This is a genomic window from Duganella fentianensis (assembly GCF_009857835.1).
Taxonomy (GTDB): Bacteria; Pseudomonadota; Gammaproteobacteria; order Burkholderiales; family Burkholderiaceae_D; genus Rugamonas; species Rugamonas fentianensis.
Window position 1 is genome coordinate 516,920 of sequence record NZ_WWCL01000004.1, and the last position, 56,094, is coordinate 573,013.

A 56,094-nucleotide genomic window follows, 5' to 3' on the forward strand; every position below is an offset into this window, starting at 1 on the left:
TTCGCTCTCAAGCTGCTGAATCTGGTGGCTCAGCGGCGGCTGGCCTATGTGCAGGCGGGCGGCGGCACGGGTAAAACTGAGTTCTTCCGCAACGGCGACAAAGTAGCGCAGGTGGCGCAATTCCATAGTTGTTATCTGTAAAAAGTATAAGAATCGCCTTAAATATATATTGGACGCGAGGCGGCGGCAATCCTAAGATGCAGATTCCTTGCCTGACCGAGAGTTAGTCCATGCCAGCACCCGTCGCCAGCCTTGATTCCGATGCCCTGAGTGCCAGCAGTTCTGCCAGCGCTACTGCCAGCAGTTGTGCCAGCAGCGCAGCCGACCGCTGCGGCGGCGCGGCGCGGATTGCCGCTGGCAGCGCCGCGTTCCGGCGCAGCAACCGCGCACTGTTCTTCGGCGGCTTTTCCACTTTCGCGCTGCTGTACTGCGTGCAGCCGCTGATGCCGCTGCTGTCGCATGAGTTTGCGCTGAGCGCGGCGCAGAGCAGCATGGTGCTGTCCTGCTCGACGGCGGCACTGGCGCTGTCGCTGCTGGCGTCCAGCGTGGTGTCGGAGCGGCTGGGGCGCAAGCCGCTGATGGTGGGCGCCATGGCGCTGGCCGCCTTGCTGACGATCGCCTGTGCCGGCGCGCATAACTATGCGCAACTGCTGGTGCTGCGCACCCTGCTGGGGATAGCGCTGGGCGGCATGCCGGCCATCGCCATGGCCTATCTGGGCGAGGAAATCGAGCCCAGTTCGCTGGGCCTGTCGATGGGGCTGTACATCAGCGGCAGCGCGCTAGGCGGCATGGCGGGGCGGGTGATCGCTTCGCTGCTCAGCGACCATTTTTCATGGCGGCTGGCGCTGGCCGTGGTCGGTGTGGCTGGGGTACTGGCTGCGCTGGAGTTCTGGCGCTCCCTGCCTGCTTCGCGTCATTTCCGCCCGCAGCACACGGCATGGCGGGCCATGCCGGCGGCCTTCCGCGGCCATTGGTCCGATGGCGGGATGCCGTGGCTGTTCGCGCTGGCTTTTTTGCTGATGGGGTCGTTCGTCAGCCTGTACAACTACATCGGCTATCGCCTGCTGGCGACGCCTTTCTCGCTCAGCCAGAGTGTGGTGGGCGCCTTGTCGCTACTGTATTTGCTGGGCATTTATAGCTCGGTGTGGGCGGGGCGTCTGGCCGACCGCTATGGCCGGCGCCATGTGCTGTGGGCACTGATCGCCATACCGCCGGTGGGCTTGCTGCTGACGCTGTCGAACTGGCTGCCGCTGATCGTGTTTGGCGTGGCGCTGTACACCTTCGGTTTCTTTGCCGCCCATTCCGTGGCCAGTAGCTGGGTGGGACGGCGCGCGCTGGGCAACCGTGCGCTGGCCTCGGCGCTGTATCTGTTCTTCTATTACTTCGGTTCCAGCGTAGTGGGTTCGCTCAGCGGCCTGATGTGGGAATCGCATGGCTGGCCCGGCGTGGTGCTGGTGCTGGGTAGCCTGCTGTTGCTGGCGCTGGCCATAGGCTGGCGGCTGCGGCAGCTCGCGCCAGTGGCGCAGGCCGATCTGTAACTGGCCAGGCATAGCGCTGTGATAGCGCTGGGAGCTGCCGGGCCTGCTGCGCTGGTCCGGTTCAGGGGCAGTTGGAATAGGAGCGCCGGCCTTCCGGACTGATGGTGACGCAGTAGCTGCCGAACGCTGTGACGATCTTATACAGACGGGATTTGCGCTCCCCATCCGGCGTACTTAGCTCCACCATGCGTGCGCCCTGATACCACTTGGGCGGCACCGCTTCATGCGCCGCATTGATGCCACGTTCCAGCCTGGCCTGCATGCTGTCTGGCGGCGGTAAGGGAAAACGCTGGGGCGATTCCGCGCGCAACTGCTGATCAATACGACCGACACTCTTTCTAGCCTGCTGCAGCAGTTCGTCGGCGCTGGCTGGCGCGGTGCGGGCTGCTGCCGGTTTGTCGAGCGCAAACGGATCATCGTGCGCACTGTCTTGCGCTTGCGTCACTGGCGCAGCACCGGGGCTAGCCGCGATCACAGGCGCACTTTCTGTGACGCTGGATGCCTGCGGGGCGGCAGCGCTGGCCTTGTGCAGAGTGATGGCCGCTGCCGTTAAGGGGGCGGGCTTGGGGGCCGGTTCGTGCGGGCGAGGGGTGACGGGAGCAGAAGCGGCGGGTAGCAGCCACTGGATGGCGGGACCGCGCGGGCGAGTCTGGCGCTGGTTCTGGACGCCTTGCAGCAGGGCGAGCAGCAGTGCGCAATGCAGCAGTACGGTCAGCAGAATGGGCGGCAAGGCGCGGGGGCGGGCAGTCATGGCGGCAGCATATCTTGCAAAGTTGATAGCGCCGAGTCATGTCACAACTATTTACAAAATTTGCAAGATTGACGAAAGCTGATCTGTCTCAGAGTTACGGCGTTTCGCAGACAAAGGCATGCAACGCAGCGGACGCGGGCGAGTCGAAATAGCAGCAGCACAGCCGTGCATGCCGCCACTTCGGAGGGGACGCATTATGTTGCCGACACTGGAAATTCATCACCGCTTTCAATTGCTGACACAGGCCGTGGGACAGGCGGCGCAAGCCTGTTCCGGCGAACGGCTGCTGCCAGCGGAATTGCGCAACAGCGTACAGCGGCTCGACCAGCATGCCGATAAATTGGGCGAAATGCTGGCCACGGCCGATAGCGCTCAGCTGGAGCGGCTACTGGCGGCAATGCGGGTACTGGTGGAGCGCGCGCGGCAAGTGTGCATCAACGTGCCGCAGATCTCAGCCCATACGCGCAGCGCCGTGCAGGCGGTGCAAAGCCAGTTGCAGGAATTGCAGACTGATCTCAGTACGCGTGCCTGAATGCCCGGGTATGCGGCAGGTGTGGGTAGAACTGTACGCGGCAGCTGCGGCCGGCACTGGGCGCGCCAACTGCTGGCCGCTTAGCGTCTGGGCAGCAGGTGGCGGAACGTCGGCTCGATATTGCGCTCATGCAGGTGCTGGATGATGTCGTCCAGCGTAGCGTCTTTGAGCAGCAGGCCGTCATTGCGTGGCTGCGCGGCCGCGGCGGGGCGCGTGGTCTCTGCCTTGGCGGTGTTTGCCGTCGTTGTTGGCGGAGTGGCTTCAGTCTGCTGGCTTTGCAGCAGGGAGCAGGCATGGGTCCACTGGCTAGCGCTGATGCTGTGCAGTCGCTCCAGAAAAGCGGCCTGACCTGCGGCGGGCGGCTCCACTTCGAGACCGGCTTCTTCCTCGAAGGCAGCGCCCATGCCGGGGTGGATGAAGGCCGACCACTGGCCATTGCTTTGCACGCGGGGCGGGCATTCCACGCTGGTCTGCGTATGCTGGCTGTCGTGCTGCGGCAGCCAGTCCAGTTCGTCTGCCAGCACGTCGGGGAAATAGCTTGCGCACAGTTGCAGCAAGAAGGTTTCTGCCTGCTCCACCGGCACGGCATGGCTGAGCGATAGCCAGAGCTGATAGCTGTTTTTGCCGGAAATGCTGACGGCCGGCGCCGGCAATTCCAGTTGCTCCTGCAGGTAGTTGGCCATGCGGCACAGGTTGTCCCAGTGACGCGGTACGGCCTGCTCCGGCTTGCGACGGAATTCCAGTACCATGGCGCGCGTCAGGCCCGCGGCTGAAACCAGTTCCAGTGGCTGGCTGTCGCTGTCGCCGTCGAGGCGGTACAGACGGGTGATTTCAGCGTTGAGCGGGGTATGCATCAGACCACTCCCTGTGCGCGCAAGGCGGCAATTTCGGCGTCGCTATGGCCCAGCACTTCGCGCAGAATGTCGTCCGTATGCTGGCCCAGCAGCGGTGGCGCCACGGCCACATCGGTCGGCGTGCGCGACATCTTCATGGGGCTGCGTACCAGCTTGGTGGTGCCGGCGGTCGGGTGGGGCACTTCCATTACCAGTTCGCGCGCCAGCACTTGCGGATTCTTGTAGACGTCATCAAGGTTGTTGATAGGGCCGCAGGGCACGCCGACTGCTTCCAGCTGTTCGATCCAGAAGGCGCGGGTCTGCTTGGCCACCATCCCGGCAAGTAGCGGCACCAGTTCATCGCGATGCTGTACGCGCAGCGGGTTGGTGGCATAGCGCTCGTGGGTGGCCAGATCGGGCCGGCCGCCTACTTCGACAAATTTCTGGTACTGGCCATCGTTGCCGCTGGCGACGATGATGTAGCCGTCGCTGCAGGCAAAAGTCTGGTAAGGCACGATGTTGGGGTGGGCATTGCCCCAGCGCTTAGGCGCTTTGCCGCTGTTCAGGTAGTTGCTGCCCATGTTGGCCAGCATGGCGACCTGCACATCAAGCAGGGCCATGTCGATGTACTGGCCTTCGCCGCTGCGGTCGCGGTGGGTCAGGGCCGCAAGGATGGCGATGGTGGCATACATGCCCGTCATCAGATCGGTCAGCGCTACCCCGGCTTTTTGCGGGCCGCCACCGGGCAGGTCGTCGCGTTCGCCTGTGACGGACATCAGGCCACCCATGCCCTGGATCAGGAAATCGTAGCCGGCGCGGTGAGCGTAGGGGCCGTTCTGGCCGAAGCCGGTAATCGAGCAGTACACCAGATCCGGCTTGATGGCTTTCAGCGATTCGTAATCGAGACCGTAGCGCTTGAGCTGGCCGACTTTGTAGTTCTCCAGCACCACATCGCTGTGGCGCACCAGTTCGCGGATCAGGGCCTGACCGCCGGCGCTGGCGATGTCGACCGTGATCGAACGTTTGCCGCGGTTGGCGGCCAGATAGTAGGCGGCCTCCGTGGTGTCCTTGCCTTCAGCATCTTTGGCGTAGGGCGGGCCCCATGCACGGGTATCGTCGCCGCTGCCGGGACGCTCCACCTTGATCACATCGGCGCCGAGGTCCGCCAGATTTTGCGAACACCATGGGCCGGCGAGGACACGGCTGAGGTCGAGGACGCGGATATGTCCTAATGCTTGAGCAACGGTCATGAGGTCTACCTTTACAAAATTGCTATCAGGCCATTAGTGTAGTGGTTCGTCGGTCGCACTGCACGGGGTTTTTACAGGGCAGGAGAGGCGTCCGCCAGCGGTTGACAGCGCCCGCTGGCGTGGTAGTGTGGAACCATGTGGCCATATCCTAAAATTGTTGCGCACCGGGGCGGCGGCACGCTGGCGCCGGAAAATACTCTGGCCGGTCTGCGCGCCGGTCTTGCCCATGGTTTCCATGCGGTGGAGTTCGATGTGATGCTGTCGCGCGATGGCATCGGCATGGTGATCCACGACCCTGACTTTGGCCGTACCGTGGGCGGGCAGGGCAGCGTGGCCACCAGCACGGCGGCCGAACTGGCGGCCATGGATGCCGGTAGCTGGTTCGGCCCCGCTTACGCAGGCGTCACCATCCCCCGCTACACGGATTTCATTGCCTACTGCCGGGCAGAGCAGATCTGGATGAACGTGGAAATCAAACCGGCCGATGGTTTTGAAGCCGCGACAGGCGAATGGGTTGCAAAAATGACACGCGATCATTTCCCCGAGGAGCTAGCTGCCGGCGATCCCGCCAAGCTGCCGCTGCTATCGTCATTCAGCTACGCCGCGCTGGCTGCCGCACGCGATGCCGTGCCGGAGCTGCCCCGCGGCTACCTGCTGGACCGCCTGCCGGACAACTGGCTGGCGCAGGCACAGGCGCTAGGCGCCGTGGCTATCCACACCAACCAGCGCCACCTGACGGCGGCACAGGCGGCCGCCATCAAGCAGGCCGGTTACGGCCTGTTCTGCTACACCGTCAACGATCCTGCCCGCGCGCGCGAAATTCTGGGCTGGGGCGTGGATGGCTTTTGCACCGACCGTATCGATTTGATCGGCCCCGCCTTCGCCTGACAGCCCTGTCCACCCCGTGCTCATATATAATCAACCCTTTGCATCTGCCAGCTACTTCTGCTTACGACATGAAATCATCTGAAATCCGCGACAAATTCCTCAAGTTTTTCGAATCCAAGGGTCATACGATTGTCCGCTCCAGCCCGCTGGTACCTGGCAATGATCCGACCATGCTGCTGACCAATAGCGGCATGGTGCAATTCAAGGACGTATTCCTCGGCCTCGACACCCGCCCATACTCGCGCGCCACCACCGTGCAGCGCTGCGTACGCGCCGGCGGCAAGCACAACGATCTGGAAAACGTCGGCTACACGGCGCGTCACCACACTTTCTTCGAAATGCTGGGTAACTTCAGCTTCGGCGACTACTTCAAGCGCGACGCGATCAACTACGCGTGGGAACTGCTGACCAAGGTCTATTTGCTGCCAGCCGAGAAACTGACCGTCACCGTGTATTTCGAAGATGACGAAGCCTACGATATCTGGGCCAACGAAATCGGCGTACCGAAAGAGCGCATCATCCGCATCGGCGACAACAAAGGTTCGCGCTACGCTTCGGACAACTTCTGGCAGATGGCCGACGTCGGTCCATGCGGCCCTTGCACCGAGATTTTCTACGACCACGGCGCCGATATCTGGGGTGGCCCTCCGGGCTCGCCAGAAGAAGACGGCGACCGCTTCATCGAGATCTGGAATCTGGTGTTCATGCAGTTCAACCGCGACGAGCAGGGCGTGATGCACAAGCTGCCTAAGCCATGCGTGGACACGGGCATGGGCATGGAGCGTCTGGCGGCCGTGCTGCAGCACGTTCACAGCAACTACGAAATCGACCTGTTCCAGGCACTGATCAAGGCCGCTGCGCGCGAGACGGGCGCCACCGATCTGGAATCGAAATCGCTGCGCGTGATTGCCGACCACATCCGCGCCGCGTCCTTCCTGATCGTCGACGGCATCATTCCTAGTTCGGAAGGCCACGGCTACGTGCTGCGCCGTATTATCCGTCGCGCCCTGCGTCACGGCCACAAACTGGGTCAGACCAAGCCATTCTTCTACAAGCTCGTGAACGACCTCAACATCGAGATGGGCACCGCCTATCCTGAGCTGACGGAAGCCATGGAACGCGTGGCCCAGACCCTCAAGCAGGAAGAAGAGCGCTTTGGCGAAACGCTGGAAAACGGCATGAAGATACTGGAAGCCCAGCTGGCCAAAGACGCGAGCCGTCTGGACGGCGCTACCGCCTTCACCCTGTACGACACCTACGGCTTCCCGCTGGACCTGACGGCCGACATCTGCCGCGAACGCAACATCACGCTGGACGAAGAAGGTTTCACCGCGGCGATGGAACAGCAGAAGAAAACCGCGCGTGCTGCCGGTAAATTCAAAATGGCTGCCAACGTGGAATACAGCGGCGAGAAAACCAAGTTCGTCGGCTACGAAGAACTGAGCGCCAACGCCAAGGTTATCGCCCTGTACAGCAACGGCGCTCCGGTGCAGCAGCTTAACGCTGGCGAGCAGGGCATCGTGGTGCTGGACACCACGCCGTTCTACGCCGAATCCGGTGGTCAGGTTGGCGATCACGGTGTGATCAAAGCCGCTGGCGCCCACTTCGACGTGGAAGACACGCTGAAGATACAGGCCGACGTGTTCGGTCAGCACGGCGTGCTGGCACAGGGCACGCTGAAAGTGGGCGATGCCGTGTCGGCCGAAGTGGATCTGGACAAGCGCGGCCGCACCATCCGTAACCACTCGGCGACCCACCTGATGCACAAAGCCCTGCGCGAAGTGCTGGGCGGCCACGTGGCGCAGAAAGGCTCGCTGGTTGATCCGGACAAAACCCGTTTCGACTTCAGCCACAATGCGCCGCTGACGGCCGAGCAGATCGCCGAAGTGGAAGCCAAGGTCAACAAGGAAATTCTGGAAAATCAGGCCACCAAAGCCCAGCATATGTCGTTTGACGATGCAGTGAAACATGGCGCGATGGCCCTGTTCGGCGAAAAATACGGCGATGAAGTGCGCGTACTCGACATCGGTAGCTCGAAAGAGCTGTGCGGTGGCGTGCACGTGCAGCGCACTGGCGACATCGGCCTGTTCAAGATCATCGCCGAAGGTGGTGTGGCCGCCGGTATCCGCCGCGTCGAAGCCGTTACCGGCGTGGGCGCACTGGCACTGGTACAGAACCTGAACCGCCGTCTGCTGGACGCGGCGGCCGCGCTGAAAACCAATCCGGACGAACTGGGTAGCCGTATCGCCCAGGTGCAGGAGCACGTGAAATCGCTGGAAAAAGAACTGGCTGCACTGAAGTCGAAACTGGCTTCGGGTCAGGGCGACGAACTGGCTGCGCAAGCCACCGAGGTGAAAGGCCTGAAAGTGCTGGCCGCCGTGCTGGAAGGCGCCGATGTCGCCGGTCTGCGCGAAACCATGGACAAGCTGAAAGACAAGCTGAAAACCGCCGCCATCGTGCTGGCCAGCGTACAGGACGGCAAAGTCAGCCTGATCGCCGGCGTCACGGCGGACTCGACCAGCAAAGTCAAAGCGGGCGAGCTGGTTAACTTCGTTGCACAACAAGTGGGCGGCAAAGGTGGCGGACGCCCCGATATGGCGCAAGCCGGCGGCACCGATGCTGCGGCCTTGCCGGCAGCGCTGGCCGCTGTCATCGGCTGGGTGGGGGAGCGCGTTTAATCTACTGAACGCCTTGCCTGAGTAGTGTTTATGCGGCCTGCGTGACTCACGCAGGCCGTTGTCGTTCATGTCAGGCTGTTGTATACTTTCCAGCTTGCGTTGCAAAGATGCAACGAACGATGAACTATTTTGGTGCAGCGCGTCATTCCTTCCGTTTTGGAGTAGACTGGCGTCAGTCCTAACAAAACGAGCAGGTTTTTGATGAGCGACACGATATTAGAAGAAGCAATCATGGAATTCCACCAGGAACTTGATGCACGCGGTTTGAATTGCCCCCTGCCCATTCTGAAAGCGAAGAAAGCGCTGGCAGAGCTGCAGAGCGGGGAAGTGCTGCGCATCATGGCAACCGACCCCGGTTCGGTACGGGATTTCCAGGCCTTCTGCAAACAGACCGGTAACGCTCTGTTGTCGCACGTGCAAACGGGTCGTGAGTTCGTCTTTTTGATGCGCCGCAAATAAGCGCATCTGTCCGGTTTTTCCGCGTTTTTACTGTCTTTTCCCCTTAGTCATCGTCTAGCCGATTTATTTTTTAGACGATTTCTACTAGGTAAAAAACGCACGATCGTGCTTTATTTTCTTGTGCGGCGTGAATTTCTCATATAATCTAGCCCACAGAATTTAGTCCTGCCTATCTGGTGCGTGGTAGTTACTGGCTGCAAAGCAGCGCACCGGGGCCCGGCTTTAACCCCGATTTTTACTTTTTCCAAAGGCACAGTTATGAAAGTCTTGGTACCCGTTAAGCGCGTGGTCGACTACAACGTTAAAGTGCGCGTCAAATCCGACGGCACCGGCGTGGATATTGCCAACGTCAAAATGTCGATGAACCCATTCGATGAGATCGCGCTGGAAGAAGCCACCCGTCTCAAAGAAGCCGGCAAAGTAACCGAAGTGGTGGCCGTATCGTGCGGCGTGACCCAGTGCCAGGAAACCCTGCGCACCGGTATGGCGATCGGCGCCGACCGCGGCATTCTGGTGGAAACCAGCGCCGAGCTGGAGCCACTGGCGGTCGCCAAGCTGCTCAAAGCACTGGCTGACAAAGAACAACCGCAACTGATCATCCTGGGCAAACAGGCGATCGACGACGATTCCAATCAGACCGGCCAGATGCTGGCTGCGCTGCTGGGCTGGCCACAGGCCACCTTCGCTTCGAAAGTCGTGCTGGAAGACGGCAAAGTGACCGTGACCCGCGAAGTAGACGGCGGTCTGGAAACTCTGGCACTGACCCTGCCAGCCATCGTCACCACCGACCTGCGTCTGAACGAGCCACGCTACGTGACGCTGCCTAACATCATGAAGGCGAAGAAAAAGCCGCTGGATGTGACCAAGCCGGAAGATCTGGGTGTAGACGTGACCCCGCGTCTGAAAACCCTGAAAGTGGCCGAGCCGGCCAAGCGTTCCGCTGGTATCACCGTACCGGACGTCGCCACCCTGGTCGCAAAACTGCGCACCGAAGCCAAAGTCATCTAAAGGAACAATCATGGTCGCATTAGTTATCGCTGAACACGACAACGCTAGCCTGAAGGGCAGCACCCTCCACACCGTGACCGCAGCCGCCCAGTGCGGTGGTGACGTGCACGTGCTGGTGGCCGGTTCCAACGCAGGTGCAGCCGTTGCTGCCGCTGCCCAGATCGCCGGTGTATCCAAAGTGATCGTGGCGGACGCCCCTTACTTCGCTGAAGGTCTGGCCGAAAACGTGGCCGAGCAGGTGCTGGCGATTGCCGGCAGCTACAGCCACATTCTGGCGCCAGCTACCGCCTACGGCAAAAACATCCTGCCACGCGTTGCTGCCAAGCTGGACGTTGCCCAGATTTCGGAAATCACCAAAGTCGAATCGGCCGACACCTTCGAGCGTCCTATCTACGCTGGTAACGCCATCGCTACCGTGCAATCGACCGACGCGGTGAAAGTCATCACCGTGCGCGCAACCGGCTTCGACGCCGCTGCTGCTACCGGCGGCTCGGCTGCCACCGAAACCGCTGCTGCCGTTGCCGACAACGGCAAATCGGCCTTCGTTGGCCGTGAAGTGGCCAAGTCGGACCGTCCAGAACTGACCGCTGCCAAGATCATCGTTTCCGGCGGCCGCGGCATGGGTTCGGGCGAAGCCTTCAAGATTCTGGAACCGCTCGCTGACAAGCTGAACGCTGCTATGGGTGCTTCGCGCGCTGCAGTGGATGCTGGCTATGTACCGAACGACTGGCAGGTAGGCCAGACCGGCAAGATCGTGGCACCGAATCTGTACGTTGCCGTCGGTATCTCGGGCGCCATCCAGCACCTGGCCGGTATGAAAGACTCGAAGACCATCGTGGCCATCAACAAAGATCCGGAAGCGCCTATCTTCTCGGTGGCCGACTACGGCATCGTGGGCGACCTGTTCGAGATCGTGCCGCAACTGGTAGCTGAACTGGGCTAATCCCCCGACGCGCCAGGCGCCAGCCAGAGCCACGCTGATCCGGACGCCGGATTGTCGTGGCTTTTTTTTAGCGTCTGAGTGCTGAAAACCCGCAGAATTCTGGAGATATTGGAGAAAAACGATGCCTTATCAAGCACCCCTGAAAGACATGCTGTTCGTGATGAACGAACTGGCCGATCTGGCCGTAGTGAACGCGCTGCCCGGCAATGAAGACGCGACCCCGGACACGGCCGAAGCCGTGCTGGAAGAGAACGCCAAGTTCGTTGCCAACGTGGTCGCCCCGCTGAACCACGCCAGCGACAAAGAGCCTAGCTATCTGGCCGATGGCAAAGTCACCACCTCGAAAGGCTTCAAGGAAGCGTTCACGGCTTACGCGGAAGCGGGCTGGCAGGGGGTGCAGCATCCGGTCGAATTCGGCGGCCAGGGCCTGCCCAAGCTGCTGGCCACGCCATGCATCGAAATGCTCAACGCGGGCAGCATCTCGTTCGCGCTGTGCTCGCTGCTGTCGGATGGCGCCATCGAAGCGCTGCTGACGGCCGGTAGCGATGCGCAGAAAGCCACCTATCTGGAAAAACTGGTGTCGGGTCAGTGGACCGGCACCATGAATCTGACCGAGCCACAGGCCGGTTCCGATCTGGCTGCCGTGCGCACCCGCGCCGTGCCGCAGGAAGATGGCACCTACAAGATCTTCGGTACCAAGATCTTCATCACCTACGGCGAACACGATTTCACGGAAAACATCGTGCACCTGGTGCTGGCCCGTACCCCGGATGCACCGGCCGGCGTGAAAGGCATTTCGCTGTTCATCGTGCCCAAGTTCCTCGTCAATGCCGACGGCACGCTGGGCGCGCGCAACGATGCGCACTGCGTCTCGCTCGAACACAAGCTGGGCATCAAGGCCAGCCCGACGGCCGTACTGCAGTTCGGCGACAACGGCGGCGCCATCGGCACGCTGGTCGGTGAAGAAAACCGCGGCCTCGAATACATGTTCATCATGATGAATGCGGCCCGCTTCGGCGTCGGCATGCAGGGTATCGGTCTGGCCGAGCGCGCTTACCAGAAGGCTGTGACCTTCGCCAAGGACCGCGTGCAGTCGCGTGATCTGGCCGGTTCCGCTGGCCCGGTTGCCATCATCAACCATCCGGACGTGCGCCGTTTGCTGATGAATATGCGTTCGCAGACGGAAGCGGCGCGTGCGCTGGCTTACGTTGGTGCCGGCCTGAGCGATATCGCCCACAACCACGCCGATGCCGAAGTGCGCAAGTCGACGCTGGCCGTGTACGAATATCTGGTGCCTATCATCAAAGGCTGGTCGACCGAAATGTCGCAGGACGTCACCCGTGACGGCGTGCAGGTGCATGGCGGCATGGGCTTCATCGAAGAGACGGGCGCTGCCCAGCACTTCCGCGACGCCAAGATTCTGACCATCTACGAAGGCACGACGGCGATTCAGGCCAACGATCTGGTGGGCCGTAAAACCGTGCGTGACGGTGGCGCTGTAGCAAAGAACCTGATCGCACAGGTACGCGCCACGGCAGCCGAACTGGCCGCACGTGATGGCGCCGACTTCAAGGCCATCGAAGCCCAGCTGAGCGCTGCCAGCGCTGATCTGGAAGCGGTGGTGGACTTCGTGGTGGCCAACGTCAAGAGCGACATCAAGAGCGTATTCGCCGGCAGCGTGCTGTATCTGAAGCTGGCTGGTCTGGTACTGGGTGGCTGGCAGATGGCCCGCGCCGCCCTGATCGCCCAGCAGAAGCTGGATGCAGCCGAAGGCGACGCATCGTTCTACAGCGCCAAGATCGTCACGGCGCGCTTCTTTGCCGACCACATCCTGTCGCAAGCCGGTAGCCTGCGCAGCGCCATCGTGACCGGCAGCAGCGGCGTGCTGGCACTGGACGTCGAGCAGTTCTAAGCTGCTGCAAGCTTGAGGCCGGCGCAAGCCTGCTGTGAAAACGCCGGCCTTAGCGCCGGCGTTTTTTATTGCGGGCTCAGCCGCTCAGCCGTAGGCGCCGCCTGTGTAGAGCAGGTCGAACAGGCGCGACATGGTGGCGATCAGGCTGCCTGCGCCCAGCATCATGCTGGCCACGAGGATCACGGCCAGCGGCCACTGGCTGGCCGACTGGCGCCCGCTGGCGGGGTTGTAGCGGGCATCCCATTTTTCGTCGCTGGTCAGGCCCATGACCAGCGCTTCGAGAAAGCCGATCAGGCCGGAGACGATGATGGGCAGCAGGTGGTAGAAGGCGTCGGCATGAGGCCACAGGGCGCTGGCGGCTGCGCACAGGGGCAGGGCGCTCAGATGGGCCCACAGGGCGCGATCGCGCAGGCCGCCCAGATACAGGCGCTGGGCACCGATGCCGCCCAGCAGGAAGGCCAGCAGCGTGGCCAGCGTTTTGTTTTTGTGGCGGACTTGATGCACTTCGGTCATGTTTGTTCGCTAATTTGCCGGTAAAACAGCAGTATCGGGCATAATATCGCCTCCGGTGGAGGTTTTTTTGTGCTTCAGCCTATTGCTCCGCACGCCGGATCGGGGGATAATCTTTGATTACCCCAACATTGCCCGATTATTTCATTAACGCTTGCTGCTTCGCGGCAAAGCGCGCTATAATTTGCGGCTTTTTCCGTCCTAGCACACTTTTTGGAAATATTATGGTCGTTATTCGTTTAGCTCGTGGAGGCGCCAAGAAGCGTCCGTTCTACAACATCGTTGCAACCGACTCGCGCAATCGTCGCGATGGCCGTTTCATCGAACGTATCGGTTTCTACAACCCGATGGCTTCCGGTGGTGAAGTGCCTCTGCGCATTACCGCTGACCGTCTGGCTCACTGGCAATCGGTTGGCGCACAACTGTCGCCAGCAGTTGCACGTCTGGTAGCCCAGAACAAAGCAGCTTAATTCTGGTTGCTGGTTTGACCGTCAAGAATGCATCCGGGGTGCAAGTCCCCGACGATCTGGCACAGGTAGGCTTTGTCTACGGTGCCTACGGCGTTGCAGGCTGGGTCAGGATACGTCCTTTCTCGGAAGATGCGGATGCACTCCTGCGGGTTAAAACCTGGTGGCTCGATAAGCCGGGTGTCCATGATGTCGATGTCAAGCATAGCAAAATGCATGGCGGCGATGTGGTGGCGCAAATTATCGGCATTACGGACCGTAACGTTGCGGAAGCACTCAAGGGTGCTGCTGTGTCGATTCCCCGTAGCCGTTTCCCGGTCTTGTCGGACGACGAGTTTTACTGGGCCGATCTGATCGGTCTGGAAGTAGAGAATTTGCAAGGTGAGCACCTCGGTACGGTGTCTGACATGATGAGCAATGGTCCGCAGTCGATCTTGCGCATTACGCCAGCAGCCACGGCCGAAGCTGTTCCGGAAGATGCGGCGCAAGAGCGCCTGATTCCATTTGTGGACGCGTACGTCATCAAGGTAGACAAGGCCGCAAAGAAAATCACTGTCGACTGGGGCCTTGATTACTGAACATAAAGAGGGCGGCCCGCCATGCAATTTGATGTCGTGACCCTGTTCCCTGAAATGTTCGCCGCTCTGACGCAGTCGGGTGTCACCCGGCGTGCGTTCGAACAGAATAAATGTGGTCTGTCGCTGTGGAATCCGCGTGATTTCACCACCGATAATCACCGCACCGTGGATGATCGCCCCTATGGTGGCGGCCCCGGCATGGTGATGCTGGCCAAACCGCTGGAAGCGACGCTGAACGCCGCAAAAGCGCGCCAGACCGATGCCGGTCTGCCGACGCCGCGGGTAGTGTTCATGTCGCCGCAAGGCAAACCGCTGACCCATGCGCGGGTGATGGAGCTGAAACAGGAAGCCGGTCTGGTCATCCTGTGCGGCCGTTACGAAGCAGTCGACCAGCGTTTGCTGGATCGCTGCGTGGATGAAGAAATCAGCCTCGGCGATTTCGTCCTGTCCGGTGGCGAGCTGCCGGCCATGGCCTTGATGGATGCCGTGATCCGCCAGATACCTGGCGTGCTGAACACGGATGCCTCGGCGGTGGAGGACAGTTTCGTCAATGGTCTGCTCGATGCGCCGCACTACACGCGCCCCGAGACGTATGAGGGTATGAGCGTGCCGCCGGTACTGATGGGCGGCAACCACGCCGAGATTGAAAAATGGCGCCGTCAGCGCATGCTGGAAGCGACCGCGCGCAAGCGCCCCGATTTACTCGTCGAAGCCCGTGCAGCCGGTTTGCTGACGCGCAAAGACGAACAGTTTTTGGCAGGTTTGTAAAAATCTGCTGATGTCATGTGCAGGCATGTTGCCTGTACGTGTAACCCCCATCCTCTACTGGGCAAGTAGGTCAGCGCGCCAGCATGATGGTTTATGGAGCCGTAAAATGGATCTGATTCAACAACTCGAGCAAGAAGAAATCGCTCGTCTGGGCAAAAACATTCCTGAATTTGCACCTGGCGATACCGTGATCGTTAACGTAAACGTCGTCGAAGGCACCCGTAAGCGTGCTCAGGCGTACGAAGGCGTTGTGATCTCCCGTCGTAACCGTGGCCTGAACTCGAACTTCATCGTTCGTAAAATCTCGTCCGGCGAAGGCGTTGAGCGTACCTTCCAGCTGTACTCCCCGCTGATCGCTTCGATCGAAGTGAAACGCCGCGGTGACGTACGTCGCGCTAAACTGTACTACCTGCGTGATCGTTCCGGTAAATCGGCACGTATCAAAGAAAAGCTGCCTAACCGTCGCCCAGCGGCGAAAACCGACGCTGCTTAATTGTCACGACAATTGCTGCGTTAGTTTAGGAAGCATGAGGCTGCAGGCCTCGGGAAAGGGCGCCGCTGGCGCCCTTTTTTCTTCTGATTTCATCACTGGAGGAGAGCGTATTGGCACGCCCCCCGTTTGATCCCCGCGCATTGCCCGTCGATGCTGTCGCCGGCGAAGCCGCCGTGGCGCTGGAGCGCCTGACACCGCACTGGCTGCGCCAGCGCTTTGCCGAGCAGCCCGCATGGCAGGCCGAGACGGCCGACGAATCGGGCATGCTGGCGCCCAGGCAGGCACCCACGCCGGCCTCGGTACTGATTCCGCTGGTGGCGCGCGAAAACGGACTGCAGCTGCTGCTGACGCTGCGTACCGAACATCTGAGCGCGCACGCCGGCCAGATCAGTTTTCCCGGCGGCCGCGCCGAAGACTATGATGCCAGCGCCATCGACACCGCGCTGCGCGAAGCGGAAGAGGAAATCGGGCTGGCGCGCGCCCACGTTGACGTGCTGGGCACGCTGCCGCACTATCTGACGGGCACGGGTTTCTGCGTGACGCCGGTGGTGGCGCTGCTGCAGCCGCCGTTCGCACTGCAGGCCGATCCCGGCGAAGTGGCGGAAGTATTCGAAGTGCCCCTGAGTTTTCTGATGGATGGCCAGAACCACCAGCGCCTGTCAGTCGAACTGCCGGTAGGGCGGCGCAGCTTCTACGCCATGCCCTACGGCGAGTATTTCATCTGGGGTGCCACCGCCGGCATGCTGCGCAATCTGTTCCATTTCTTGCGTGCCTAGGCTCGGTGCGCTATCGTAGCGGGCATTGCAGCTTAGCCCTATCCAAGGACGTTAGATGACATTTCTTTCTATTTTATGCGCGCTGCTGATCGAGCAGATGAAGCCACTGCGGGCCGATAATCCGATTTACGCGGAAATCAAGGCACTGGCGCTGCGCATGGAGACCTGGTTCAATGCCGGTCATTCGAGCCACGGCCGCATGGGCTGGTTCCTGATGATGGCACTGCTGATGGTGCCGACCGCCCTGATCTACGGCGTCCTCAAGCACTACAACCTGTTCCTCGCCGCGTTTGCCTGGAACGTGCTGATCGTCTACCTGACGCTGGGCTTCCGCCACTACAGCCACTATTTCACCTCTATCCAGCTGGCCCTGAACGCGGGCGACGAGGCGGCTGCACGCAAGTTGCTGGGCGAGTGGACCAAGCAGGATACGGTGGGCATGGAAAGCTCGGAAATCGCCCGTCTGGCGGTGGAGAAATCGCTGATCACCACGCACCGCAATGTATTCGGCGTGTTCTTCTGGTTCCTCATGCCGCTGGGCCCGGCCTGCGCCGTGATGTACCGCGTGGCCGAACATCTGGCCCGTGCATGGAACGAGCCTGAGCATATGCGCAACGAAGCCTTCGGCCAGTTCGCTGCCCGTGCGTTCTACTGGATAGACTGGATACCTGTGCGCCTGACGGCAGTGGCTTTCGCCGTGGTCGGTAATTTCGAAGACGCCATCTACGCCTGGCGTAACTTCGCCCACCGCTGGACCGATGAAGCCATCGGCATCATTCTGGCCGCTGGCGGCGGCGCCATGGGCGTACGCCTGGGCACACCGGCAGAAAATGCTGCCAAGGTGCTGCCGGTCGATGCTGCGACAGTGGACAGCAGCGACGAAGAGCCGGACGTGCTGCCGGGCGAAGAGCCGAATGTGCGCGCGCTGCAAAGCACGGTGGGCCTGGTATGGCGCGCCTTGCTGTTGTGGATGATGTTGTTATTGCTGCTGTCCGGCGCGGTGTGGCTGGGAGCGGCGCCCTAAAAGGGTACAATAGGCGCATTGCCGTGGTGCGGAAAGATGGTATTTCTGCACCAAAATGCTTGATCGTGAAAATTTGCGACGTTTATTCAAGGACTTACGTATTAAGGTCTTCTATAAGATATAATACGTAAGATTCTTACAGAATGATATCCGCCCGGCAAATCCGTCGGGACCATTCACGCATTCTTGTTACCAACAAGTATCTACGCAGAAGCAGCCCGCCTATGGCCGAGTCAGCCCACAATCCGTTAGAACAGCAGGATTCGTTCTTCATCATCGGCCGTACCAGCAATGGCCGCCAGTTCCGTCCTAGCGACTGGGCCGAACGTCTGTGCGGCGTCATGGCCTGCTTCAAGCCGGAAGGCTTCGGCGGTGGCCGCGATTCCCACCTGCAGTTCTCGCCCTATGTGCGCCCCGTGGTGCTCGATGGCGTGAAGTCGGTGGTCGTCAACGGCAAGCTGCGCGACCTCGAGCCCATGGCTTACCACTTCGTGATTTCCTTCGCCAAGGACAACGACCTGCAAATGGTCGACGCCTGCATCCTGCCGGACAAGACCTGAGTCCGGCTACACATCTGCCGTCCGGCCACCGGATTGGCCGGCGCTGCCTTGCCGCGCTACACACCCGATTAAATTCTGCTTAAGTGGCTAGTCATGTCCCTGTGGCTAGGCGTATGCTGCTCGTTCCTAGAATTTGCGAGAGCCTCCATGAACTGCAGCCGTTTGAAGTCCTGCGCTGCCGCCAGCCTGCTGCTGTGCGGCCTGTCCACCTATGCCACCGGCTCCGCATGGGCTGCCAGTACTCTGCCGCAGGGCGTGGTGCGCGGTCCGGCAACTGACGGGATCAGCGAATACCGTCTGCCCAACGGCCTCAAGGTGCTGCTGTTTCCCGATGCGTCCAAGCCCACCGTCACCGTCAACGTGACCTATCTGGTCGGTTCGCGCCACGAGAACTACGGCGAGACAGGCATGGCCCACTTGCTGGAACACATGCTGTTCAAGGGCACGCCGAAAAACCCGTCCATCGTGCAGGAATTCTCCCAGCGTGGCATGGATTTCAACGGCACCACCTCGCTAGACCGCACCAACTACTACGAAGTGTTCCAGGCCAGCGACGATAACCTGAAGTGGGCGCTGGCGATGGAAGCGGACCGCATGGTGCACTCCAAGGTGGCGCGCAAGGATCTGGATACGGAAATGACGGTGGTGCGCAATGAGTACGAGAGCGGCGAGAACAGTCCTTTCGGCGTACTGCTCAAGCGCATGCAGAGCGTGGCCTACGACTGGCATAGCTATGGCCGTTCGACCATAGGCAACCGTAGCGATATCGAGCATGTACGGATCGAGAATCTGCAGGCCTTCTATCGTACCTACTACCAGCCGGATAATGCCGTGCTGCTGGTGGCGGGCAAATTCGAGCCGGCCAGCACGCTGGCCTGGATCAGCAAGACTTTCGGCGTGATCCCCAAACCGCGGCGCAGCCTGCCGCCGTTCTGGACGGTGGAGCCGGTGCAGGATGGCGAGCGCAGTTTTGTCGTGCGCCGCAAGGGCGATATGCAGCTGGTCGTGGTGGGCTACAAAGTGCCCTCGGCGCTGCAGGAAGATAGCGATGCGCTGAGCTTCATGTCCGAGATCATGGGCGACACGCCGAATGGCCGGCTGCACAAGGCGCTGGTGGAGACAGGCAAGGCAGCACAGGTGTTCAGCTTCGGTCAGACCGGTTATGCGCCGGGCCTGCAGCTGATGGGCGCCGTGGTGAAAGCCGGAGAAGCATTGGAGCCGGTGCGCGATGCGCTGATCGCCACGGTGGAAAGTTTTGCCAGCATGCCGCCCACGGAGGAAGAAATGGCGCGGGCGCGGCGCAGCTTCGCCAACAGCATCGAGAAAGCCCTGAATGATCCGCAGCGGGTCGGCGTCAGCCTGTCGGAAGAAATTGCGCTCGGCGACTGGCGTCTGCTATTCCAGGGCCGCGACAAGCTGCCCGGCTTTACTGCGCAGCAGGTGGCGGCAGCGGCAGGGCGCTATCTGAAGCGCGACAACCGTGTGGTGGGCAGTTTCATCCCGGAAGATGCGCCCCAGCGTGCCGAGATTCCTGCTGCGCCCACGGTGGCACAGGTGATGCACGACTTCAAGGGCCACAACAGCGCGCTGACAGCGGAAGTCTTCAATCCCGATCAGGACAATATCGATGCGCGTACCGAGCGCCTGAACATAGGCGGCCTGAAAGTGGCGCTGCTGCCCAAGAAGAACCGTGGCGCCAGCGTGTCCGTGCATCTGCAGCTGCACTGGGGTGACGAGAAGAATCTGTTCAATCAGGGCGTGGTGGCCAGCGTGGCCAATGAAATGCTGATGCGCGGTACCAGCCGTTACACGCGCCAGCAACTGGCCGATGCCATGTCGGAACTCAAGATGTCCGGTGGCCTGTACCAGTTCGATACGACCGGCCCCCATCTGGCGGCAGCGCTGCAGCTGGTGGCCCATGTGCTGAAGGACGCCAGCTTCCCGCCGGCCGAATTCGAGCAGCTGCGCCAGCAATGGCTGGTGGCCATCGAAGCCTCGCGCAACGAGCCGCAGACGCTGGCGCGCAATGCGCTGGACGAATATCTGGACCACTATCCGAAAGGCGATCCGCGCGCCAGCATGAGCACCGATGAATTGCTGGCTGCCGTGAAGGGGCTGACGCTGGAGCAGGTGGTGGCCTTCCACCGCCAGTACTATGGTGCCAGCCATGGCGAGCTGGCCATCGTCGGTGATTTCGACGCGGCGGCCATCAAGCCCGTGGTAGAAGCCCAGTTCGCCGGCTGGGATAGCCAGGTCGCCTATGCGCCGCTAATCCGCAGCAATGCCGACCAGGCGCCGCTACAGCGCTTTATCGATACGCCGGACAAGGAAAACGGTGTGTATCTGGCGCGCCTGCCGCTGGCGTTGAATATCGACGACGAAGCCATGCCGCTGCTGGAGCTGGCCAATTACATCTTCGGCGATGGCGGCCTGAAATCGCGCCTGATGGACCGCATCCGCCAGAAGGACGGCCTGTCCTACGGCGGCGGCAGCGGCCTGCAGGCGGGCGAGCTGGATAATGCGGGCAGCTTCACCATCGAAGCGATCGCCGCGCCACAGAACCTGAAAAAACTCTCGGCCGCGATACGGCAGGAACTGGAACGCGCCGTCAAAGAAGGGTTCACTGCACAGGAGCTGGCCCGTGCCAAATCCGGCCTGCTGCAGCAGCGCGCGCAGAACCGCGCCCAGGACGGCATCGTGGCCGCCGGCTGGACCAATAATCTGTTCCGGAGCCGCAGCTACAGCTGGAGCAAAGCCTATGAAGCCAAGCTACGCGCGGCCACGCTGGCGCAGGTCAATGCTGCCTTCCGCAAGGCCATCGATCCGGCCCGGCTGTCGGTGGTGACGGCGGGCGACGCCAGCAAAAAATAGGCGGCTCAGCTGGCGTTGAGTTCGGCCACGAAGTCGTACAGGTCGCCGCGGAAGTAGGAGCGGCAGAATTCGATGGCGCGGCCGTCGCGCAGAAAGCCTAGCCGCTCCACCGCCAGTCCTGCTTCTCCCGTTCTGGTCTGCAGCAGGCTGGCCTGCTCACCCGTGAGCAGCAGGGCGCTCAGGCGCTGCAGCGCGCGTACGGGACGGTTGCCGGCCTGTTCCAGCGCCGTGTACAGCGAATCCTGCACGGCATCGAGCGCGGGCAGGCTGCTGCCTACCAGCGTGGCATATTCAAGGCAGACCGGCACATCATCGGCATAGCGGATGCGGTGGAAGCGGTACACCAGCGTACCGGGGCTGAGGCGCAGCCGCAGTGCTTCCTCGGGCGCGACGATGCCCTCGCTGCGTTTCAGCCAGACGCTGTGCGGCTGGCGGCCCCGTGCCCGCATATCTTCCGAGAACGAGCTGAGCTTGGCGAAGTTCTTTTCTATCCGGGTGTTGACGAAGTTGCCCGAACCGGGCCGGCGTACCAGCAGGCCTTCTTCCACCAGTCCATCGATGGCTTTGCGCACCGTGATGCGCGAGAGCCCCAGTTCGCTGGCCAGCTGGCGTTCGGCGGGCAGGGCGCCATCCTTGCCGAACAGCTTGCTGTCTATGGCGCTGCGCAAAGCACGCTGCAGCTGCAGATACAGGGGTTGACTATTGTTTTCGTCCAACTTCTGCATGATCTGTGCTAGCGCATTCATACCCAGTGGTCTCCCTTTGGTTTGTTGAAAAATAATACCAAAAAAGACCAGTTGTGCGGTATTGCACTGGTCTTATTGGATTAGACCACTGCTACGCCTCTTACCTGTGACAGAAAGCAACAAAGTGGTATGTATTGTTCATACAACATGAAGAAAAATATCGAAAACTGGTAGTGTTCTGGTATTGGTCTGGAGTATATTGGCGTTAAATTGGTTTTGTAAGTGGTTGCAAAGAAGGGATCTGCAGGAAGTTGCGGCGGCAACCGACTGCTTTTGGAGATCTACGTTTAACCTGGACTGGCTAAAAAGAAGCCACCAATCAAAGGGGGAGTATATGAAAGGTAATTTCACCGCAGAACAGCGCATGAAGCCGATCGCTGCAGCCGTGGCCATACTGGCCATGAGCGTCGCCATGTCGGCCCAAGCACAGCAAGCTAAAGAAGATCCAGCCACCGTTGTCGTGACTGGTATCCGCGCTTCGCTGCAGCAGTCGCTGAATCAGAAGAAAAATGCGGATTCGCTGGTGGAAGTGATCACCGCGGAAGACATCGGCAAAATGCCGGACAAGAACGTGGCTGACTCGCTGTCGCGCGTCGCTGGCGTGACCACCACCAGCGCCGGTTCGAACGAAGGTTCGTTCGGCGAGAACGAACACGTACAGCTGCGCGGCCTGTCCTCGCAGTTCACCCTGACCACCCTGAACGGCCACACCGTATCGAGCGGTGACTGGTACGGTCCTAACATCGCTGCTGGCGGCCGTAGTGTTTCCTACACCCTGCTGCCATCGGATCTGGTCGGCCGCATCGTGGTGCACAAATCGTCGCAAGCGGACCTGATCGAAGGCGGCGCTGCCGGTACCGTCGATATCCAGACCCGCAAGCCACTGGAATTCAAGGATCGCCTGACCACTTCGGCCTCCGTCGAAGCGGCTTACTCGACCGCTGCCAAGTCGACCGACCCGGCAATTACCGCACTGGTTAACTGGAAAAACGAAGACAACACCTTCGGCGTTCTGGCCCAGGTGTTCTCGCAAACCCGTAAGCTGCAACGCGCCGGTTCGGAAGGCGTATGGTGGGATAAAGTGCCGTCGACCTACGTCGACCCTGCACTGGCCGGCAAGAACGGCAGCCTGCTGAGCGGCGCCGTGCTGTTCGAGCAAGAGCGTAAGCGTAACGGTGGCTACCTGGAAGCGCAGTGGAAACCACAAAGCAATGTAACGCTGGATCTGTCGGGCTTCCTGTCGACCGTCGACGCGAAGAACTACAACACCAACTTCATGGCGGACACGGTCAGCCCGTTCAAAGGTATTCCTTCCAGCCCGAACGGCGTCAAACCAACCGGTTCCTACACCGTGGTCGGCAACACCATTACCTCTATCTTCTTCGACAAGAACGCTTTCGGTGCGAATACCAACGGCGCCTGGTCGGCGGTGGAAGACGTGGCAGCCCGTCCTGATGCCAAGACCGATTCGAAGTTCGTGAACTTCGACGCCAAGTGGAAAGTCAGCGATGACCTGACCCTGACCGGTAAACTGGGCCACACCAGCGGCAGCGGCAAAACCAAGGACGTCGGCTTCGAAGTGCAGAGCGGCTGGAACCAGGGTGCTGGCTACTCGCTGACCAACGAAGGCATCTTCGTGCTGAACGTACCGGGCGGCGACAAGTTCGTGCGCAATGGCGGCGGCATCGGCGGCTGGGGTAGCTACACTTCCTCGACCGACAAGGAAACCTATGGCCAGGTTGACGCTGAAATGAAACTGGCTTCGGATCTGGTGCCATCGATCAAATTTGGTGGCCGTTTCGCCAAGCATGAGCGCGATCTGGAGAAATTCGGCATGGCCCTGGCTGCCGGTTCGAATGACGACAAGCAGATTCCTGAAAGTGCAGTGGGCAGCTACGGTTCCAACTGGTACGGCAATCTGCCTGTGAACCCGACCCCGGGCTTCACCCCGTTCAAGATCAGCAACGACTACGTGGCATCGTGGGTAGCGCAGTACGCCACCTTCAATAACCACGCTACGCAGCAAGAGTTCAACATCAAGGAAGATACCAGCGCTGGCTACCTGATGGCCAACCTGCAGCCTTCCGAGACTGTCAGCGGTAACGTCGGTGTACGTCTGGTACGCACCAAGATGAACATCCACGCCTTCCTGCCAGGCGGCAAACCACAGTACGAGCAGACCTTCAACGACGTACTGCCTAGCCTGAACCTGCGCGCCGACCTGTCGAAAGACCTGATCGCCCGCGTTGCGGTGAACCGCGGTCTGTCGCGTCCTGACTTCGGCCAGCTGGCTGGTAACGACCTGCGCGACCTGCAGCACACCGGCGTAGGCAGCAACCCCTACCTGACCCCGATCCGCAGCAACAACCTGGATCTGAGCATGGAGTGGTACTTTGCGCCTAAAGCCCTGCTGTCGGCTGGCGTATTCCGCAGCGACCTGAAAGGTGTGATCGCTTATGGCCATAGCATCCTGCCATACGCTGACGCTTCCAAACAGGGCGCCATCGCTGACTACGACATCTCGGCTCCTGTGAATAGCAACGGTAAGCTGAATGGCTTCAACGTGGCTTACGAGCAGAACATCTGGGGCGGCATCGGCGTGTCGGGTAACTACACCTACTCCGATGGCAAACTGACCGACAAACTGGCTACCGGCACCTGCAACGGCAAAGCTGGCGAAGACTGCACCCTGTACGGCACCTCGAAGAACTCCTACAACGTAGGCGCCTTCTACGAAGATGACCGCTTCAGCGCACGTATCGCCTACAGCCACCGTTCGGTGTACAAGCTGGGTAACCGCGGCGGTGCCGACTACTTCCAGAGCGCTAACGGTTCGCTGAACATCGCTGTGAACTACACCCTGAACAAGAACGTGATGTTCACCGTGGAAGCGCAGAACCTGAACGATCCGCTGATGACCGTGTACAAAACCGACACCACCCAGATCTCGGGCGTGTACAAAAACGGCAAGACCGTGTACGGTGGTCTGCGCGTCAAGTTCTAATGGCATGACTGATCCGGCCGGCCCTGTCTGACATGGCTGGCCGCGATTGAGCAAGGCTGTCCGGCACTGGTGCCGGCAGCCTTTTTTCTTTGTGTGACAGGATTAACTATGCATAGAATTTCCCTGCCTGCGCTGGCCCTGGCCGGCGCCATGCTGTGCACTTGCGCGGCCGGCCATGGCGCCGATGCTGCAGCAGCTTCCGCCGCTTCCACGCCCGCTGGCGCTGCGACGGGCGCGCCGCCCGTGGTGCTGAGTGCCTACAAACATCTGGCGCAGTGGCAGGACGATGCCGCGCCCGTCATCACGGTCGCACCGCAGGGTGTGCGCATGCCGTATCTGGCCGATGGCGCTAGCCGCTTCGGCCGCGCCGCCCTGAGCTGGGCCTTTGCCAGCGGCGAGTGCGGCGAAGAAGTCTGGGGCAGCGTGAGCGGGGCGCAGATTGCGGCAGCCAATGTGGCCGCGTTTGCGCAGGCCGGCATAGGCTATATCGTATCCACGGGCGGGCAGGGCCATATGTTCACCTGCGCCAGCGATGAAGGCATGGAGCGCTTCATCAGCCGCTACGATACGCCCGCCTTGCTGGGCATCGATTTCGATATCGAAGAAGGCCAGACTCCGGCCCAGATCGATGCGCTGGTGGGACGCGCCGTGGTGGCGCAGCAGCGCCGTCCTGCGCTGCGCTTCAGCTTTACCGTGGCCACCCATGCCGCGTCCGACGGCAGCCTGCACAGCCTGAATACGCTGGGTGTAACCGTACTCAAGTCGGTGCGCCGGCAAGGCCTGCGCAACTACACCTTCAACCTGATGGTGATGGATTACGGCCCCGCCACGCGCAAGGTGTGCGTACTGCGCAAGGGCCGCTGCGACATGGGCCGCTCGGCCCTGCAGGCGGCGCACAATGTGCACCGCAAGTACGGCATCCCGTATAATCAGATCGAACTGACCCCCATGCTGGGCGTGAACGATGTGGTGGAAAACGTGTTCACCGTGGCCGACATGCAGCGGCTGGCGCGCGCCGTCGCCCAGCTCAAGCTGGCCGGCCTGCATTACTGGTCGCTGGACCGCGATACGCCGTGCCGCCAGCCCGTTAAAGGTGCCGATGCGCTGTGCAGCGGCATGGCCGGTGTGCCGGCTGGCGCCTATCTGCGTGCCATGGGCGCTGCCGCAGCGGAGCGCCCGCAATGAAGCGCATGCTGGCGCTGGATGTGTTGCGCGGCCTGACGGTAGCGCTGATGATCGTGGTGAATACGCCGGGTGACTGGGGCCACGTGTTTGCCCCGTTGCTGCACGCCCAGTGGCACGGCTTTACGCCGACCGACTGGGTATTTCCCACCTTCCTGTTCGTGGTGGGCAATGCGCTGAGCTTTGCCGTACCGCGCTATGCGGCACAAGGCCATGGTGCCGTGCTGCGCAAGGCGCTCAAGCGCAATATCATCATCTTCCTGCTGGGTTTCCTGATGTTCTGGTTCCCCTTCGTGACGCAGGATGCCAGTGGCAGCTGGGGCCTGATCCCGCTGGCCACTACCCGCATCCCCGGCGTGTTGCAGCGCATCGCCCTGTGTTCGCTACTGGCCACACTGATCCTGAATTTCTGGGGCATGCGCGGCGCCGTGCTGTACTGCGTGCTGGCGCTGCTCGGCTACTGGTGGATATTGCTGGCCTTCGGCGATCTGACGCTGGCCGGCAATGCCCCGGCCAGATTCGACCTGTGGCTGCTGGGTCCGGCGCACCTGTATCACGGCGAGGGTGTGCCCTTCGATCCGGAAGGCTTGCTCGGTACGCTGCCGGCGACAGTGAATCTGCTGGCCGGCTATTTCACCGGCCGCATGCTGCTGCAGCAGGGCACGGGCGTGGCAACGCTGCGCCGCATGGTGCAGGCGGGCGTGCTGCTGGTGCTGCTGGCGCTGTGCTGGCAGCTGGTGCTGCCGCTGAATAAAAAGCTGTGGACCAGTTCCTACGTGGTGCTGACCATAGGGCTGGATCTGCTGATCCTGGCGCTGCTGGTGTATCTCATCGAAGTGCGCGGCCAGCGCGGCTGGACCTATTTCTTCGAAGTGTATGGCAAGAACACCCTGTTCATTTTCATGCTGTCGGAACTGGCCGTGGTAGTGCTGGTCCGCCTGCACGTGGGCACGCTGACGGGCTATAGCTGGCTGTATCAGCAGCTGTTCCAGCCGCTGGCGCCGCCGCAGGTGGCGTCGCTGCTGTTTGCACTGTGCTTCATGCTGCTGTGCTGGATAGTCGGCTGGCAGATGGATAAGCGCCAGTGGTATGTGAAAGTCTAGCGCGATGACGACCCACACCTTAGCCACTGGCGGTAGCACCAGCAGCACTACCCGCCTGCTCAGCCTCGATGCCTTCCGCGGCTTCGTGATTCTGACCATGATCTGGGTGAACTATCTGGGCGGTATGCCTGCCATACCTTACTGGCTGGAGCACGCGGGCCCGCGCGCGGACGGCATCACCTTGCCCGATCTGGTGTTCCCCGGCTTCCTGTTCATCGCCGGCATGGCGATTCCGCTGGCGCTGCGCCGTGCCGTCGGGCAGGTGACGCCGGCCCTGCTGGGGCGCCTGTGCTGGCGTGCGGTCAGTCTGATGGTGGCCGGTGTGGTGCTGGCCAATGCCTACCGCTATAGCGCCCTGGCGCTGCTGCCGCGTGCCTGGTATATGACGCTGTTCTATCTGGCCATGCTGCTGCTGTGGCGCCAGGGCGGGGCGCGCTGGCAGGCATGGCTGGGCGGCGCGCTGATGCTGGTCTTGCTGCTGCTGTTCCGCGGCCAGCCCGATGCCGATTTCCCCAGCGTGTATCTGACCCACGGCTGGTGGGGCATACTGGGCATGATAGGCTGGGCCTATCTGGTCTGCAGCCTGCTGTATCTGGCCACGGGCGGCAATGCCATGGCGCTGACGGGCGCGCTGGCCGGCCTGCTGGTGCTGTACATGGGCGGCACGGCCGGTGCCGTGGTTTTCCCCGCTGCGCTCGACGCGCTGGTGAACGTGCCGCAACTGCTGGGCTCCACCTCGGCCAATATGCTGGCCGGCGTGCTGGCTACGCTGCTGCTGACGCAGGCCGCCAGCACGCCGTGGCAGCGCGTGCGTGCGCTGGCCTGGCTGGCGCTGGCATTGTTTGTGGCCGGTCTGCTGCTGCGCCCCTATCACGGCATCAACAAGATCTATGCAACGGAATCCTACACGCTGGTATGTGCGGGCCTGATACTGGCCCTGTACATCGTGTTCCATGTGCTGATCGATCTGCTGCAGTGGCGGCGCTGGTGTGTGTTCCTGCTGCCGGCTGGCAGCAATGCGCTGTTTGCGTATATCGCCCCCGATCTGTGGGAGCAGGCCATGGCCGTGCTGCATATGCCGCGCTGGTGGTGGCCGTATCTGGCGCAGGGCGGTCATGCAGGCCTGCTGAATGCGGCCGTACTGACACTGGCGATGATGGGCTGGACGGCACTGGCCAATCGCGCGGGCTGGCGCCTCAAGTTCTGAGCGCAAGCGGGGCCGGAAAGCACTGCGGCCGGAAGATCCGGCCGCAGGGGGGATACTGCTATGAGAGATTACTGGGCTTCAGCAACCGCTTTAGGCGGGTTCTGGTACATGATCCAGTAGCGGGCCAGATCGGCGCGGCCGTCGTTGCCGGTGATGGTTTCCAGCAGTTTGACCGACTCGTCTTTTTTGCCGGCCAGTGCCAGCGCATAGCCCAGACGCAGTTTGGCATCTTCAGGGTTTTTGGCTACGCCTTTGGCGATACCCTGTTTCATCAGGTCGATACCCTTGTCGAACTGGCCCAGTGCGATGTAGTTGTAGCCCAGATTGACCAGACCCACGCCGTCTTTCGATTTCATCGCTGCGTCGATACCTTTGTCGATGTTTTTCGCATCGTCGGCGGCACCCTTGTTGGCGCTGTCCTTGACCTTCTGGATCACGGCTTTATCCTTGCCGGCAGGGACGCCGTTAGGATAGGCCTTGTCCATCGCCACTTTACCTTCGGTGAAGAAACCACCCAGCACGGCCAGATCACCCAGCTCCAGGTAGTCTTCCGTTTCCATTTTCGATGGAGCGGCCAGTGCTTTCAGACGGGCTACGTCCAGATCGAAACGGGTCGAGTAGGTTTTTTTGCCGCGGGTGCGGTTCAGCAGGTCGAACCAGTAGTCTTCCGTAGCGTAGTAGCGGGTCAGCTCTTCCACAGCCTGCAGATACAGTTCGGTATCCTTGGTCTTGATGCCGATATTGCCCAGCAGGTTAAGCTCATCTTTCGGTGGTGCGATGCCGGTCTTCTTGGCCGCTTCCAGGTCTTTCAGCACCTCAGCCTTGGCACCGGCGAAATCGTTTTTGAAGAACATCGAACGTACGATGAACTGGTGCTGTTTCTGCATATTGCCCGATTCCGTACCATAGCGGTTGAACCAGACGATGGCCTGATCGTAGTCCTTGATGTTGCTGTAGTAGATGCCGGCAATCGCTTCGATGAAGCGCAGCTTGTCTTCCGGTTTCAGACGGCCCGATTCCAGCATCTCGCTCAGACCTTTTACGCTCAGTTGGTGGTTGTCCGAAGCCTGGCCCAGTTGCACGCGCATCTGGTTCAGCACGAACTGTTCGTAAGGCGTCACGTTAGGCATGGCGGCCGACTGGTCGATGCGGCTCTGGAATTCGGCGAAGTTCTTGTTAGCCAGCAGGTCTTTGGTCTGGGCCGGATCGATCAGTTTGTAGATTTCCGGACGCACAACGTCCTTGGGCGGTTCGGCCGGTTTGGCCGCTTCGGCGGCAACCACAGGGGTCATACCCAGCAGGGTAGGGGCAGCGTTCAGGCCGATGGCGGCCAGCAGCAGACTAAGACGGGCGAAACGAATGTGGGACATGAATTATCCTTCTATCAAACAATTGAGCGAACGGGCTGGTAGGCCCTGCCGTCGCGACGGAGTAAACCCGCGTATTGTTACATAAAACTGGCGGAAAAACTGAAATCAAGCGTGCCGTACGGTGCTGGTGAGGGCCAGACCGCTGCGGTCGAAAATGTGGCACTGCAGCACGGGCAGCTGCAGATGGCAGCGCTGTCCTGCCTGCAGCGTGGCCGCCGCAGCCGGTGCACGGATGGCAATCAGCTCGCTGCGGCCATCCAGACTGGCATAGACGATGGACTGGTCGCCCAGATATTCGATATGGCCTATGCAGACCTCCACTGTGTTGTCATCCGCGCCAGGCAGCAGGCGAAGGTGCTCGGCGCGCACGCCCAGCGTGACGCGATCGCCGCTGCTGGCGCTACTGCCCGCCGCGCAGGCTACGGCGACGATGGCGCCGCCCGGCAGCAGCAGATTGAGCTGATCGGCGCTGCGGGAGATCACCTCGGCGCTGATGAAGTTCATCTTCGGCGTGCCGAGGAAGCCCGCCACAAACAGATTGGCCGGATGGTTGTACAGCTGGTGCGGCGTGCCCACCTGCTCGATGCGGCCGCCATTGAACACGGCGATGCGCTGGCCCAGCGTCATGGCTTCCACCTGATCGTGGGTGACGTAGATCATGGTGGTCTGCAGTTCGCGGTGCAGCCGGCTGATCTCTACCCGCATCTGCACGCGCAGGCTGGCATCGAGATTCGACAGCGGTTCATCGAACAGGAATAGCTCCGGTGTGCGCACGATGGCGCGGCCTATGGCCACGCGCTGGCGCTGGCCGCCCGACAGTTCGGACGGTTTGCGCTGCAGTAGCTGGGAGATCTGCAAGGTGTCCGCTGCGCGCTGCACGGCGGCGTCGATGGCAGGCGTTTTCTGGCCGGCCAGCTTGAGGGCAAAAGCCATGTTGTCGTACACCGTCATGTGCGGGTATAGCGCATACGACTGGAACACCATGGCCAGCTTGCGCTGGGCCGGCGCGATATCGTTGGCGCGCACGCCGCCGATATGCAGATCGCCGCTGCTGATATTTTCCAGACCGGCGATCATGCGCAACAGGGTGGACTTGCCGCAGCCGGACGGACCGACGAACACCATCAGTTCGCCGTCGGCGATATCGAGGTCTATGCCGTGCAGCACGGCGGTTTTGTCGTAATGCTTGACGATCTGTCTGAGACTGACACTGGCCATGGACTCAACCCGCGCTGGCGGCGGCAGGATTGCCTTCCGCTTGAGCCTCGTCCTCCTGCGGACGGGCGGCCATAGGAATCAGCTGCGACAGCACGGCCACCGGCACGGCGCAGATCATCACCCACACGAAGAAGTTACGGTAACCGAGTGCCAGCTGGATGTCGCCGCTGAACAGTTTGAACAGCACGAAGCCTAGCTGCATTACACCCGTCGCGAACGCATAGTGGGCCGTCTGGTATTTGCCCGGTGCGACCACCTGCATCATGTACAGAATCAGACCGACGAAGCCGAAGCCGTAGCCGAACATCTCCACGCTCAGGGCCACGCCGATCACCGACAGTTGGGTAGGCTGGAACACGGACAGCAGATAGAAGGCCAGATTCGGCAGGTTCACGGCCAGTATCAGCCACAGGATGGCGCGTTTGAGGCTGAGCCACGAGGTGAAATAGCCACCGGCGATACTGCCCACCACGAAGGCCACCGTGCCCACCGTGCCATACACGGCGCCCACTTCTGCTGTGCTCAGACCAAGGCCGCCCAGATGGCGTGCTTCACGCAGGAACAGCGGGCCGATGGACTGCACCTGCGCCTCGCCGGCGCGGAACAGGATGATGAAGATTATGGAAACCCAGATGCCTTTTTTGCGGAAGAATTCGATGATCACCTGCCACAGCGTGCGTGCTATTGCCGCTGCATTGTGCTCGTCGCTGGTGGCATTCTTCGCCAGCGGCAGGGCCCAGCTGTTGTACAGGCCCAGCGTGACCATGATGGCGGCGAGGATGCAGTAGCTGATGGTCCATGCCGGTACCACGCCTATGGATTTTTCGAAGTGTCCGGCCAGCAGCAGCAGGCCGCCTGTGGTGAAGAATTTACCGGCATTGAAGAAGGTGCCGGTCCAGCCGGCATACTGCGCCTGACCTTTTTCATCGAGGCTGGTGATGTACAGGCCATCGCAGGCGATATCGTGGGTGGCGGCGGAGATGGCCACCAGTCCCAGCATGGTCAGCACGGCAGCAAACCAGAACGGCGTATGCAGCGACAGCGCCACGCCACCCAGACACAGGCCACCCATGATCTGGAAGCCGACCACCACCAGTTTTTTACTGCTGGCCAGTTCGAGGAAGGGACTCCACAGCGGCTTGAACACCCACGCAAAGCCGATCAGCCCGGTCCAGTGATTGAGCTCGTCGTTGGGCACGCCCATACTCTTGAGCATCTGGTTGGCCACGATCATCACGGCGAAGAAAGGCAGGCCCTGTGCCAGATACAGGCTGGGTACCCAGAATTTCGGATTGCGTACGGCTGGTGTGCTGTGTTCCATGTGGTGTCTCCCCTCAGGTTTTTATTATTCGAAGCCGGCAACCGGTACGCGGCCATTGGCTTCCAGCGTGCCGGACAGCCACAGGTTGATGGCCTCCAGTGCCGGCTGGGCAAAGCCGTAGGTCAGCAGGGCAGGGGCCTGGATGTCGAGCGCCTGATACGGGTTCCACAGCGCCAGATGCAGATCGGGTTTCCAGTTGTTGCGCGCGTTGTCGCCATAGCGCAGGCGCGAGGTGGAGGCCAGCATGGTGTAGCGGCCATCATCGGGCAGGCTGCTCCAGTCGAAGCTGTCGGCGTTGTCGTAGGTGAGCAGTTCCACATCGTACAGCGTGCGCAGCGAGTCGGCCACCACGGCGGCCGGCACGCCGGCTTCCGATACGCCGTCGCTCACCACATCCTGCCGTGCCACCAGACGCACGCGCGCGCCAGCGGCCGGGCGCTGTGGCGCGCCGTAGGCGGTCAGGCTGCGCTGCCAGCCTTCGGCCATGATGCGGCGGTCGCTGGCGTCTTCCTTGTAGGAGCGCTGCTTGCACGGATATGCCTGTGCCAGCGCGCCGAGGCGGGCCAGACGGCGCTGGATATCGGCCTGCGAAATCTCGCCGGAAGCGATGGCAGCGGCGATGGCGTTCAGGGTTTCTTCCTGCGTTTCCGTGGTGCCCAGTGCCATCACCATGTCGGCACCGGCCGTCAGTGCGCGCACGGCGGCATTGCCTACGCCGTAGCGGCCGGCAATCGCGTGCATGTCCATGCCGTCGGTGATGATGATGCCCTGATACTGCCATTCCTCGCGCAGCATGCCGGTGAGGATGCGGCGCGACATGGTGGCCGGATTGTCGGCATCCAGCGTCGGGTAGACAATGTGGGCCGTCATCATGGCCGGTGCGGCACCGGCGGCGATGCGGAACGGCGCCAGTTCCATGCGTTCCAGTTCGGCGACTGGTTTGTCCACGGTGGGCAGGTCGCGGTGCGAATCGACGCTGGTGTCGCCGTGGCCGGGGAAGTGCTTGACGCAGCAGGCCACGCCTTCCGCGTGCGAGCCGGCCATCCATGCCATGGCCAGTTCGGCCGCGCGGGTAGGCTCGGCGCCAAACGAGCGCTCGGCGATGACGGGGTTGTGCGGGTTGTTGTTCAGGTCCAGCACGGGAGCGAAGTTCCAGTTGAAGCCCAGCGCCTTGACGGCGCGCGCCACGGCGGCGCCGGTGCGGTAGCTCAGATCGAGGTCGTTGGCGGCACCGAGACCCATGGCCGCTGGTGGTGCCGGTACCCAGGTGGAGCGCACCACGGCGCCGCCTTCCTGATCGATGGCGATCAGGGCTTCGTCGCCCATCACGGCGCGCAGATCGGCCGTCAGCCTGGCTAGCTGGACCGAGTCGGTCATATTGCCGCGGAACAGACAGACAGCGCGGATGCCGTTAGTCTTGAGGAAATCAGCGGTGGCGGCATCGAGCGTGGTACCGGGGAAGCGGATCATGATTAGCTGGCCGGCCAGCTTGCGCAACTGGTCTTGGGTTACTTGTGGGGTTAAGGTCATTTCACTGCTCCATCCATGCCGCGCATGAAGAATCGTTGAGTAAAGAGGAAGGCTGCCAGTGTAGGCAGTATGGTAAGCACGGTGCCGGCGGCGATCACGCGCGTGCTGCTGCCGAACGTGCCGCGTAAATACAGCACGCCGACCGACAGCGGGAACTGGTCTGGCTTGCTCATCACGATGGATGGCCAGATGTATTCATTCCATGCTTCCACCGCCGTCAGGATGCCGACCGTGGCCAGCCACGGGGCGATCAGTGGCAGCATGATTTTATAGAAGATGGTCCATTCCGAAGCGCCGTCCACGCGCGCTGCGTCGATCAGATCCTGCGGCACTTCTTCGAAAGCCTGCTTGAGCAGCAGGATGGCCACCGCCGTAACGACATTCGGCAGGATCACGCCCGTGTAGGTATCGACCAGACTGAGTTTGGTAACGGTGATGAAGTTGACGAGGAAGTTCACTTCCGACGGCAGCACCAGCGTGGCGAGGATCAGGCCGAACACCAGCTTGCGGCCCTTGAACTGCATACGCGCCAGCGGATAGGCAGCGGCCGAACACAGGGCCAGCTTCCAGAACACGGTGCAGGCCGCGATCAGCAGCGAGTTGCCGAGGAAGCTGGCCATGGGGAGGGTTTCGAACACGGCGATGAAGTTCGCCAGTGATGGCTCGCGCGGCCAGAAGGTGGGCGGGAAGGCGAAGATATTCCCTTCCGTGGACAGCGCCGTGACCAGCGTCCACCAGAACGGGAATACGCACACCAGTGCCAGTGCACTGAGCAGCAGATAGTGGGCGAGTGTTTTCAAGGGCGTCTTCATGGGCGGTGTTTGGGTTTCAGATAGCGCAGGCATAGCAGGGCTATGCCTATGCAGAACACCGACATGACGAAGCTGGCCGCCAGTGCGCGCGGCAGCTTCAGGTGCTTGAGGCCCTGATCGTAGGCGTAGTACAGACCCGTGAAGGTAGAGTTCATGGGGCCGCCCTGGGTCAGCACGTCCACTTCCTGATAGGCTTTCAGTGCGGCCAGCACGGACAGGATGGCGCACACCATGATGGTAGGGCGCAGCATGGGCACGGTGATTTTCCAGAAACGCTGCCAGCGGCTGGCACCATCGAGGATGGCGGCTTCCTGCATATCGGCCGGCACGGCCTGCAGTGCGGCCAGATACATCACCATATACCAGCCCAGCCCGCGCCACAGTGTGACGAACATGATGGCAAACAGCGCCAGACTGTCGTTGGACAGCCAGCCTACGGGCGCATCGACCAGACGGCACAGCATCAGTACGTAGTTGAGCGCACCCTGTTCGTGGAACATGAAACCCCACATGATGCCGACCACGGAGACGGTGGTGACGACCGGCACATAGAAGGCAGCGCGGAAGTAGCGGATGCCGGGCAGCTGATTATTCACCAGCACGGCCAGACTCAGTGCACCGATCTGCACGAAGGGCACCATCAGCAGGAACACGAGGGAGTTTTTCAGGCCCGTGACGAACATCTCGTTGTTGAAGATGTAGCGGAAGTTATCCAGACCTACCCAGTGGGTCTCGCGGATCAGGCTATAGTCGGTAAAGGCCAGCAGCGAACCAAAGGCCACGGGCCAGAACGAGAACACCGCCAGCAGTGCCAGTGCCGGTGCGAGGAACAGCCATGCAGTCAGGTTGCGCATCTTAATGGCTCCGCAGGCTGGCAAGTTTGCGGTTCCACTGCAGCACGGCCTGATCGAGCGCGAGGCGGATATCCTGCTTGCCCGTCACGCCCGCTTCCACGGCTTTCACCAGATAGCGGCGCAGTTCGTCGTAATCGTCAATGCCGGCCACGTACATCGTATGCGAATGGGGCATGGAGACGGCACCGGCAGCGACGGCTTTTTCGGCCGCACCGGCACCGGCCGGCACGGTGGTGAAGAAGGCATCGTTGGCTGCCTGCGCCATGGCCGGATACACGCTGGCCTGCTTGGCGAAGGCCAGCTGGTTGGCGTCGTTGGTGAGGTAGCGGGCGAACTTGCCGACCGCAGGCAGCAGCGCAGGACTGACATTTTTCGGCACGGCGAAATGCACCAGCCAGCCACCATCGGCGATGCCGGTAGGGCCTAGCGGCGCCGGCGCCACATCGGTGATGGCGTAGATATCCTTGGCGTCCGTTTCGATACGGCGCACGGCCGTGGGCGGTGCCAGCAGCATGCCGAGCCGGCCGCCTTTGTAGGCGTCGATGGCGGCGGGGAAGTTATCCTCGGCGAACAGGGCATCCTTGAGCAGGCCGCCGGCGCGGTAGGTGTCTGCCAGCTTGCGGATCAGTGCCACATGGGCCGGTGAATTGAATACGGCTTTGCCATCGCGTAGCAGGGGCAGACCCTGCTGCATCATCAGACCATCGATTTTCGACAGGGCAGGGCACAGACCGGCCTTGCCCGTGCGGGCCGCGATCTGGCGCGCAAACAGCAGCTGTTCATCGAGGTCGCGCGGGGCGCGGGTGATGCCAGCCTGTTTGAAAATTTCGGTGTTGTAGGTGATGACCGCCACGTTGCTATACATGGGGAAGCCGTAGGTCTTGCCGCCGAAGGTCAGATCCTGCAGCGTGCCGGGCAGGTAGCGTGCACGCGCGTCGGCCAGCAGGCCGTCCACCGGCAGCAGCAGACCATCGCGGGCAAACTCGTCGGCCCAGGGCACGTTGAGATTGACCAGTGCTGGCGGGGTGCCGGCGACGATGCGGGTGACCAGTTTGGTCTGGATGATATCCCACGGGAAGTCGACCCACTCCACTTTTACCTCGGGGTTGTCGCGCTCGTAGCGCTGCACCAGCTGTTCGAAGTAGGGGGTGAATTTGGGCTTCATGCTGAAGGTCCAGAATTCGATCTTCTGGACCGGCGGCAGGCTAGGGCTAGCCGCCGTGGCCAGCGAGCCCACCATCCATGCGACCAGCAGTGCCGATAGTTTGCGCAAGGTCTGCATGCTCATGGATGGTGGCGCGGCGTGGTGCTGCTTAGTTGGTTTTGGTGACTTTGCTCAGGTGGCGCGGTGCATCCGGGTCCATGCCACGCGCAGCCGACAGCTGGGCTGCCATCACGTAGAAGGCCTGAATCGCCACGATAGGATCGAGGTCCGGCGTGGCCGCTACTGGCAGAGTCAGATCGCGTTCGGCCACATCGGCCGGTGCCGCCAGCAGCACGCGGGCACCACGGCCACGCATTTCGCTCGCCAGTTGCAGCAGGCCAGCCTGGGTCGGGCCACGGGTGGCGAAGATCACCAGCGGGTAGCCGTCTTCTATCAGGGCCATCGGGCCGTGCTTGATTTCGGCGCCGCTGAAGGCTTCGGCCTGCAGGGCCGAGGTTTCCTTGAATTTCAGCGAGGCTTCCAGTGCGACCGGGAAGCTGATGCCGCGGCCGACCACCATGATGTTGCGGGCCGGTGCCAGCACTTCGATGGCCGGGCTCCAGTCTTCCTTGGTTGCAGCGCGCAGCGATTCGGGCAGCGCTTCCAGACCGGCCTGCAGCTCAGGATCGTTCTGCCATGCAGCCACCAGACGGGCACCAGCGACCATGCTGGTGATGAAGCTCTTGGTGGCGGCCACGCTCTGCTCTTTACCGGCGCGCAGCGGAATCGCGTATTCGGCAGCGTGGGCCAGCGGCGATTCGATATCGTTGACCAGTGCCACGGTGGTGGCACCGCCATCGCGGAAGTATTTGATCGGTTCTACCACGTCCGGGCTCTGGCCCGATTGCGAGATGGAGATGGCCAGCGTGTCGCGCGTGATCAGCGGCGACTTGTTCAGCGTTACCAGCGACATCGGCAGCGAAGCCACCACGCGGCCCAGACGGGCCATGATCAGGTAGGCCGCGTAGGCGCAGGCGTGGTCCGAGCTGCCGCGCGCGATCGTCAGTGCGGTCGAGAAGGACGTGCTCCTCAATTTGCGGCCCAGCTCCGCATAGGCATCGCCATCGCTGGCCAGTTGCAGGGCTACGCAATCAGCGGCGGACAGGGCTTCTTTCAACATCATTGAGGTCACAACAGTTCTCCTTCGATATAGACGGCTTTGAGGTTCAGGTCACGGTCGAGCACCACCAGATCGGCATAGGTGCCGGGAGCCAGACGGCCCCGCTCTTGCAGGCCGAGATAGTCGGCCGCGTTGGTTGAGACCCGTGCCGAGGCATCTGCCAGATCGAGGCCGAGTCCGACCAGGTTGCGTAGCGCCTGGTCCATAGTGAGTGTGCTGCCTGCCAGCGTGCCGTCGGCCAGCCTTACCCCGCCCATGCATTTCATGACGGTGTGGCGGCCCAGCATATATTCGCCATCGGGCATGCCGGTAGCGGAGGTTGAATCGGTGACGCAATACAGTTGCGGTATGCAGCGCAGTGCGGTGCGGATGGCACCCGGATGCACGTGCAGTAAATCGGGGATGACTTCGGCGTAATGGGCATGTGCCAGCGCGGCGCCCACCATGCCCGGTTCGCGGTGGTGCAAGCCCGTCATGGCGTTGAACAGATGGGTGAAACCGTGGGCGCCATGCTTGAGCGCTGCCACGCCATCTTCGTAGCTGCCCAGCGTGTGGCCGATCTGCACGCGCATGCCCGCTTCGGACAGTTCGCGTACCAGTTCCAGATGGCCTTCCAGTTCCGGGGCGACGGTAATCAGTTTGAGTGGCGCCAGTGCTTCCAGCTGTTCCACGTCGGCCAGCTTGGCCGAACGCGCATAGGGCGGCTGGGCACCGAGCTTGCCGGAGTTGATGAACGGGCCTTCGAGGTGCACGCCGAGCACGCGGGCTTCGCCTTTGCCGCGCTGCTGCACGGCGCGCTGTATGCCGCGCAGCGCCTGTTCGATATCTTCCGGCGGCGCCGTCATGGTGGTGGCCAGCAGGCTGGTGGTGCCATGGCGCGCATGCACTGCAGCGATGGTGTGTATGGCGTCGCCGCCTTCCATCACATCCTTGCCGCCGCCGCCATGCACGTGCAGGTCGATAAAGCCGGGCAGGATGTAATCGTCGCGATTGAGTTCGGGGCCACCATGATCACCGTGGACAGCGCTGATGCGCTCGGCGAAGGTGATCTCGCCATGCACCCAGCCTGCCGTGGTGAGGATATTGCCCTTGATACGATTGCTGCCCTTGATTGCATCGCTCATCTGCGCGACTCCGCTACAAATTCATAATAATCACTGCGGCAATACGAGTGGGTCAGTTCCACCGCTGCGCCGTTGTCGAGATAACTGACGCGGGTAATGTGCAGCATGGCTGCCCCCGCAGGTATGCTGGCCAGTTGCGCTTGTTCGGCACTGGCGTTGACGGCGCGGATATGCTGTAGCGCGCGCATCGGGATGGTGCCATTGGCTTCCAGGTAGCCGTACAGCGAATCCTGTACGCTGTGCGGATTCGGCATGTATTGGGCCGGTATGGTGGTGGTTTCGATCGCCATCACCACATCATCTGCCGTACGCAGGCGCTTCAGGCGTGCTACCGGCATATTCGGCGACAGGCCCAGCGACAGCACTTCGGTCGGCGAGGCGATGCCGATTTCGCGCTGCAGCCAGCGCGAACCGGCCGAGAAGCCCCGTTCGCGCAGCTCTTCCGAGAAGCTGGTCAGGCGCGACAGCGGCTGTTCCAGCTTGGGTGTGATATAGGTGCCGGAGCCGCGTTTGCGCGTCAGCATGCCGCGTTCGCACAGCATGTCGATGGCCTTGCGCGCCGTGACGCGCGAAATGGTCAGCATTTCCGACAGCACCCGCTCCGATGGCAGGGCTTCATTGACGCGCCAGTCGCCGGCAGCGATGCCGTCGGTCAGCTTGTTCGCCAGCTGCACATACAGCGGGGTATCGCTATCGGCATCGGGATGGAAATCGCGCAGTTGGCTCAGCACCGGCTTATCCTTTCAGCTGCTGCTGGATCAGGCGCAGCGCACCGGCGGCGGAATCACCTTGCGGGTTGACGATACGGCGCAGCATGGAGACCGGCAGGTAGGGGCGCAGCGGTGCAGCAAGGCCGCCGCACAGGGCGATGGGCAGGGTGCCCGTGCCGTCGAGCGCATTGCCCATCAGCTCGACCTGACGGCCGGCTTCCAGCAGGATGGCGCGTGCTACCTCATTGCTTTCGCCATGCTGCAGCACCAGCCGGGCCAGTTGCGCATAATTGGTCTGGGTGGCGCGGGCCAGCCAGTTCTGGATTGCCGTGCGTTCGCCGCCGCAGGCTTGCGCCACGTCGTGGCTGAAGGCGTCGGCCGGCTTGCGGCCATCGAGCACCTGCTGCACGTGGTTGATGGCGCGCAGGCCCATCCAGGCGCCCGAAGCTTCGTCGCCAGCGGGGAAGCCCCAGCCGCCGACTTCTACGTGGACGCCGTCGAGGCGTTTGATTTCACCTACGCTGCCGGTGCCGAGCGCAATGATGGCGCCGGGCTGGCCGCGGTGCGCGCCCAGTACGGTGGTGTGGCCGTCGCTTTCCAGCGCGACGCGGGCATAGCCGGGATTGGCTGCGACGAATTCGGCGGCCCACTGTTTATTGTGCACGCCAGCCAGACCGAGGCCGATGGCCACGTGGCTACGCTCGGGGGGCGCCAGATCGGCGGCGCGGTAGGCCATGGCGGCTGCTTCCTCGACGGCCTTCCAGGCATTGACGATGCCGTGCATCAGGCCGGATGGACCGCTTACACCTTCTGCCAGTTCTATGCCATCAGTACGTGCCAGACGTACTCTGGTGCCGCTGCCGCCGCCGTCTACCCCGAGTAAGAATTCGATCATGATTATCTGTGTAGGTCGCCGTGGAAGTCCGGCGTTGAGGGCACTATAGGGGCTTGCAAACCAGCTTGTCAACAGGTATTTAACTGGTATTATAAAATAATGAAGTGGACTGGCAATTGTATGCTGCGAATTTTTTATAAGTAATTGTAATTAAAGGAAATAGTAAAAAATATAGCGGTTTGGCGCAGTGTGGTATTTGCATGCCACTTTGGTCTGTATCTGGTCGGTCTGTTGCTGCTTTGGTGAGCTGTGCGGGGCGCGGCAGGGCCGGCGACGGGGGAAGACCAAGACGGGGAGACGGTGGGGCGGCAGGAAAGCGGGGAGGCGGGGAGGCGGGGAGGCGGGAGCGCGGGAGCGCGCACGGGCAGGCACGGTGGCCTGCCCGCTGGAGGCGTCACTGGGTGCTGCGCTGGCCGCGGCGTTCGTAGGTCACCAGCTGGGTGCGTTCGCCGGAAGTGCGGCCGGCCTGATTGACCACGGCATTGCCGGGGCCACGCACCTGTATGTCGGTCTGCTGGGTCAGCAGCTGGCGTGCGTTCAGATTGCCCGAACCATTGAGCTGCGCCGTCAGCTGTTCGGTACGGCCATCGAGTTTGATGTCGCCGGGACCCTGTATGCTGAGCTTGACGGACTTGCAGGCGGCCGTGGCGCTCAGGTCGCCGGAGCCGCTCATTTCCGCATCCAGCGTTTCGTTCACGCGGCTCAGGTAGATACTGCCGGGGCCGCGGCTGCGTGCGGTAGCGCGGCCGACCTGCAGGTTCTGGCCCTCGAGATCGCCGGAGCCGCTCAGTTCGGCATTGAGCTGGCCGACATTGCCGCTCAGGATCATGTTGCCGGGGCCGGTCAGCACGGCATGTACGCTGGCAGCCTGCAGACCACGCACGGTCAGATCGCCCGAACCACGCACTTCGCCGTCGAATTTCTTGAGATTGCCGGAGATGCAGGCTTCGCCGGGGCCGCGCAGGGCGGCACTGGCTGCTTCCGTACTCAGGGTGCAGGCATCCAGATCGCCGGAGCCGGTGATTTCCGTGCGCAGCTCGGCGCTGCTGCCGCTCAGGGAGACGGAGCCGGGGCCATGCAGGGCGGCATTGATGCGGCCCGCGTGCAGGTCATCGAGGTGCAGGTCGCCCGAGCCGTTCAGCGTCAGGTTCACATCCTGCGTCATGCCGGCCGCATCGACATCGCCGGCGCCGTTCATGGTCAGGTTCAGGCTGTTCGCCTTGAGGGTGCGCAGGCGCAGATCGCCGCTGCCGGAAGCCTGTACCGTCAGGTCGCGCACGTTGCCGCTGGCGTAGATATCGCCCGAGCCTTCGGCATACACCGTCAGTTGCTGGCCCTGCACGTTCTGCAGCTCGATATTGCCGCTGCCGCTGTTGCGCAGGCTTTTCAGGGTGGTCGCGCTGATGCGTATGGTAACGGGCGGCTTGCTTTCCTTGTTCCAGCTGAAGTTGAAGGTCCAGCCTTTGCTCTTGTGGCGCGGCTGGCGCACGGTCAGGGTGTCGCCGCTGACGCTGGTTTCAATTTCTGCCAGCTGGCGGCGCTGGCCGCTCAGCTCTATGCTGGTGCCGGGCTGGTTGCTGATGATGACGTGGAAAGGACCATCCACGGCGATATTGCTGAAAGCTGCCACGTTGCGGTTTTCCGTGGTGCTGGCGGTATCGGTCTTGTTATCGGCATGGACGGGCAGGGCGGCCAGCAGCAGGGTGGCGGCAACGGCGGCAGTCAGCTTGGCGGGCGTCAACGTAGGCTTCATGATAGTCTCGGTCATCGGTAGTGGCGATGGTGAAACGATAAGGGTTTTGCCGGCGCGGCGTAGGCAGTTTGGGACGAATGTGCCAATTCGCGGCATCAGCTGCAAAAATGCGCGCCTGAACGGTGGCTGCCGGGCTGCAACAGCCGCATTTTTGACGCATGGAAATAGTATGTGATTTGAATTCAAACTGTCATAATAGGAATCACAAATTTATAGCCAACAATAGGCTAAAGTTGTAGGCAGCTGACTGCCGTTATTGAACGTATTGCCGGGAAACACCTGCGCACGTATCTGGAGAGCGCACATGATCAAGTATATGGGGACGAAAAATAAGGAAGACGGCTCGGTGCTGTACGTTTTTATCATTAATGGTCTGCACAAGGAAATCCGCGAGGGCGCATTGAAACAGCATCCCGGTTGCTACGAAGCCTTGCCTGCCACGGCCAAAGCACGCATCAGCGCCAACCGTCTGTGGTTGTCCAAAGCCTGATGCGCTCACGCTGGCGTCCACTGCTGGCCGCTGTGGCGCTGGCCGCGCAAACCGGCATGGTGCAGGCCGTGCCTACCACCTTCGGCACCATCATCGGCAATGCCGTGCTGTGCCGCGATCACACGGATAATCTGTACTTCTACGACTATCTGGTGAAGTTTTTCAAAGAGCCCTACAAGCACGAGGGCGGAGCGTTCTGGTTCAAGACCGACGGCGCTACCCTGTGGGGCATCACGATACCGGAAGTGATGGTCAGCGACGACACCAGTCCTTACATCTTCGTCGGCGCCGTGGCCGAAGCGCCGCCGGAGGATCTGGAGAAAGCCATCATCGCCCAGGTCGGCCACCACTACACCCGCATCGATACTTCTGCCTATCCCGTACGGGAATCCAAGCCGGCCAGCCGGATCGTGTATTTCGATACGCGCTCCAAGATATACTGCGCCAAGTTCAAGCCCATGCCGCCGGTGCAGCCGCCGGCCGTGCAAATGCCGCCCGCGCGTGCGCGGACGAAATAAAGGAAGCCTTGCAGCCAGCGTAGTCCCGACCATGTACACCCATTACTTCCATCTCAAGCAGCCGCCTTTTTCCATCGCCCCCGATCCGCGCTACCTGTTCATGAGCGAACGCCATCGCGAGGCGCTGGCGCATCTGCTGTATGGCGTGGGCAGCGGTGGCGGCTTCGTGCTGCTGACGGGCGAAATCGGTGCCGGTAAAACCACCGTCTGCCGCTGCTTCATGGAGCAGATCCCCGAGAACTGCAAGCTGGCGTATATCTTTAACCCCAAGCTGTCGGTGGAAGAACTGCTGCTGTCGATCTGTGACGAATTCGGCATCGTGCTGCCGGCGCAAGGGGCGGGCGCCGTCAGCGTCAAGACTTATGTGGATGCCATCAACGCCTATCTGCTGGCCAGCCATGCGCAAGGGCGCAACAATGTGCTCATCATCGACGAGGCGCAGAACCTGTCGGCCGCCGTGCTCGAGCAGTTGCGCCTGCTGACCAATCTGGAAACCAGCGAGCGCAAGCTGCTGCAGATTATCCTGATCGGCCAGCCGGAACTGCGCAGCATGGTGGCGCAGCCGGAGCTGGAGCAGCTGGCCCAGCGCGTGATTGCGCGCTACCACCTCGGTTCGCTGACAGCGGCCGAAACGGGCGCCTATGTCGAGCACCGGCTGGCCGTCGCAGGGGCGGTGGCCAGTGCACCGTTCCCGCGTACGCTGATGCCGCTGCTGCACAAGCTCACCAAGGGCGTGCCGCGCCGTATCAATCTGCTGTGCGACCGTGCACTGCTGGGCGCCTACGTCGAGAACCAGCCGCAGGTCACGCGCGCCATCCTGCGCAAGGCGGCGGCGGAAGTGTTTGCCAGTACCGAGGCGGGGAGTGCGGCGCAGGCATCTGCGCGCTGGCCTGTGCTGGCGGCCGGTGTGCTGGGCGGGGTGCTGCTCAGTGCCGGTGTGTGGCTCGCTTACGGCCGCGCATCCTCCAGTGTGGTGAGCAGCGCGCCGAGTGTGGTACCTGCAGCCACGGCACTCGCTGGCTCGGCGCCCGCGGCTGCCACTGCAGCGCGCGCCACATCTGCAGCGACATCCGGAACCGCAGCGGCACCCGCGCAGCTAGCTACTGCCCCACAGCTGGCTGCCGCTGTCGGCACGCCGGCTACTGCTGCGGCAGCGACAGGAGGGGTAGGCACGACATATAGCCAGTCAGATGCGCTGCGCGCGCTGGCAGCGCTGTGGGATCTGAAACTACCGGACGGCGAGCCATGTGCGCTGGCGGCAAAGCTGAATCTGCGTTGCCTGTCCGCGAAAGGTGGGCTGGACGAATTGCGCCAGCTCGACAGGCCAGCCGTGCTGACCCTGCATGATGATCCGGTACGCCCCAACTATCTGTTGCTGACTGCGCTGGGCGAAGATTACGCCACCTTGCAGGGCGCCGATGGCAAGCCGCAGCGCATCAAGCTTGCCGCGCTGGAAGCACGTTACAGCGGCGAGTTCAGTACTTACTGGCGCGCCCCGCGCAGCTGGCGCGACGAAGTCTCGGCAGGCGATAAAGGCCCTGATGTGGACTGGCTGGCGCGGCGGCTGGCGCAGATCTACGGCTTGAAAAAGCCGGTCGAAGGGCAGCCGCTGAATGCTGCATTGCGTGCGCGGCTGACGGAATTTCAGAGCGAGCTGAAGCTCAAGGCCGACGGCGTGGCCGGTCCGAAAACTTTTATCCGCCTGTATCAGCAGGGTGGGGTGCGCGAGCCGCGCTTGCTGGCAGCGGAGGGGAAATAGATGTCGTACATACTGGAAGCGCTGAAGAAGGCGCAGGCGGAAAGGCAGCTGGGCAGCGCGCCCACGCTGCATGGTGCGAGCATGCAGGCGCCATCGCTGGCGGCGGCACTGCCATGGTGGCGCCGCCCGCTGGCGCTGGCCGCCTTGCTGATGGCCGTGGTAATCGTGGCGCTGCTGGTGCTGTTGTTACGCCCGGCTCCCGGCTCGACGCCGGCTGTGCTGACCGCTGCTGCGCCGCCCGTCCCGCGCCCCGCAGCGACGGGCGCCCCGCCCGGACTCAAGCAGGAACTTAACCTGCGGGTGGCTGTACCGCCTGTGGCCATGCCGGAACCGTTGCCGGCGCCGGTGGCACACGGCGGCGTGGCAGCACGCACTACCGGCAACGCAGCAAGTGCTGCACCGGCAGCGGCCACTGCAGCGCCGGCCGGTGCTGCTGGCGGCGCGGCTACGCCGGCACCCGTGGCGGCAGCGAAGCCGGCCGCTACGGTCCGCGCCAGTGAAGAGCCGGTGCTCAATCTGCGCGAACTGCCCGAGCCTATTCAGCGCGCCATTCCTGCCGTTGCGGTGGGGGGCTATATCTACTCGCCGAATCCGGCCGAGCGCTTGCTGCTGATCGACAAGGTACTGCGTCACGAAGGGGAGGAAGTGGCGCCCGGGCTGGTACTGGAAAAACTGCAGCCGCGCGAAGCTGTATTCAGTTTCCGCGGCTACCGCTACCGCGTACCGTATTAGGACTGTCATCAAGGCGTCACGCGAAAGTGATATTTTTACATCATTAATCTTCTTGCACGGATTTATGATGAAACACTTGAAACTGATGCCTCTGCTGATCGCAGCCGCTTTCATGATGCCGCGTGCCCATGCTGCGGAGGAACACACCACCCGTAACACGAGCAGCTCTTACGCGGCGCTGTGGATAGGCATAGGCATGCTGCTGCTTGGTGGCAGCCAGCAGCGCAACGAGCCGTTCAAGCCGCTGGACGAATAAGCGCTTAAAGCCGCGTAATGGTTGCTCTGCGTATAATGGCGGCAACCTGATTTCGCGGAGTAGCATTATGCAGAAGCACGTTGGCGGCCAGCTTTCCCCTGTGCTGGTGGTGACTGGTACCTCTGGCAGCGGCAAGACCACCTTGCTGGAATTTCTGATCGCCAGTCTGGCGGCAGAGGGGGGGCGCATCAATATGATCAAGCACAGCCACCACGACCTCGAACTGGAGCCGCCCCGCAAGGATAGTGCCCGGCTGCGCATGGCCGGTGCGGCGGAAGTGATGGTGGCTTCGCCTTACCGCGTGTCCATCGTGCAGGAGCTGCGCGGTGCGCCCGAGCCGACGCTGGAGCAGCAGCTGGCGCGCATGTCGCCGGCTGACCTGACTCTGCTGGAGGGCTTCAAATCCGACCCCATCCCCAAGCTGGAAGTCTACCGGCCCGAAGTGGGCAAACCGCCCCTGTACCCGCATGATCCGTATATTTATGCAGTTGCTTCTGATCAAGCAGCGCCGGCCGGACTGCCGCCTCATCTGGTCTGGCTGGATCTGAACCAGCGCGCTACGGTGCTGGACTGGGTACGGAATTACTACAAAGAATCGAAATAAAAATTCGGCTAACTGCCTAAAGTTTGTCGCGCACTGTCCGTAAAAGAAGTGATACCCCTTAATGGAGGATTTCATGGACATCTCAGGCATTGCCCAGACTGCCAGCACGATAGCTGACACCGGCACCAAGCAGGCCGTAGGCGTGGCCGTGTTGAAAAAAGCGCAGGATATTCAGGCATCTAGCGCCAGTGCGCTGATCGAAGCGATACCGCCAGTGCCATCGGCACCGAATCTGCCTTCGCACCTCGGCAACACCATCAATACCACGGCCTGAGCGCCGTCGTCTCCGCCGTTGCGGCCCCGCCTGCCACGGGCTGGCCGTGCCGGTGCGCGTGCGCACATCTGTGCCCGCGGTTCTGGCCGGACTGGCCGGCGAACGACTCCCGAAAAAAATCTGAAAAAAGTGTGTAAGGTCACGCCCGTGTGCTGCGACTACTGTACAGTTGCACACGCTTGTGCAGCACAACGCCACTTTTAATATCGAGGAGATTTACCATGAACAAACGTCAAGCCCTGATCGCCGCCGCTCTGGCCACCGTCTGCGCTGCTTCCATGACCCAGGCCGTTGCTGCCGACGAAAAAGAAAAATGCTATGGCGTAGCCAAAGCCGGCGCCAATGACTGCGCCACTGCGGCCCACTCCTGCGCCGGTCAGGCCAAGACCGACAATGCTCCGGCCGAATGGAAATATGTTCCGAAAGGCACTTGCGAAAAATCCGGGGGCAAGACCACCATGGCACCAGCCAAGTAAGCATTTGTCGGGCGCAGCGCGATGTCGTTGAAGGGAAGTGCAGCGCCCGTCGCCGGTGTGGGCGTCGGGCTGAGAACGCCACACTACCGGCAGTTTCTGGAGCAGCGGCCCAGGGTGGGCTGGCTGGAAGTACACACGGAAAACTATCTGGATCAGGGCGGCTGGGACAGCCATGTGCTGGAACAGCTGCGCCATGATTATCCCGTCAGCCTGCATGGCGTGGGTCTGGGTCTGGGCTCGGCACGCGGCTTTTCGGCGCAGCATCTGCAACGGGTGCGGGCGCTGGTCGAGCGTGTGCAGCCGGCACTGGTTTCCGAACATCTGTGCTGGAGCGCGGTCGCCGACCGCCAGCTCAATGATCTGCTGCCCGTGACGCTGGACCACGCTGCGCTCGATCTGCTCAGCGCGCGCGTGCAGCAAGTGCAGGATGTGCTCAAGCGGCAGATTCTGCTGGAAAATGTATCGACCTATTTGCGCTACCGGCACGACGCCATGAGCGAAGCCGAGTTTCTGGCCGAACTGGTGGCGCGCACGGGCTGTGCGCTGCTGCTGGACGTGAATAATCTGTACGTCAATCAATGCAATCACGGCGAAGATGCGCTCGCAGCCATGGCCGCCATACAGCCCGGCACGGTGGGCGAAATCCATCTGGCCGGCCATCTGGTGACGCCGCAGGCGGTGATCGATCACCACGGCGCACCCGTCAGTGCAGAAGTCTGGCAGCTTTATCAGCATGCCTTGCAGCGCTTCGGCGCCGTGCCTACGCTGATCGAGTGGGATACCGATGTGCCGCCGCTGGCAGTGCTGCTGGCCGATGCGGCCAAGGCGGATGTGCTGCAGGCCCGGCATGCTGCACCGTCGCTGCTGGTGTCGCAGCCGGCGCAGGTGCGCGCCACGCAGGAGCTGGCGGCGCTGGCCGCCAGCCAGCAGGCGTTCACGGCCGCCCTGTTCGATCCGCAGCAGACCCCGGCCGCGCTGGTGCTATTCAAAGGCGAGCAGAATGCACACCGCTTGGCCCTGTATCGCGGCAACCTCACGGTGGGCTGGCACAAGATACTGAGCTCGGCCTATCCGGTGATCCGCCAGCTGGTGGGTGAAGAATTTTTCGAAGGGCTGACGCGCGCCTATGGCCATGTCTATCCGTCCGATAATCCCGATCTGAACTGTTTCGGCGCACGTTACGCGGCTTTCCTGCGCAGCTTCCCGCCCGTGGCCGGGCTGCCCTATCTGCCGGAGATGGCGGAGCTGGAGTGGGCCATGCACCGGGCCCATTATGCGGCCGCAGCGCCCGTGCTCAGTGCAGCCGAGCTGGCGGCCGTGCCGCCGGATCGGCTGGAACAGTTGCATCTGCAGCTGGCACCCAGTTGTACGCTGCTGGCGCCGGCATGGACGGTGCTCGACGCGTGGAGTGCTCATCAGCCTGATAGCGCCGTGGCGCCGTATGCGCCTGTGCGAGGCAGCGAGTTCGGGCTGGTGTGCCGGCCGCAATGGCGCGCACGTTTGCTCGTGCTCAGCCCTGCCAGCCACGCGGCCCTGTCGGTACTGGCCGCCGGCGCTACGCTGGGCGATGCACTGGATGCGGCTTGCGAGCTGGATGAAGCATTCGATTTTGCCGGCCAGCTGCAGCAATGGCTGGCCTGCGAAATTTTTGTCAGGATAGTGCGCTAGTTCCGACCAAGCTAATTTGGGAGGAAATCATGAAGGTTCTGATGGCACTGTACCGGCGCAGTCTGGCGTTTGACGAGTTACTCGCGCTATGGGGCGGCGCAGCACTGGGGTTGTTCCTGCGCCTGTATGTGGGCTGGCAGTTTTTCAAGGCAGGCATGGTCAAGCTTGGCGACTGGAGTGCCACACTGGCGCTGTTCCGCGAGGAATACCATGTGCCTTTGCTAGCGCCGGAACTGGCCGCCTATCTGGGCGCGGCAGGGGAACTGGTACTGCCGCTGCTGCTGTTTGCGGGGCTGTTGTCGCGCCCTGCAGCACTGGGGCTGCTGCTGGTGAATTGCATGGCGGTGCTGTCCTATCCGCAGCTGTTCAGCTTCGAATGTCCGGCCGCCATCAATGACCATTTCTACTGGGGTGTGATGCTGCTGGCGCTGCTGGTCTACGGACCGGGGCGGATTTCGCTGGATGCCTGGCTGGGGCGGCGCGCCTGCTAGCGTGGCGGCGCTGTGTTGCGAGGCTGACGGCGGAGAAGGTTAATGGCGTTTGAAAGCGCGCAGCATGCGCGCTTCGCCGCTCAGATCCTGATGCAGCAGATTGGCGGCCCGGGTCAGCTCTATCATGCGCTCCACCTGGATATCTTCGAAGCGCGCCAGTTCTTCCATGGCGTAGTGCAAGGCTTGCGCCAGCCGGGTGCGCGCGGTCTGATACAGCTGGCTATGATAGGCGTTGGTATTGTTGAGCAAATCTTCGGCGTTCTCTATCACTTGCCGCAAATCTTCCAGCAAGCGTTCCTGCGTTTGCAGTTTCACTTCCGGATCGTCCATGACGCACCCCTGATTAGCAAAATGGTGACGGAACTGCCGAGTAGACAATTCCACTATAGTGCACAAAGTGGCGGCGCGTTTGTGTGGTCGCAAATTCTGCCGCCAGCTATAGTGTATCGTACCATTTCTTTGATGCAATGAGTATTAGTTACCTTGCACATCGATACGCACGTCACCGATGGTCACGTACTGGCCAGCGCGGATCTTGGCGGTCTTGCGCAGTTCCTGCTTGCCATCGACCTTGACGCTGCCACCGGCAACCAGCATTTTGCCGGCGCCACCGCTGTCGCACAGGCCCACCAGTTTCAATAACTGATTCAATTCAACAAATTCGCCACTCAATTCAAAACTAACTTTCTGCATATTATCCTCTGTTGCTATGATGGGAACATCAGGCGTTCCGCTCGCCGGACTGGCGCATGGGTGGCAGTGTACTCTATATGCCCGAGGTTGCTGTCTAGAAAAGCATTGGCTATGCTGTAATCAGGGGAAAGCTCAAGCCGGTGAAGCGCAGGCGGACCCGGCCGGAAGGAGGTGCATCATGCGTCACGCAATTGTTTGCCTGATCACCGGCGGCTTGTTGCTGGCGGTGCTACCGGCCGCTGCCGTCGGCCAGAGCGTCAGCGATAGCGTGCTGGGCGCCAGCACCGCGCGGCTGCAACTGGGCAGCCTGCCGGCACCGCTGGCACCGCTCGATCCGCTAGGCCCGACGCTGAATGCACCGGGTCAGCGCTTTCTGACCAGTGCCGAATTCGAACGCAAGCTTGGTGCCGCCGTCGGCATCGTCAGCATCGGCGTGCTGCGCGAAGCGGCCAGCGTTACCGGCCCGCAGCAGAGTCCGGCGCTAGCCATGTACACCCGTCCCAGCACCAGCTTTACGGCCGCCACCCTGGGCTATGCGCTGACACCGCACAGCGCGGTCACTGCCATGGTCTCGGCCGCCCGCACGGAAGGGCTGGGCGCGCCGGATAGTCTGCTGGCGCAAGTCTCCTCGGTACGTACGCTGGCCTACAGCCTGTCGTGGGCGCGGCGCGAATGGCTGTCATCGGGCGACAGCCTGTCGCTCACGCTGTCCGTGCCGGCGCGGGTGCGCAGCGGCACGCTGACCGGCAGCGGTAATGTGGCGCTCACAGGTGAGCCGGGAGCACTGCCGTATGGCACGGCCATGCTCAATCTGCGCCCCACGGCCACCGAACATGATGTGGAGCTGCGCTACACCCTGCGCCCCAACGGCCTGGGCCGGCAGGGCAGGCTGAGTGCCGCCATCATGTGGCGCGTGCATCCCGGCCATGATGCGGCGGCCGCGCCGGAATATCTGCTGGGGCTGCGCTACGTGCAGGGTTTCTAGCGTCCGCCTGCTAGCCATGCGCGCCGGGGCGCGTCATGGCGAGCGGATCGATCCAGCGGGCAAACTGTTCCGCCGTCACATAGCCCAGCGCCAGCGCGGCCTGCTGCAGCGTGCTGCCTTCGTGCTGGGCTTTCTTGGCGATCGCGGCTGCCTTGTCGTAGCCGATATGGGGCGTGAGTGCCGTCACCAGCATCAGCGAGCGCTCCATCAGTTCGGCGATGCGTTGCTGCTGCGGCGCGATGCCGGCGGCGCAATGGTGTTCGAAGCTGTGCATGCCATCGGCCAGCAAGCGCGTACTCTGCAGGAAGTTGTGGGCGATCAGGGGTTTGTAGACATTCAGTTCGAAATTGCCCGATGCACCACCCATGGTGATGGCCACATCATTACCCATGACCTGACAGCACAGCATGGTCAGCGCCTCGCATTGCGTAGGGTTGACCTTGCCCGGCATGATGGAGCTGCCCGGTTCGTTTTCGGGGATGCTGAGTTCACCGAGGCCGGAACGGGGGCCGGATGCCATCCAGCGCACATCGTTGGCGATCTTCATCAAAGCGGTAGCGAGCGTCTTTAGCGCGCCATGTGCGTGCACCAGCGCATCATGACCGGCCAGTGCAGCGAATTTATTTTCCGCCGAGACGAAAGGCAGGCCTAGCGCGCTGGCCAGCTGGGCAGCGATGCGGTCGGCAAATTCCGCATGGGCATTCAGGCCCGTGCCCACGGCGGTGCCACCCGCTGCCAGCTGCAGCAAGCCCGGCACGGTCTGGCTGATGGCCTGCGCAGCAAAGTCCAGCTGGGCGACATAGCCGGAAAACTCCTGCCCCAGCGTGAGCGGGGTAGCATCCTGCAGATGGGTACGGCCTATCTTGACGATGTCGGCAAATGCCTGTGCCTTGGCTGCGAGCGTGGCGCGCAGCTGGCGCAGGGCGGGCAGCACCTGCGTTTCCAGCGCCACGGCAGCGGCCACATGCATGGCCGTGGGGAAGATGTCGTTGGAGGACTGGCCCAGATTGATGTCATCGTTGGGATGCAGCATACGGCCCGTGCCGCGGCTGCCGCCCAGCAGTTCGGAAGCCCGGTTGGCCAGCACCTCGTTCATATTCATATTGGTCTGGGTACCGGAACCGGTCTGCCACACGGCCAGCGGGAATGCGTCGGGATGCTGGCCGGCCAGTACTTCGTCGGCAGCCTGCACGATGGCCTGCGCCTTGTCGGCTGCCAGCAGGCCCAGATCGCGGTTGACGCTGGCGGCGGCGCGCTTGACACTGGCCAGCGCATGGATCAGTTGCGGCGCCATGCGTTCGCTGGAAATGCGGAAGTGTTCGAGCGAGCGCTGGGTCTGGGCGCCCCAGAGCTGTGCTGCCGCTACTTCGATCGGGCCAAAGCTGTCGTGTTCGGTGCGGGTATCCATGGGGGCATCCTTTATAAGGTGGGCAAGCTTGTCCATTTGATCATCTGCTCATAGTGTAGCCTAGCCGGGAAAAATTAACCGAGGGCTACAAAACGGGGAAAAATTGCCGTTATAGCTGATACACTTTTAGCATTTGCGTCCAGTCGCACCCGACATGCAGCGTTCACCATTCCTGACTTCTATCACCACCATCGCCGGCAGCCTGCTGCTGGCGACGGCTGCCCCTGCAGCCGAGCTGGGCGATATTGCGGTGCGCTCCTACATCGGTCAGCCACTCTCGGCCGATATCGAACTGGTGCAGGTAGCGCCCGACGAGGCGGCCAGCCTGCAGGTCCGGCTGGCGCAGGAAAACGTCTACCGGGGCGCCAACATCAGCATGAATCCGGCACTGACCGGCCTGCATATGACGATAGTGCGGCGCGATGGCCGCCAGTATCTGCGTGTCAGCACCTCGCGGCCTATCGAAGCGGATTATCTGCACCTGTTCCTCGAACTGAGCGGTGGCGGGCGGCAGGAAGTGCGCGCTGCCACCGTCTGGTTGCAGGCGGATCCGAATCCGTCGATGCGCACCAGTGCCGTGCCGGCAGCTGCCGTGGGCAGTCCTGCACCGGCACCGCTGCCAGCAGTCGCCGCTGCCCCGGTCAGCCCGGCCGAACCGGCGCCGGTCCGTTCGCGTGCAGCACCCATGCCGTCGCTGCACGAATCCGAAGTGGGTGTGCCCGGAGGCTTGCGCGCTAGCGCTGCCGCGGCACCGGTGCGGCGTCCGGCAGCGCCGGCCAGGCCTGCGCCTGCCAGAGCGGCCAGCTCCGGCGAGGCCGCGACCGACGGTGCTTTACCGGTGCCCGTGGCGCAAGCGCTGCTGCCTATGCCGAATCTGCCCTTACCGAAAGGCGTCAAGCGCGCCCAGCCACCGGCAGCGTGCGCGGCAGCGCCAGCGTCTGCGCCAGCGGCGGCCAAGGAATGCGCCGCGTTCGACGCCCATAGCCAGCAATTGAACAGCAAACTGACTGAACTGGAAGGCAAGCTGAAAGTGCTGCAGGGGGCGCTGGGCGCAGCGCCCGCAGCCAAGGCCAGCGCAGCTGCGCCCGCTGCTACTGCCGACGCCAAGCCGGCAGCAAGCTCGGCAGCGGCATCCGCCACAGCCAGCGCCTCGGCCAGCGTGGCGTCGTCCGCTCCGGCCAAGCTGGCCAGCAGTGCTGCCGCGCATGCATCCGAACCGGCTGCGGCAGGGGGCGAAGCGGCCAGCGGCGAACGCTGGGTGCCGCCACCCGGCGTGCAGGGCGAACTGGCCAAGGCCCGTGCTGCGGCAGCGCTGGCCGAAGCCAGCGAGGCGGGGGCGGCCTCAGCGTCGGCCTCGGCATCCGCATCGGCGGAAGCTGCCGCTAGCGAGGCGGCTTCCGTTCCCATGAAAAAGGTGAAAGTCCTGCCCAAGCTGAAATACAAGAAAGAGAAGCCGCCGGAACCATCGCCCGGCAGTAGCACTCTGCCTTTGATTGCTGCCGGTGCTGGTGTGGCGGCGCTGGTGCTTGGTCTGGCCGGCTGGCTGTTCTGGCGTAAGAAGCGGGGCGCACCGCCATTGAAAATCGGACAACTATTCCGCAAGAAGAAAGCTGCCGAGCCGGAAGTGAAGCATGAGGAAGCGCCGCCGCTGGAAGAAGTGACACCGGAATCGCTGATGCAGCAGTAAGCTGCATGCGCCGGAAGGGGAGTCTGGCGCCATGGCCAGACGAAAAAAAAGCGCTTTACCGAGGTAAAGCGCTTTTTTATTGGGCGGGTGCCGGATCAGGCAGCCATGCCGGGTATGGTGTTCATCCACGGTTCGGTCACGTCGCGGATGGCGCGGTCGTTGGCCAGAATCTGTTTCAGCAGGTCGATTTTGCGCTGGCGCTGGGTGCCGCTCAGGGCAGGAACACCGGTGCTGATGGCGCGGCTTTCGGCAGCGCAGCGGGTTTCCAGCTTGCTCAGGCCATCCCAGTCACCCATGCGAGCGGCAGCGGCCATGTGATTGGTCATACCGGCAATATTTTCGTACATCGAGAGGACTTCGCTGGAGGTCATATTCGCACCCTGGCTGGTTAGGCGGATTACCGCATGTCCTGATTAACGTCGGGGTGGGCGGGAACTTTAGGGTCTTTTTCAAATATTTTTGAAAAAAAGTGAAAAAAAACCGTCCGACGGTGATTCGGACGGTTTTTGTTGTTACTTGATTACTGTTTTTGACTGTTTTGCGGCGTTTTTTATTTCACCAGCTCTTCCAGACCCGCCGCAAGTTCATCCGGTGATGGCATTTCGTCTATGAGTACGTCGTCATCGAGCCCCAGTTCTTCGGCCAGATCGGTCGGGTAGCAGGCGGCGATTTCCTCGGCACTCAGCTGGGCCTGTTCGACACGGGCGCGCCAGGCGGCCAGCGCGACCACGGCCGCCAGCCGGTTCAGCTCGCCATTGTGATGCGGTTCGGGGAAAGCGGCGATGGTATCGGCAAAGGTGGAAGGGAATTTCCAGCGCCGCGCCAGTTCCGCGCCCACGTCGGCAAAGGTGTAGCCGAACGAAGCCTGTTCGGCATCGAGGCGGCGCGCATCGAGCGGGCCGGCCACTTTGTCCAGCGCCATGGCCTGCTCGGCCATGGCCGAGTGGATCACCAGCTGGCCGATGCCGTGCATCATGCCGATGGTGAAGGCGAGGTCGGTGTTTTCCTTGGTTTTCTTGGCGATCCATTTGGCCGAGACGGCGGTGTGCAGGCTGTAGCGCCAGAACTGCTTGAGGTCCAGCCCCGGCACTGTCTTGAAGCCGCTGACCAGCCCCGAGCTGATTACGAGAGTACGGACGGTAACAAAGCCCAGCATCAGTACGGCATCTTCCACCGTGCCTATGCTGCGCGACACGTGGTAGTAAGCCGAGTTCGCCAGACGCAGTAATTTCGCGCTCAATACAGGATCAGTGGACAGCTTTTTGGCGATTTCTTCCGTTGAAACGCTGGCTTTATCGAAACTGCTGATCAGCTCTTCAACCACCTTGGGCGCGGTGGGCAACGCAGTGGGATTCTGGAACAGTGCATCAAGCTTCATGTTGGTTTCTCCTGTTGAAAGGGCGCGTTGCTGATTACTAACTATATAGCGATTCTCGCCAGTAAAGAAACAAATTTGTTACGCCTGCGTATCTTTTCTGCCGAGTCGATTTTCGCCCGCGTACGACTGCTGCGATGCCGCATCGATAGTCTATCCCCGCAGCGTGTGCTGGCGCACGGAGTACAAGGTTGCGACTGCCTATATTGACGCATATGCACATAGCGCAACGCTGTGTGTACCGTCGTTTCATTGTTGATAGAGGAGTTGACCATGAACAAAGATCAGGTAAAAGGCAAGGCACGCGAAGTGCGTGGCAAGGTCCAGCAGGAAGTCGGCAAGCTGGTGGGTAGCAGCGAGCAGCAGGCCAAAGGGCTGAGCCAGCAGGCTGCCGGCAAATTGCAAAAAGGGCTGGGCGATGCCAAGGAAGCCGTGAAGGATATCGCCAAAGGCAATCGCAACTAATTGCGGGCCCCCATAAAGCAACAGCCGCAGGCATGGCTGCCTGCGGCTGTTGCTTGTGCTACCGGAACAGCGTCCGGTAGTTAATTCGTTTCAGGCTTGAGATTCTTCTTGAAGAAGGCTTCGATATAGCCGTACACGTGGCGCTGCGGGCCGCGACCGGAGATGCCGTGTTTGGCGCCCGGATAGGTCATCAGCTCGAAGTGCACATTGCGCTTGACCAG

57 protein-coding genes (2 of these 57 only partly in view) are annotated in these 56,094 nt (G+C 61.9%); 33 read left to right on the top strand and 24 right to left on the bottom strand.

The window, feature by feature from the left end; translation table 11 throughout:
* Positions 1-126: the 5' end (the start) of a LysR family transcriptional regulator gene (locus GTP23_RS19375; protein WP_161036609.1), read on the bottom strand. The gene continues 804 nt to the left of window position 1, outside the view; only the first 126 of its 930 coding nucleotides appear in the window; it begins with the start codon at positions 124-126; its stop codon lies beyond the left edge, outside the window.
* A 104-nt stretch (positions 127-230) separates the two neighbouring features.
* Between GTP23_RS19375 and GTP23_RS19380 the strand changes: the two genes are divergently transcribed.
* Positions 231-1,538, top strand: a complete 1,308-nt coding sequence (locus GTP23_RS19380; protein WP_161036610.1) for an MFS transporter — start codon at positions 231-233, stop codon at positions 1,536-1,538.
* Positions 1,539-1,599: 61 nt separating this feature from the next.
* Here the strand turns inward: GTP23_RS19380 and GTP23_RS19385 are convergent, their stop codons facing one another.
* A complete protein-coding gene (locus tag GTP23_RS19385) occupies positions 1,600-2,289 on the bottom strand; it encodes a hypothetical protein (protein ID WP_161036611.1) in 690 nt (229 codons plus the stop codon).
* A gap of 196 nt (positions 2,290-2,485) precedes the next feature.
* Between GTP23_RS19385 and GTP23_RS19390 the strand changes: the two genes are divergently transcribed.
* A complete protein-coding gene (locus GTP23_RS19390; protein ID WP_155434589.1) occupies positions 2,486-2,821 on the top strand; it encodes a hypothetical protein in 336 nt (111 codons plus the stop codon).
* An 80-nt stretch (positions 2,822-2,901) separates the two neighbouring features.
* On the opposite strand, the gene GTP23_RS19395 is transcribed toward GTP23_RS19390, so the two are convergent.
* The gene (locus tag GTP23_RS19395) at positions 2,902-3,675 is read right to left on the bottom strand and encodes a hypothetical protein (RefSeq protein ID WP_161036612.1); all 774 of its coding nucleotides are present in this window, start codon (positions 3,673-3,675) and stop codon (positions 2,902-2,904) included.
* Complete coding sequence (locus GTP23_RS19400) at positions 3,675-4,904, bottom strand: CaiB/BaiF CoA transferase family protein (RefSeq protein ID WP_161036613.1); 1,230 nt, start codon at positions 4,902-4,904, stop codon at positions 3,675-3,677. Before GTP23_RS19400 ends, GTP23_RS19395 begins: the two co-directional genes overlap by 1 nt.
* Positions 4,905-5,039: 135 nt before the next feature.
* Between GTP23_RS19400 and ugpQ the strand changes: the two genes are divergently transcribed.
* The 6 genes from ugpQ (at position 5,040) to GTP23_RS19430 (ending at position 12,792) form a co-directional block, all read left to right on the top strand.
* Positions 5,040-5,792, top strand: coding sequence for a glycerophosphodiester phosphodiesterase (gene ugpQ, locus GTP23_RS19405; RefSeq protein WP_161036614.1), 753 nt, complete (start codon positions 5,040-5,042; stop codon positions 5,790-5,792).
* 68 nt (positions 5,793-5,860) lie between these two features.
* On the top strand, positions 5,861-8,470 hold the full coding sequence (gene alaS / locus GTP23_RS19410; protein ID WP_161036615.1) for an alanine--tRNA ligase: 2,610 nt from the start codon (positions 5,861-5,863) through the stop codon (positions 8,468-8,470).
* Between the two features lie 231 nt (positions 8,471-8,701).
* Positions 8,702-8,929 carry a sulfurtransferase TusA family protein gene (locus tag GTP23_RS19415; protein WP_161036831.1) on the top strand — a complete coding sequence of 76 codons (228 nt, stop codon included), beginning with the start codon at positions 8,702-8,704 and terminating at the stop codon, positions 8,927-8,929.
* Positions 8,930-9,187: 258 nt separating this feature from the next.
* Positions 9,188-9,937, top strand: coding sequence for an electron transfer flavoprotein subunit beta/FixA family protein (locus GTP23_RS19420; protein ID WP_155434596.1), 750 nt, complete (start codon positions 9,188-9,190; stop codon positions 9,935-9,937).
* A 10-nt stretch (positions 9,938-9,947) separates the two neighbouring features.
* A complete protein-coding gene (locus GTP23_RS19425; RefSeq protein WP_161036616.1) occupies positions 9,948-10,880 on the top strand; it encodes an electron transfer flavoprotein subunit alpha/FixB family protein in 933 nt (310 codons plus the stop codon).
* Between the two features lie 121 nt (positions 10,881-11,001).
* Complete coding sequence (locus tag GTP23_RS19430; RefSeq protein WP_161036617.1) at positions 11,002-12,792, top strand: acyl-CoA dehydrogenase; 1,791 nt, start codon at positions 11,002-11,004, stop codon at positions 12,790-12,792.
* A gap of 84 nt (positions 12,793-12,876) precedes the next feature.
* Here GTP23_RS19430 and GTP23_RS19435 read toward each other — a convergent pair whose 3' ends face one another.
* Positions 12,877-13,305: an NINE protein gene (locus GTP23_RS19435; protein WP_161036618.1), complete on the bottom strand. Its 429-nt coding sequence runs from the start codon at positions 13,303-13,305 to the stop codon at positions 12,877-12,879.
* Between the two features lie 221 nt (positions 13,306-13,526).
* On the opposite strand from GTP23_RS19435, the gene rpsP reads away from it, so the two are divergent.
* From rpsP to GTP23_RS19475, 8 genes are all read left to right on the top strand, one after another.
* A complete protein-coding gene (gene rpsP / locus GTP23_RS19440; protein WP_155434600.1) occupies positions 13,527-13,772 on the top strand; it encodes a 30S ribosomal protein S16 in 246 nt (81 codons plus the stop codon).
* Positions 13,773-13,810: 38 nt separating this feature from the next.
* Positions 13,811-14,347, top strand: a complete 537-nt coding sequence (gene rimM, locus GTP23_RS19445; RefSeq protein ID WP_371866951.1) for a ribosome maturation factor RimM — start codon at positions 13,811-13,813, stop codon at positions 14,345-14,347.
* A gap of 21 nt (positions 14,348-14,368) precedes the next feature.
* A complete protein-coding gene (gene trmD, locus GTP23_RS19450) occupies positions 14,369-15,115 on the top strand; it encodes a tRNA (guanosine(37)-N1)-methyltransferase TrmD (protein WP_161036620.1) in 747 nt (248 codons plus the stop codon).
* A 106-nt stretch (positions 15,116-15,221) separates the two neighbouring features.
* A complete protein-coding gene (gene rplS, locus GTP23_RS19455; RefSeq protein ID WP_155434603.1) occupies positions 15,222-15,608 on the top strand; it encodes a 50S ribosomal protein L19 in 387 nt (128 codons plus the stop codon).
* Between the two features lie 110 nt (positions 15,609-15,718).
* Positions 15,719-16,384 carry a CoA pyrophosphatase gene (locus GTP23_RS19460; RefSeq protein WP_161036621.1) on the top strand — a complete coding sequence of 222 codons (666 nt, stop codon included), beginning with the start codon at positions 15,719-15,721 and terminating at the stop codon, positions 16,382-16,384.
* 55 nt (positions 16,385-16,439) lie between these two features.
* Entirely contained in the window at positions 16,440-17,408 is a 969-nt protein-coding gene (locus tag GTP23_RS19465) for a CobD/CbiB family protein (protein WP_161036622.1), read from the top strand.
* A gap of 224 nt (positions 17,409-17,632) precedes the next feature.
* Complete coding sequence (locus GTP23_RS19470; RefSeq protein WP_155434606.1) at positions 17,633-17,968, top strand: DUF3579 domain-containing protein; 336 nt, start codon at positions 17,633-17,635, stop codon at positions 17,966-17,968.
* Positions 17,969-18,115: 147 nt separating this feature from the next.
* Entirely contained in the window at positions 18,116-20,839 is a 2,724-nt protein-coding gene (locus tag GTP23_RS19475) for a M16 family metallopeptidase (protein WP_161036623.1), read from the top strand.
* Between the two features lie 5 nt (positions 20,840-20,844).
* Here the strand turns inward: GTP23_RS19475 and GTP23_RS19480 are convergent, their stop codons facing one another.
* A complete protein-coding gene (locus tag GTP23_RS19480; RefSeq protein ID WP_161036624.1) occupies positions 20,845-21,585 on the bottom strand; it encodes a GntR family transcriptional regulator in 741 nt (246 codons plus the stop codon).
* A 334-nt stretch (positions 21,586-21,919) separates the two neighbouring features.
* On the opposite strand from GTP23_RS19480, the gene GTP23_RS19485 reads away from it, so the two are divergent.
* The 4 genes from GTP23_RS19485 (at position 21,920) to GTP23_RS19500 (ending at position 28,081) form a co-directional block, all read left to right on the top strand.
* Positions 21,920-24,589 (top strand): TonB-dependent receptor, encoded by a 2,670-nt coding sequence (locus GTP23_RS19485; RefSeq protein ID WP_161036625.1) that lies wholly within the window; start codon positions 21,920-21,922, stop codon positions 24,587-24,589.
* 108 nt (positions 24,590-24,697) lie between these two features.
* A complete protein-coding gene (locus tag GTP23_RS19490; RefSeq protein ID WP_161036626.1) occupies positions 24,698-25,774 on the top strand; it encodes a glycoside hydrolase family 18 protein in 1,077 nt (358 codons plus the stop codon).
* On the top strand, positions 25,771-26,874 hold the full coding sequence (locus GTP23_RS19495; protein ID WP_161036627.1) for an acyltransferase family protein: 1,104 nt from the start codon (positions 25,771-25,773) through the stop codon (positions 26,872-26,874). Before GTP23_RS19490 ends, GTP23_RS19495 begins: the two co-directional genes overlap by 4 nt.
* Before the next feature lie 4 nt (positions 26,875-26,878).
* The gene (locus tag GTP23_RS19500) at positions 26,879-28,081 is read left to right on the top strand and encodes a DUF5009 domain-containing protein (RefSeq protein ID WP_161036628.1); all 1,203 of its coding nucleotides are present in this window, start codon (positions 26,879-26,881) and stop codon (positions 28,079-28,081) included.
* Positions 28,082-28,149: 68 nt separating this feature from the next.
* Here the strand turns inward: GTP23_RS19500 and GTP23_RS19505 are convergent, their stop codons facing one another.
* The 12 genes from GTP23_RS19505 to GTP23_RS19560 all read right to left on the bottom strand — a co-directional run bounded on the left by GTP23_RS19505 (position 28,150) and on the right by GTP23_RS19560 (position 41,992).
* Positions 28,150-29,451, bottom strand: coding sequence for a hypothetical protein (locus GTP23_RS19505; RefSeq protein ID WP_161036629.1), 1,302 nt, complete (start codon positions 29,449-29,451; stop codon positions 28,150-28,152).
* Positions 29,452-29,556: 105 nt separating this feature from the next.
* Positions 29,557-30,669 (bottom strand): ABC transporter ATP-binding protein, encoded by a 1,113-nt coding sequence (locus GTP23_RS19510; RefSeq protein ID WP_161036630.1) that lies wholly within the window; start codon positions 30,667-30,669, stop codon positions 29,557-29,559.
* 4 nt (positions 30,670-30,673) lie between these two features.
* Complete coding sequence (locus GTP23_RS19515) at positions 30,674-31,990, bottom strand: MFS transporter (RefSeq protein WP_161036631.1); 1,317 nt, start codon at positions 31,988-31,990, stop codon at positions 30,674-30,676.
* A gap of 24 nt (positions 31,991-32,014) precedes the next feature.
* Complete coding sequence (gene nagZ / locus GTP23_RS19520) at positions 32,015-33,520, bottom strand: beta-N-acetylhexosaminidase (protein ID WP_161036632.1); 1,506 nt, start codon at positions 33,518-33,520, stop codon at positions 32,015-32,017.
* Positions 33,517-34,320, bottom strand: a complete 804-nt coding sequence (locus tag GTP23_RS19525) for a carbohydrate ABC transporter permease (protein ID WP_229256187.1) — start codon at positions 34,318-34,320, stop codon at positions 33,517-33,519. The genes nagZ and GTP23_RS19525 overlap by 4 nt, the downstream gene beginning before the upstream one ends.
* Before the next feature lie 8 nt (positions 34,321-34,328).
* Positions 34,329-35,186, bottom strand: coding sequence for a carbohydrate ABC transporter permease (locus tag GTP23_RS19530; protein ID WP_161036634.1), 858 nt, complete (start codon positions 35,184-35,186; stop codon positions 34,329-34,331).
* 1 nt (position 35,187) lies between these two features.
* Complete coding sequence (locus tag GTP23_RS19535) at positions 35,188-36,474, bottom strand: ABC transporter substrate-binding protein (protein WP_229256188.1); 1,287 nt, start codon at positions 36,472-36,474, stop codon at positions 35,188-35,190.
* A 25-nt stretch (positions 36,475-36,499) separates the two neighbouring features.
* Positions 36,500-37,513 carry an SIS domain-containing protein gene (locus GTP23_RS19540; RefSeq protein WP_161036833.1) on the bottom strand — a complete coding sequence of 338 codons (1,014 nt, stop codon included), beginning with the start codon at positions 37,511-37,513 and terminating at the stop codon, positions 36,500-36,502.
* 5 nt (positions 37,514-37,518) lie between these two features.
* Entirely contained in the window at positions 37,519-38,634 is a 1,116-nt protein-coding gene (gene nagA / locus GTP23_RS19545; RefSeq protein WP_161036635.1) for an N-acetylglucosamine-6-phosphate deacetylase, read from the bottom strand.
* Positions 38,631-39,365, bottom strand: a complete 735-nt coding sequence (locus tag GTP23_RS19550) for a GntR family transcriptional regulator (protein ID WP_161036636.1) — start codon at positions 39,363-39,365, stop codon at positions 38,631-38,633. The genes nagA and GTP23_RS19550 overlap by 4 nt, the downstream gene beginning before the upstream one ends.
* Positions 39,366-39,369: 4 nt before the next feature.
* Entirely contained in the window at positions 39,370-40,239 is an 870-nt protein-coding gene (locus GTP23_RS19555) for a glucosamine kinase nucleotide-binding domain-containing protein (RefSeq protein WP_161036637.1), read from the bottom strand.
* Between the two features lie 394 nt (positions 40,240-40,633).
* Complete coding sequence (locus GTP23_RS19560; protein ID WP_161036638.1) at positions 40,634-41,992, bottom strand: GIN domain-containing protein; 1,359 nt, start codon at positions 41,990-41,992, stop codon at positions 40,634-40,636.
* 316 nt (positions 41,993-42,308) lie between these two features.
* On the opposite strand from GTP23_RS19560, the gene GTP23_RS19565 reads away from it, so the two are divergent.
* The 10 genes from GTP23_RS19565 (at position 42,309) to GTP23_RS19610 (ending at position 49,260) form a co-directional block, all read left to right on the top strand.
* Positions 42,309-42,482, top strand: a complete 174-nt coding sequence (locus tag GTP23_RS19565; RefSeq protein WP_229256189.1) for a hypothetical protein — start codon at positions 42,309-42,311, stop codon at positions 42,480-42,482.
* Positions 42,482-43,000 carry a hypothetical protein gene (locus GTP23_RS19570; RefSeq protein ID WP_161036639.1) on the top strand — a complete coding sequence of 173 codons (519 nt, stop codon included), beginning with the start codon at positions 42,482-42,484 and terminating at the stop codon, positions 42,998-43,000. Before GTP23_RS19565 ends, GTP23_RS19570 begins: the two co-directional genes overlap by 1 nt.
* A gap of 31 nt (positions 43,001-43,031) precedes the next feature.
* A complete protein-coding gene (locus tag GTP23_RS19575) occupies positions 43,032-44,759 on the top strand; it encodes an ExeA family protein (protein WP_161036640.1) in 1,728 nt (575 codons plus the stop codon).
* Positions 44,760-45,491: a general secretion pathway protein GspB gene (locus GTP23_RS19580; protein ID WP_161036641.1), complete on the top strand. Its 732-nt coding sequence runs from the start codon at positions 44,760-44,762 to the stop codon at positions 45,489-45,491.
* A 67-nt stretch (positions 45,492-45,558) separates the two neighbouring features.
* On the top strand, positions 45,559-45,747 hold the full coding sequence (locus tag GTP23_RS19585) for a hypothetical protein (protein WP_161036642.1): 189 nt from the start codon (positions 45,559-45,561) through the stop codon (positions 45,745-45,747).
* 67 nt (positions 45,748-45,814) lie between these two features.
* Positions 45,815-46,351 carry a molybdopterin-guanine dinucleotide biosynthesis protein B gene (mobB, locus tag GTP23_RS19590; protein ID WP_161036643.1) on the top strand — a complete coding sequence of 179 codons (537 nt, stop codon included), beginning with the start codon at positions 45,815-45,817 and terminating at the stop codon, positions 46,349-46,351.
* 73 nt (positions 46,352-46,424) lie between these two features.
* A complete protein-coding gene (locus GTP23_RS19595; protein ID WP_155434629.1) occupies positions 46,425-46,625 on the top strand; it encodes a YjfB family protein in 201 nt (66 codons plus the stop codon).
* A gap of 221 nt (positions 46,626-46,846) precedes the next feature.
* Entirely contained in the window at positions 46,847-47,101 is a 255-nt protein-coding gene (locus GTP23_RS19600; protein WP_161036644.1) for a BufA1 family periplasmic bufferin-type metallophore, read from the top strand.
* 21 nt (positions 47,102-47,122) lie between these two features.
* Positions 47,123-48,769 carry an MNIO family bufferin maturase gene (gene bufB, locus GTP23_RS19605; RefSeq protein ID WP_161036645.1) on the top strand — a complete coding sequence of 549 codons (1,647 nt, stop codon included), beginning with the start codon at positions 47,123-47,125 and terminating at the stop codon, positions 48,767-48,769.
* Positions 48,770-48,798: 29 nt separating this feature from the next.
* Positions 48,799-49,260: a DoxX family protein gene (locus GTP23_RS19610; protein ID WP_161036646.1), complete on the top strand. Its 462-nt coding sequence runs from the start codon at positions 48,799-48,801 to the stop codon at positions 49,258-49,260.
* A 39-nt stretch (positions 49,261-49,299) separates the two neighbouring features.
* On the opposite strand, the gene GTP23_RS19615 is transcribed toward GTP23_RS19610, so the two are convergent.
* On the bottom strand, positions 49,300-49,590 hold the full coding sequence (locus GTP23_RS19615; protein ID WP_161036647.1) for a hypothetical protein: 291 nt from the start codon (positions 49,588-49,590) through the stop codon (positions 49,300-49,302).
* Between the two features lie 144 nt (positions 49,591-49,734).
* On the bottom strand, positions 49,735-49,953 hold the full coding sequence (locus tag GTP23_RS19620) for an RNA-binding S4 domain-containing protein (RefSeq protein WP_155434634.1): 219 nt from the start codon (positions 49,951-49,953) through the stop codon (positions 49,735-49,737).
* Between the two features lie 178 nt (positions 49,954-50,131).
* Between GTP23_RS19620 and GTP23_RS19625 the strand changes: the two genes are divergently transcribed.
* Positions 50,132-50,938, top strand: coding sequence for a hypothetical protein (locus GTP23_RS19625; protein ID WP_161036648.1), 807 nt, complete (start codon positions 50,132-50,134; stop codon positions 50,936-50,938).
* A 10-nt stretch (positions 50,939-50,948) separates the two neighbouring features.
* Here the strand turns inward: GTP23_RS19625 and fumC are convergent, their stop codons facing one another.
* Positions 50,949-52,346: a class II fumarate hydratase gene (gene fumC / locus GTP23_RS19630; RefSeq protein ID WP_161036649.1), complete on the bottom strand. Its 1,398-nt coding sequence runs from the start codon at positions 52,344-52,346 to the stop codon at positions 50,949-50,951.
* Between the two features lie 154 nt (positions 52,347-52,500).
* Between fumC and GTP23_RS19635 the strand changes: the two genes are divergently transcribed.
* The gene (locus tag GTP23_RS19635; protein WP_161036650.1) at positions 52,501-54,033 is read left to right on the top strand and encodes a type IV pilus assembly protein FimV; all 1,533 of its coding nucleotides are present in this window, start codon (positions 52,501-52,503) and stop codon (positions 54,031-54,033) included.
* Positions 54,034-54,128: 95 nt separating this feature from the next.
* Here the strand turns inward: GTP23_RS19635 and GTP23_RS19640 are convergent, their stop codons facing one another.
* Positions 54,129-54,404: a flagellar protein FliT gene (locus GTP23_RS19640; protein ID WP_161036651.1), complete on the bottom strand. Its 276-nt coding sequence runs from the start codon at positions 54,402-54,404 to the stop codon at positions 54,129-54,131.
* A 179-nt stretch (positions 54,405-54,583) separates the two neighbouring features.
* Positions 54,584-55,411 (bottom strand): HDOD domain-containing protein, encoded by an 828-nt coding sequence (locus GTP23_RS19645; RefSeq protein WP_161036652.1) that lies wholly within the window; start codon positions 55,409-55,411, stop codon positions 54,584-54,586.
* A 270-nt stretch (positions 55,412-55,681) separates the two neighbouring features.
* Here GTP23_RS19645 and GTP23_RS19650 point away from each other — a divergent pair, with 270 nt between their 5' ends.
* Positions 55,682-55,873 (top strand): CsbD family protein, encoded by a 192-nt coding sequence (locus GTP23_RS19650; protein ID WP_155434640.1) that lies wholly within the window; start codon positions 55,682-55,684, stop codon positions 55,871-55,873.
* An 80-nt stretch (positions 55,874-55,953) separates the two neighbouring features.
* Here GTP23_RS19650 and GTP23_RS19655 read toward each other — a convergent pair whose 3' ends face one another.
* Positions 55,954-56,094 carry the final stretch of a S9 family peptidase gene (locus tag GTP23_RS19655; protein WP_161036653.1) on the bottom strand. Its footprint extends 2,070 nt past the window's final position, so 141 of the gene's 2,211 nt are visible here — the last part of the coding sequence; its start codon lies beyond the right edge, outside the window; its stop codon occupies positions 55,954-55,956.

Bases quoted from the DNA above. Each gene is read 5' to 3' on its own strand.
- GTP23_RS19380 (WP_161036610.1), top strand. From the start codon at position 231: ATGCCAGCACCCGTCGCCAGCCTTGATTCCGATGCCCTGAGTGCCAGC.
- GTP23_RS19385 (WP_161036611.1), bottom strand. From the start codon at position 2,289: ATGACTGCCCGCCCCCGCGCCTTGCCGCCCATTCTGCTGACCGTACTG.
- GTP23_RS19390 (WP_155434589.1), top strand. From the start codon at position 2,486: ATGTTGCCGACACTGGAAATTCATCACCGCTTTCAATTGCTGACACAG.
- GTP23_RS19395 (WP_161036612.1), bottom strand. From the start codon at position 3,675: ATGCATACCCCGCTCAACGCTGAAATCACCCGTCTGTACCGCCTCGAC.
- GTP23_RS19400 (WP_161036613.1), bottom strand. From the start codon at position 4,904: ATGACCGTTGCTCAAGCATTAGGACATATCCGCGTCCTCGACCTCAGC.
- ugpQ (WP_161036614.1), top strand. From the start codon at position 5,040: ATGTGGCCATATCCTAAAATTGTTGCGCACCGGGGCGGCGGCACGCTG.
- alaS (WP_161036615.1), top strand. From the start codon at position 5,861: ATGAAATCATCTGAAATCCGCGACAAATTCCTCAAGTTTTTCGAATCC.
- GTP23_RS19415 (WP_161036831.1), top strand. From the start codon at position 8,702: ATGGAATTCCACCAGGAACTTGATGCACGCGGTTTGAATTGCCCCCTG.
- GTP23_RS19420 (WP_155434596.1), top strand. From the start codon at position 9,188: ATGAAAGTCTTGGTACCCGTTAAGCGCGTGGTCGACTACAACGTTAAA.
- GTP23_RS19425 (WP_161036616.1), top strand. From the start codon at position 9,948: ATGGTCGCATTAGTTATCGCTGAACACGACAACGCTAGCCTGAAGGGC.
- GTP23_RS19430 (WP_161036617.1), top strand. From the start codon at position 11,002: ATGCCTTATCAAGCACCCCTGAAAGACATGCTGTTCGTGATGAACGAA.
- GTP23_RS19435 (WP_161036618.1), bottom strand. From the start codon at position 13,305: ATGACCGAAGTGCATCAAGTCCGCCACAAAAACAAAACGCTGGCCACG.
- rpsP (WP_155434600.1), top strand. From the start codon at position 13,527: ATGGTCGTTATTCGTTTAGCTCGTGGAGGCGCCAAGAAGCGTCCGTTC.
- trmD (WP_161036620.1), top strand. From the start codon at position 14,369: ATGCAATTTGATGTCGTGACCCTGTTCCCTGAAATGTTCGCCGCTCTG.
- rplS (WP_155434603.1), top strand. From the start codon at position 15,222: ATGGATCTGATTCAACAACTCGAGCAAGAAGAAATCGCTCGTCTGGGC.
- GTP23_RS19465 (WP_161036622.1), top strand. From the start codon at position 16,440: ATGACATTTCTTTCTATTTTATGCGCGCTGCTGATCGAGCAGATGAAG.
- GTP23_RS19470 (WP_155434606.1), top strand. From the start codon at position 17,633: ATGGCCGAGTCAGCCCACAATCCGTTAGAACAGCAGGATTCGTTCTTC.
- GTP23_RS19475 (WP_161036623.1), top strand. From the start codon at position 18,116: ATGAACTGCAGCCGTTTGAAGTCCTGCGCTGCCGCCAGCCTGCTGCTG.
- GTP23_RS19480 (WP_161036624.1), bottom strand. From the start codon at position 21,585: ATGAATGCGCTAGCACAGATCATGCAGAAGTTGGACGAAAACAATAGT.
- GTP23_RS19485 (WP_161036625.1), top strand. From the start codon at position 21,920: ATGAAAGGTAATTTCACCGCAGAACAGCGCATGAAGCCGATCGCTGCA.
- GTP23_RS19490 (WP_161036626.1), top strand. From the start codon at position 24,698: ATGCATAGAATTTCCCTGCCTGCGCTGGCCCTGGCCGGCGCCATGCTG.
- GTP23_RS19495 (WP_161036627.1), top strand. From the start codon at position 25,771: ATGAAGCGCATGCTGGCGCTGGATGTGTTGCGCGGCCTGACGGTAGCG.
- GTP23_RS19500 (WP_161036628.1), top strand. From the start codon at position 26,879: ATGACGACCCACACCTTAGCCACTGGCGGTAGCACCAGCAGCACTACC.
- GTP23_RS19505 (WP_161036629.1), bottom strand. From the start codon at position 29,451: ATGTCCCACATTCGTTTCGCCCGTCTTAGTCTGCTGCTGGCCGCCATC.
- GTP23_RS19510 (WP_161036630.1), bottom strand. From the start codon at position 30,669: ATGGCCAGTGTCAGTCTCAGACAGATCGTCAAGCATTACGACAAAACC.
- GTP23_RS19515 (WP_161036631.1), bottom strand. From the start codon at position 31,990: ATGGAACACAGCACACCAGCCGTACGCAATCCGAAATTCTGGGTACCC.
- nagZ (WP_161036632.1), bottom strand. From the start codon at position 33,520: ATGACCTTAACCCCACAAGTAACCCAAGACCAGTTGCGCAAGCTGGCC.
- GTP23_RS19530 (WP_161036634.1), bottom strand. From the start codon at position 35,186: ATGCGCAACCTGACTGCATGGCTGTTCCTCGCACCGGCACTGGCACTG.
- GTP23_RS19535 (WP_229256188.1), bottom strand. From the start codon at position 36,474: ATGAGCATGCAGACCTTGCGCAAACTATCGGCACTGCTGGTCGCATGG.
- GTP23_RS19540 (WP_161036833.1), bottom strand. From the start codon at position 37,513: ATGATGTTGAAAGAAGCCCTGTCCGCCGCTGATTGCGTAGCCCTGCAA.
- nagA (WP_161036635.1), bottom strand. From the start codon at position 38,634: ATGAGCGATGCAATCAAGGGCAGCAATCGTATCAAGGGCAATATCCTC.
- GTP23_RS19555 (WP_161036637.1), bottom strand. From the start codon at position 40,239: ATGATCGAATTCTTACTCGGGGTAGACGGCGGCGGCAGCGGCACCAGA.
- GTP23_RS19560 (WP_161036638.1), bottom strand. From the start codon at position 41,992: ATGAAGCCTACGTTGACGCCCGCCAAGCTGACTGCCGCCGTTGCCGCC.
- GTP23_RS19565 (WP_229256189.1), top strand. From the start codon at position 42,309: ATGGGGACGAAAAATAAGGAAGACGGCTCGGTGCTGTACGTTTTTATC.
- GTP23_RS19570 (WP_161036639.1), top strand. From the start codon at position 42,482: ATGCGCTCACGCTGGCGTCCACTGCTGGCCGCTGTGGCGCTGGCCGCG.
- GTP23_RS19575 (WP_161036640.1), top strand. From the start codon at position 43,032: ATGTACACCCATTACTTCCATCTCAAGCAGCCGCCTTTTTCCATCGCC.
- GTP23_RS19580 (WP_161036641.1), top strand. From the start codon at position 44,760: ATGTCGTACATACTGGAAGCGCTGAAGAAGGCGCAGGCGGAAAGGCAG.
- GTP23_RS19585 (WP_161036642.1), top strand. From the start codon at position 45,559: ATGAAACACTTGAAACTGATGCCTCTGCTGATCGCAGCCGCTTTCATG.
- mobB (WP_161036643.1), top strand. From the start codon at position 45,815: ATGCAGAAGCACGTTGGCGGCCAGCTTTCCCCTGTGCTGGTGGTGACT.
- GTP23_RS19595 (WP_155434629.1), top strand. From the start codon at position 46,425: ATGGACATCTCAGGCATTGCCCAGACTGCCAGCACGATAGCTGACACC.
- GTP23_RS19600 (WP_161036644.1), top strand. From the start codon at position 46,847: ATGAACAAACGTCAAGCCCTGATCGCCGCCGCTCTGGCCACCGTCTGC.
- bufB (WP_161036645.1), top strand. From the start codon at position 47,123: ATGTCGTTGAAGGGAAGTGCAGCGCCCGTCGCCGGTGTGGGCGTCGGG.
- GTP23_RS19610 (WP_161036646.1), top strand. From the start codon at position 48,799: ATGAAGGTTCTGATGGCACTGTACCGGCGCAGTCTGGCGTTTGACGAG.
- GTP23_RS19615 (WP_161036647.1), bottom strand. From the start codon at position 49,590: ATGGACGATCCGGAAGTGAAACTGCAAACGCAGGAACGCTTGCTGGAA.
- GTP23_RS19620 (WP_155434634.1), bottom strand. From the start codon at position 49,953: ATGCAGAAAGTTAGTTTTGAATTGAGTGGCGAATTTGTTGAATTGAAT.
- GTP23_RS19625 (WP_161036648.1), top strand. From the start codon at position 50,132: ATGCGTCACGCAATTGTTTGCCTGATCACCGGCGGCTTGTTGCTGGCG.
- fumC (WP_161036649.1), bottom strand. From the start codon at position 52,346: ATGGATACCCGCACCGAACACGACAGCTTTGGCCCGATCGAAGTAGCG.
- GTP23_RS19635 (WP_161036650.1), top strand. From the start codon at position 52,501: ATGCAGCGTTCACCATTCCTGACTTCTATCACCACCATCGCCGGCAGC.
- GTP23_RS19640 (WP_161036651.1), bottom strand. From the start codon at position 54,404: ATGACCTCCAGCGAAGTCCTCTCGATGTACGAAAATATTGCCGGTATG.
- GTP23_RS19645 (WP_161036652.1), bottom strand. From the start codon at position 55,411: ATGAAGCTTGATGCACTGTTCCAGAATCCCACTGCGTTGCCCACCGCG.
- GTP23_RS19650 (WP_155434640.1), top strand. From the start codon at position 55,682: ATGAACAAAGATCAGGTAAAAGGCAAGGCACGCGAAGTGCGTGGCAAG.